Raw genomic sequence first — 46053 nt, forward strand, 5'->3', positions numbered from 1 at the left:
CTTTAGACCGACGGCGCAGGGCAGACAATATTGCGTGGGCGCGTAAAGCGAAGTCGGCGTCGCACAACGGCTGTGTCGTCAGCGCCCGCCATTGCGAGGTCAAGGAAAGCTGGCTTTGCCAGCTTTCCTCTTAGCCGTTGCGACGAAGCAATCCAGCCTTTGTCTTTTGGCTTTCTGGATTGCTTCGCTTGCGCTCGCAATGACGACGGCGACTGGCGTTTCACCTCACGCGGCGGCGTCGGTTTTTTTCTCGTCGCGCAGTTCGCGGCGCAGGATCTTGCCGACATTGGTCTTGGGCAGCGTCGAGCGGAATTCGATCTGCTTGGGAACTTTGTAGTTGGTCAGTTCGGTTTGACAGAACTTGATCAGTTCCTCCGCCGTCAGGTTCGGGTCCTTCTTGACCACGAATGCCTTCACGGCCTCGCTGGTGCGGGGGTCGCTCACGCCGATGACCGCACATTCCAGCACGCCGGGATGGCTGGCCAGAACGTCCTCGACTTCGTTCGGATAGACGTTGAAGCCGGAGACGTTGATCATGTCCTTCTTGCGGTCGACGATCTTGGTGGAGCCGTCCGGGCTCATGATGCCGACGTCGCCGGTGCGGAAGAAGCCGTCAGCCGTCATCACCTTGGCGGTCTCGTCCGGCCTGTTCCAGTAGCCGGACATGACCTGCGGGCCCTTGGCGCAGATCTCGCCGGGCTGGCCGAGCGGCACTTCGTTGCCGTCGTCGTCGCGGATCGAGATCCAGGTCGAGGACACCGGCAAGCCGATGTTGCCGCTGAACTGGTCCATGTCGGCGGGGTTGCAGGTCAGCGTGGGCGATGTCTCCGAGAGGCCGTAGCCTTCGGCGACGAAGCAGCCGGTACGCTTCTCCCAGGCTTCCGCTACGGCGCGCTGCACGGCCATGCCGCCGCCGTTGGAAATTTTCAGCTTGGAGAAATCGACCTGGTCGAAGCCGGGTGCGTTCAGCAGGCCATTGTAAAGCGTGTTGACTGCGGGGAAGCTGTTGACCTGGTACTTCATCAATTCCTTGATGAAGCCGGGCATGTCGCGCGGATTGGGGATCAGCAGGTTGACGCCGCCGGCGCGCATGCCGAGCAGGAAGCAAGCCGTAAGCGCGAAGATATGGTACAGCGGCAGCGCGCAGACGATGAAGAGTTGGTCGACATGCGGCGGCTTGCGCAGCGCCGGCTGCAGCCAGGCGTCGTTCTGCAGCACGTTGGCCAGAATGTTCCGGTGCAGCAGCGTCGCGCCCTTGGAAAGGCCGGTGGTGCCGCCGGTGTATTGCAGGAAGGCGACGTCGTCGGGGCCGATCGCCGGCTTTTTGAACGTCATGTTGCGGCCGGCGGACAGCGCCTCGTTGAACGCCACCGAGCCCGGCAGCGACCAGGCCGGCACCATCTTCTTGACGCGGCGGACTACCAGATTGACGATCATGCCCTTGAGGCCGAGCAGATCGCCCATGCTGGCGACAAGGACGTGCTTCACGGCGGTCTTGCCGATCACCTGCTGCACGACGGAGGCGAAGTTCTCCAGCACGATGATCGCCTCGGCGCCCGAGTCCTTGAGCTGGTGCTCAAGTTCACGCGGGGTGTAGAGCGGGTTGACGTTGACGACCGCGTAGCCGGCGCGCAGCACGGCGGCGGTGGCCACTGGATGCTGCAGCACGTTCGGCATCATGATGGCGACGCGCGCGCCCTTGGCCAGGCCCTTGCCCTGCAGATAGGCGCCGAGCGCCAGCGACATCTCGTCGAGCTCGCGATAGCTGATCGACTTGTCCATGCAGATGAAGGCCTTGCGGTCGCGAAACTTGGCAAAGCTTTCTTCCAGCAGCGCGACCAGCGACGGATACTGCGTGACGTCGATATCGGCCGGTACGCCGGCCGGGTATTGCTTGAGCCAGATCCGCTCCATAGCGCTTCCCCCTTGATGCTATTATTAGGCGAAGTATTGGGCAAAGCCGCGACCGATAGCAAGCCGCGACGCAATATCGCAGAGCGGGTGATGCTTGTTGGGTAAATGCCGGTGAGTCGGGGTTCGGTTACTACGTCCGCGGTGTGGTGACGGCGGGCTTGGCCTCGCCCGTGGTCGCTTTCGGCGCGGGCTTGGCGGCGGCCTTCGGTTTGGCCGGGGTGGCTGCAGCCGGTTTCGCCGCGGCAGGCTTGCTGGCTGCCGCCGGCTTGGCAGCTGCGACGGGCTTGGCGGTCGCGGGCTTGGTCGCGGCATCCGGCTGGATCACGACGCGCTTCAGTGCTGGCTTCGCGCCCTTGCTGTCGGTGGCGTCCGGCTTGGCTGCCACGGTTCGCTTCCTGGAGGCCTTGGGCTTCGGGGTCTGTTTGGCCTCTTCGACGGCGTCCGCGGCGATCAGGTCGGCGCCGGTCTTCTTCGGGCCGATATAGACGATGACGGGCTGCGACGGCGCGGGGGCGGCGGCGATCATGTCGAGCGGGCGCAGCGCCGGTGGCTGCAGGCCGGCGGTGAAGAAGGTCATCACATTGTCGCTGCCGGCCTCGGCGACGCTGTCCTCGTCGGCGTCGCTGGCGGGGCGCTTGCGCTTCGGTCCGCACATCTCGTCGCGCAGGTTCGGCGGCGCGGCGTCGATCGGCGCCAGGTTATCGACGGTGCCGAGCGCGGGGCGCAGCCAGGTCAGGTTGTTGTTGGCGAAGCCGCGCTCGAGCAGCTGCGCGGCCTTGATGGCGCGGGCCGATCCCGAGGTGGAGCCGAGCACAACGGCAATCAGCCGCTTGCCGTTGCGGGTAGCGGTGCCTACCAGATTGTAGCCGGAGGCGCAGATGAAGCCCGTCTTCATGCCGTCAGCGCCGGGAAAGCGGCCGATCAGCTTGTTGAAATTCTGCGTCACGCGGCGGCCGAATTTCATCGAGGGGATGTGGACGAAATATTCGTATTCGGGGAGATCGTGGATGATGGCGCGGGCGAGGATCGCCAGATCGCGTGCCGAGGTGACGTGGCCATCGGCCGGAAGCCCGTTCGGATTGACGTAATGGGTCTGCGTCATGCCAAGCCGCGCCGCATTGGCGTTCATGATGTCGGAAAAGCCATCGACCGAGCCGCCGATGCTTTCAGCCAGCACCACGGCCATGTCATTGGCCGACTTCACCATCATCATCGTCATGGCGTTTTCGACGGTCAGCTGGGTGCCGGCCTTGAAGCCCATCTTGGACGGCGACTGCGACGCCGCCGTAGGCGACACCGTGATCAGCTTGTCCAGCGTCGTGCGGCCTTCCTTCACGGCCTTCAAGACCACATAGGCGGTCATCAACTTGGTGACGGAAGCCGGATACCACGGATAGGTCGCGTTTTCAGCCTGCAGCACCTTGCCGGATTCGACTTCGACCACCAGCAGCGCTTCGGCCTGCGCCGCGCGCGGCGCGATGGTGGCAACGGCAAGCCATGCGACGAGGACGATCCATTTCAGCGATAGCAGGCGAAGCGAGGCGGGGGGAAACTGCACTATCCGGTTCCGATTGTTGTCGGGTCGCTAGCCGCTCGGCAATGCCGCGGGCTGACGTCCTGAAGTGTGAGGTTCGGGATGTTCATACGATCCGGCCATCAAACGGTGACGGCAGCAAACCTATACCGGCTGAACTCATCAGAACAGTGGTGAGCCCTCCTATTCGTTGATGAAAGGGGCCAAATTTCGGCCGCTCGCCAATGTCTACAGTGTCGGTTCGGCATCCGTCACGGCCATGCCGGCGCGGACATTTTCCTGCACCATGAATTGCGCCGTCGCGAGCGCCGCGAAATGCCCGCCTTGCGCCACCAGTTCATCGAACGTTCCGCTTTCGATCACGCGGCCGTTCTCAAATACCAGAATTCGCGTGGCATTACGGATGGTCGAGAGCCGATGCGCGATCACGAAGGTGGTGCGGCCCTTCATCACTTCATCGAGAGCAGCGTTGAGCTTCGCCTCGGTGACGGCATCGAGCGCCGAGGTCGCTTCGTCGAGAATCAAAATTGGCGGATTTTTCAGGATCGCGCGTGCGATCGAGAGCCGCTGCCGCTCGCCGCCGGACAGCATGCGGCCGCGTTCGCCGGCATTGGTCTCGAAGCCGCGTTCGCTGCGGTCGATGAAGTCCATCGCCTGGGCGCGGGTGGCGGCGACGCGCATTTCTTCTTCGGTGGCGTCCGGTTTGCCGACCCGCAGATTGTCGGCGATCGAGCGGTTGAACAGCAGCGCCTCCTGGAATACGACGCCGATGTTCCGGCGCAGGCCGGCCAGGGTCAAGCCGCGCACGTCCATGCCGTCGATCCGGATGATGCCGGACTGCGGATCGAAGGCGCGATGCAGCAGCGCGATCGCCGTGGATTTGCCGGCGCCGGTGGCGCCGACCAGCGCGATGGTCTGGCCGGGCAGTGCGACGAAGGACAGGTCTTCGATCGCCGGCCGCTTGCCGTCATAGGAGAATGACACGTTGTCGAATTCGACCATGCCGGAGAGCCGGCCGGGGTCGATCGCGTCGATGTGGTCACGCACCGCCGGCACGGCGTCGAGCACGTTGAGGAACTCGCGTAGCCGGGGCGCTTCCATGAACACGCTGTTGATGAAGGCGACGACCTGTTCGAGTCGCTGGATCAGCATCGTGGCGAACGACACGAACATCACGATCTCGCCGACCGTGGTCAGCCCCTGCTGGTTCAGCGCGATGCCGACGGTGAAGATCGCGAGCACCGTGATGGTGGTGGATGCCCGCGTCATCACCGACACCAGCGCCCACCATGACAGCACCGGAATTTGCGCTGCCAGCAATTGGCCGGCCACGTTGCGCAAGCCCTGCACTTCGGCATCGACGCGTGTGAAGCTCTGTACCAAAGCGACGTTGCCCAGCGCGTCGGAAGCCCGCGCCGAAAGGTCGCCGTAATGCTCCTCGACCTCGCTCTGCATGCCCGAGGTCTTGCGCACGACCAGTGTGGTCAGCACCGTGAACACGATGCACAGGATCGCCAGCAACCCGGCGAGCCGCCAGTTGATATAGATCGACAGCGGCAGCAGAACGAGCAGCGAGGCGATCGCGGCGAAATGCTCGCGGAAGAATCCCAGCCACAGCCGCCAAAGCGCGTCCGTGCCCTGCAGCATCACCTTCATCAGCCGTCCGGAATGGGTGCCGGTGTGGAAGGTCAGCGGCAGTTGCATGATGTGTTCGAAATAATCCGTCAGCACGGCCTGACGCTGGCGATGGGCGAGGCGGTCGGCATTCAGCGCGACCACGGCGCCGCAGACGATGGTGAACAGCCCGAACCCCACCCAGGCCGCCAGCAGCGGCCAGGGCGACGTCGGTTCGGCGTTTAACGCCGCCGTCGACTTATTGCCGGACAGCACGTCGATGATCCGGCCGAACAGCACCGGCTCGGCAAATTGCGCGCCTGCCAGCAGCAGGTTGGCGGCGGCGAGAACCCAGCCGAGTCGTCGCTCCTTGCCGAGCAATTGCAGCACGCGGGTGTAGATGCGGATCATGGCGGGCACTCGTGGCAAGCGGAGAGGACGTCGGCCGGCATGTTAGGCAGGGATCGCCTGCGAATACAGCCGCACGGGCAAGTTGTGCAGGTGAACTTTGTCGGTTGATCTTTGTCAGTTGATCTGGCGGCCGACCGACTCCGGCAGGAAGGAATCGTCGAAGATGTCAGCGGCAGACGGTTGCTTGCGAAAGGTATGATCTTCCGCGATTTCTTCCACCGAAGCGCCGAACCGTGCCGCATCGATGCCGCCCAGGCCGTCGCGCCTGACGTCGTCGGTCAGGATGTTGTCGGCGATGACGGTCTTCAGCCGTTCGAGTTCGAGTTCGCTCGTGCCGTTCTCCATCGCCGACATCACGGTGTCGATCGCCTGCTCCGGCTCCCGGATCGCGAGTTGCGTGCCGGCGGTGACGGCGCGCAGGAAAGCCCGCACGGCCTCGGGTTTCTCGGCAGCGAATTTCGGATTGACGATGATCGAGAGGCCATAGGCGGCGCTGCCATAGTCGGCGAAGCGGAATACGGCGAGATCGGCTGCGGGCACGCCGCGGTCGCGCAGATTGACCGGCGATGCATAGGAGAAGCCGGTGACGGCATCGACCTGGCCGGCCGACAGCATCGGCTCGCGCACCGCCGCACTGATCTTCTCCTGCTTGACGCCTGCAAGCTTGATGTTGTTGCGCTTGGCCAGCGCCGGCCACAGCAGGATCGCAAGATCGCCGTCGGCGACGCCGAGCGTCTTGCCTTCCAGGCTCGCCAGCGAAGTAACGCCGCGGCTGCGCCGTGCGATCACCGCGTAGGGCGCCTTGTTCAGCAGCACGAACACTGCCTTGACCGGGGCCGCGTCGGGGGCGTCGCGGGCGCGGATCAGCGCGTTGAGGTCGGCCAGCGCCATATCGCTGGCGCCAGACGCGACGCGGGCGATCGTCTCCTTGCTGCCGGCAGCCACGTTGGTCGAGACCAGGAGGTTTTCGGCGCGGTACAGGCCGCGCGCGGCAGCAAGCACAAAGGGCGCCGCGACCGCATCGACCGGCCGGTCGAGCGTGAACTGGATCGTGGTGGGCGGACTCGGTTCCTCCGCGGCGCGGCCCGGTGCAACATGGGCAAGCACCAGCACGCCGATCAAGGACGCCACCCAGCCAGGAAGAATTTTCGCGCAATACCGCATCAGATGACTAACCGTAGGACCCTCAGTTGCCAGGGATGGTATGTTCGATTGATGACGCCGCCATGCGACATCTTGCGGCGGCACTCTACTCGCCAAAAACTGAACGTCGGGTGACTGCCCTGATTTTGACATCAATCGTTCAGGCTGCGTTGGGGTAGAGGAACCCATAGTGCCCGAAGTGGTTAGGTAACCGAGGCCCGCAGGGTCAGCGACCACCGGAGGACATTCAGATGTTCGCACGCAATAGGTTTTCCACCAGCACCCGCGCGGCCATTCTGGCCGCCGTCGCCTCGGTGGCCATTACGGCGGTAGCGCCCACGGCTGTTATGGCTGCGCCGGCTGCGAAGCAGGGCGTCTCCGCCAACCATGGCATCAGCGCCGCGACCGATTTCAGTTCGGCCCGTCGCCGGTATGCCCGTCGCGGCGGGGGCGGCAACGCGGCCGGTCTGGCTGCCTTTGCGGGTATCGTCGGCACGATCGGCGCCATCGCCGCTTCGCAGCACCGTCACGATAACTATTACTACGATCGCGGCCCCGCTTATTATAACGGCGGACCCGGCTATTACGGCGGCGGGCCGCGCTATTATGGCGGTGGCCAAGGCTACTACAACGGTTACTGATACGTAGCTGACAGGTTTGATGTAGGTCGCCGGCCGCCTCCAGACGGCCGGCGATTTACGTTAAATGCCATGTGACCGCGGGCGTTAACATGCTGGCTACGGTCTTCGACTACCGTATCGGGATGAGTGATTCGCTCAATCGACTCTACCTGGCGGTGCTGGCGGCCCGGGATCTTGATCCCGCGGTATCGCGGACCGCACGGCTGTTTCAGCGTGGTCCGGCGCAGATGGCCAAGAAGCTCGCGGAAGAGGCGATCGAGGTCGTTATCGATGCCGTCGCCGGAAAGCCGGACGCCGTGGTCCGCGAAAGCGCCGATCTGCTGTACAACCTCACGGTATTGTGGGCTTCGGTCGGGGTTCGACCCGAACAGGTCTGGGCCGAAATGAGCCGTCGAGAAGACATGCTGGGGATCGCCGAAAAGCTTCCCAAGCCGGCCAAGCGCAGCGCCGAACGGCATGCCCGGCGACCAATTGTCACGCTGGAAACCCGCCGATCGCGCAAACTCGGCTGACCTTTCCGCACCATCCTGCCCGCCCCGGCATGGACAAATCGCCATCAGGATGGTTCATCGCCGCCATGCTCAGAAAAATGTACGATTGGTGCATCGACGCCGCCCACAAGCCTTACGCGCTCTGGATTTTGGGAATGGTTTCGTTCGCGGAGAGTTCGTTCTTTCCGATCCCGCCGGATGTCATGCTGATCCCGATGTCGCTGGCGCGGCCGCCCAAGGCGTGGTTCTACGCCGCGCTTTGCACGGTCACCTCGGTCGCCGGCGGCATCGTCGGCTATGCTATCGGGGCTCTGCTCTACGATTCGGTCGGGCAGTGGGTGATCAATTTCTACGGCTACGGCGACAAGGTCGAGACGTTTCGCGCCGGCTATGCCCAATACGGCGCCTGGATCATTCTGCTGAAGGGCCTCACTCCGATCCCGTTCAAGCTCGTCACCATCACGTCAGGCTTCGCCAACTATAACATCTGGATGTTCATCGGGCTTTCGCTGATCGCCCGTGGCGGCCGGTTCTTCATCGTCGCCATCCTGCTTAACCGTTATGGCGTCTGGATCCGTGAGACCATCGAGAAGCACCTCGGCCTGTGGGTCTCGCTTGCCGTCGGCGTGCTTGTGCTGGGCTTTGTCGTCGCTTTACGCCTGTTTTGAACCGAGGCACTTCCCCCGGCGCAGGCACCGGGATACGTTTCTGTCATGTCTGATTTGGTGAAGCCGCTGCGCATGCTGGTCCGCAGCTTTTGGGTGGCCGTGCTGGTCACCTTCGTCCTTGCCGCTGCTACGGCCTTTGCCTGGTCGCAGACGCCGCCGGCCGCGACGCCAAAGTCTGTGATTATCCAGGTTACACCGGCGAGTCCTGTCGTGCCGACCGATCCGCCGGCGGTGGTGCCCGCTGCGCCGGAGCCGACGCCGCCTGCGCCCGAAAACCCCGGCCTGATCAACGAAATAGGCAAGCTGTTCAACAATCCCACCTCGATGTGGTCGGCTATGCCGTCGCTGCCGTCGTTCAAGATGCCCGGCGACAGCCTCGACGTCATGCCGAAGATGAACACGATGGTGAAGGGCCGCATGGTCTGCCCCGTCGCCGCCAATGGTGCGCCGGACTGCAAGACCGCCTCCGATCGGCTGTGCCAGAGCAAGGGCTTCAAGGAGGGCAAGAGCATGGATACCGATGCGGCGCAGAGCTGCTCGGTCAAGGCGATGATGCCCGGCCGCAAGCCCGAAGAGGGCGATTGCAAGACCGAGAATTTCGTCACGCGGGCGCTCTGCCAGTAGCCGCCTTTTCAGGCAGCTGATTTCCACCGCGCTGCAATTGCCATGTTGGCATTGCTTCTGGCATCGTCCGGCCGCTCAAAGGGCCGGTGCAAAGCCGGCGTTGCCCAAAGAAAAGAAACAGAGGAATTGCCATGTCGATGCCTGCGCTGTTCAAGAACCGTCTGTCGATCCCGGTGATCGGCGCGCCGCTGTTCATCATCTCGGTGCCCGATCTCGTCATCGCACAGTGCAAGGCCGGTATCGTCGGATCGTTTCCGGCGCTCAATGCGCGCCCCGCAGCGCTGCTCGACGAGTGGCTGCACCGGATCAAGGAAGAACTCGCCGCCCATGACAAGGCGCATCCGGACCGGCTGTCGGCGCCGTTTGCCGTCAACCAGATCGTGCACAAATCCAACAACCGGCTCGAGCAGGACATGGCGCTTTGCGAGAAGCATAAAGTGCCGATGATGATCACTTCGCTCGGCGCCCGCGAAGAGTTGAACCAGGCCGCGCATTCCTGGGGTGGCATCGTGTTTCACGACGTCATCAACCAGCGTTTTGCGCACAAGGCGATCGAGAAGGGCGCCGACGGCTTGATCCTGGTCTCGGCCGGAGCCGGCGGCCATGCCGGCGAAATCTCGCCGTTCGCCTTCGTCGCCGAGACCCGGCATTGGTTTGGCGGCCCGATCGCTTTGTCCGGCGCAATCGGCAATGGTCGTGCGATCCGCGCCGCGCGCACGCTGGGCGCCGACTTCGCTTATGTCGGCTCGGCCTTCATTGCTACCACCGAGGCCAACGCGGTGCCCGGCTACAAAGACATGATCGCCAACTCGACTGCCGAAGACATCGTCTATTCGAATCTGTTCACCGGCGTGCACGGCAACTACCTCAAGCCCTCGATCGTCGCCGCCGGCATGGACCCCGACAATCTGCCGGAGTCCGATCCCACCAAGATGAACTTCGGCACCGATGCCTCCGGCGAGCGCGCCAAGCCGAAGGCCTGGAAGGAAATCTGGGGCAGCGGCCAAGGCGTCGGCAGCGTCAAGGCGGTGGTCCCCGTAGCCGAGCTGATCGCGCGCTTCAAGAAGGAATATGACGGCGCGATCGATCCGGGGCTGTAGGGCGAAGCAGAACGTCCTCGCTCTCCTCCGCGCGTCGCGCGACCACCCTCTCCCACCTGCGAAGCTTCGCTTTGCCTGGGGGAGAGGGGAAGACAGAAAGCCAAGCACTTCCGATGGACTTCATCTACCAACTCGACGGCCACCACGTCATCACCACGCCTTTTGCGGCCGGTCCCTGGAACGCGACCATGCAGCATGGCTCTGCGCCGTCTGCACTGGTGACGTTTCTCGCAGAACAGATGCCGACGGCGAGCCCGATGCAGGTGGTGCGCGTCACCATCGATCTGCTGCGGCCGGTCCCGGTGGCGCCGCTGACCTATCAGACCGAAGTGCTGCGGGAAGGACGAAAGATCCAGCTCTGCGGGATCACGCTGCTCGCCAACAATGTCGTGGTGGCGCGAGCCTCTGTGCTCAAGATCCGGACCGAGCCGCAGCCGCTGCCGCCGGAGATAGCCGATCCGCCGCTCGAACTGCCCGGGCCGGACAGCGGCGTGCCGGTGGCGCGCCGTCGCGCCGGCAACGCCTTCATGGGCGGTCTTTCGACCTGTGTAGTCCGCGGCGGGCTGATGGCGTCGGGGCCAGGCGCGATCTGGTACCGGCTCGACCGGTCGATCGTTGAGGGTGCGGTCACCTCGCCGGTAATGCGCGCCGTGGTGGCCGCCGACTTCAGCAATGGTACTTCTGCCGTGCTCAACTTCGAACACTGGACCTTCCTCAATGCGGACCTCACGGTCAGCCTGGCGCGGCCGCCGGTCGGCGACTGGATCCTGCTTGATTCCGAGAGCTGGATCGGCCCGGACGGAACTGGCCTCGCCGCCTCGAAACTCGCTGATATCAACGGCTATTTCGGTCGCGCGGTGCAGAGCCTGGTAATCGAAAAACGCTGAAGGCGCGGTGGGAACGGCCTGCCGGCGGGCGCTAGCCATCCGCCGGCAGCATAGCCGGTGTTTACCAGCCGTTAACCATGCCGGGCCCAACATCAGGCTTCAGGACTTCGACCGCCGTTGTTGGCGGCCTGGCTTGGGTAGCTGTCATGGAACTCGATTCCTTTTCCGCGAAAACGCCGGCGACGATCGAAGAGATCAAAGTGCGCGTCGCCTTCGCCTTTGAGCGTCATCCACTGTGCCGCGATGTCGCCTTCGACATTGTCTCCAGCCCGCTCAGCCCCAAAGGCGCAAACTGGACCATCTGCATTCAGCAAGTAGCTCCGGACGCGCTGTGGGAGGCCTCCGACATCGTGTCCGACATCCAGGAAGCCTATATTCTCGCTGCGGCCTGACCTGTCGGAGCGCCGCCGCGGCATGGTTCAGCCGCAATTCGCCGGCATTTCTATCGTCGGTAAAGGCGGGTCGTTGATCGACGGGGTATGGCTTGACGCGAACGCTAATCATTTCGGTGACGGTTTGTCTGGCGGTGCTCTGCGCTGCCGTGGCTGCCATTGTCGGCCGTGACAGCGGGGCGGTGTCGTTCGACACGGCCGCGGTCTCGTCGGTGGCGGTCACGCGCGGGCCAGTGTCGAACCGCGAGAACAAGAAGGACCGCCTGGTCGCCGGGGCTGATGCGCAAGCCCTGCTTGCCAACGATCCGCTGCGGCAGGCCTTTGCGTCCGACAGTCCGCTCGCTGGCCGCGGCAATACAGTATTGCCCCCGATCGTGATCCCCTCGCAGCAGCCGGCCAAGCCGAAGCTCGGCTCGCCGCCGGCGCAGAAGAACTATTCGTTGCTCAGTGACGCGCAGATCGCCGCCATCAAGGGCCGGCTCAATCTCACCGCGGCCCAGCAGCAGAACTGGCCCGCCGTCGAAGAAGCGTTGCGCGCCGTCGCCCGCAAGATCCACGTCTCTCGCCAGGTCAATTCCGCGAGCAGCCCTCCGATCGATCCGGCCAGCGCCGAAGTTCAGCAGTTGAAATCCGCCGCGATGCCGCTGCTGTTTCAGTTGCGCGAGGACCAGAAGCGCGAAGTGCGATCGCTCGCGCGCCTGATTGGCCTCAACGCCGTGGCGTCGGCGATCTGATCTGCTACGCCACCGCGCTGACCGTCGCGCCGGCGATCTCGGCATTAGCTTCGGCGATCAACTGATACGAATGCAGCCGGGCGCCGTGGTCATAGACATCCGATACCACCATCAGTTCGTCGGCACCGGTCTCGGCGACCAGCGCCGCGATCCCGGCGCGCACCGTTTCTTTGGAGCCTACGATCGCGCGCGCCAGCATCCGCATCGCCTGCATCTTCTCGGCGGGTGACCAGTAGGTCTCGATATCGTCGATCGGCGGCTGGCTGAGGCCGCGGGTGCCGCGTGCCATGTTGGTGAACGACATCTGCTGCGTGGTCCACAGCCGCCGGGCTTCCTTGTCGGTATCGGCGGCGATGATATTGACGCCGACCATCGCGTGCGGCCTGGCCAGTTGCTCCGACGCCTCGAAACGTTCGCGGTAGATCTGCAGCGCCTGCAACAGGGCCTCCGGAGCGAAGTGCGAGGCGAAGGCGTAGGGCAGGCCGAGGGCTGCGGCGAGCTGCGCGCCATAGGTGCTGGAGCCGAGTATCCACAGTGGCACTTCGGTGCCGGCGGCCGGAACGGCCTGAATTTTCTGGTTCGGCCCGGCCGGTGCAAAGAACGCCTGCAGCTCCATCACGTCCTGCGGGAAATTGTCGGAACTCTGCAGCGTCCGGCGCAGTGCGCGGACGGTGATCTGGTCGGTGCCGGGTGCACGGCCAAGCCCGAGGTCGATGCGGCCGGGATATAGCCGCGCCAGCGTGCCGAACTGTTCGGCGATGATGATCGGCGCATGGTTCGGCAGCATGATGCCGCCGGCACCGACCCGGATCGTTTTGGTGCCGGCCGCGATGTGGCTCACCACCAGCGACGTTGCCGCACTGGCGATGCCCGCCATATTGTGGTGCTCGGCGACCCAGAACCGGCGATAGCCCCAGCCTTCCGCATGGGCGGCGAGGTCGCGCGCATTGTCGAGCGCCCCGCGGGCGTCGGTTTCCTGGGTGACGCGGACGAGGTCGAGGATCGAGAGGTCGGTCATAAGCGGGCTCCTGCTGTCCTCGCTATGTGGGAACGACGGAGGACGGTTGCCAGCCGGGGCCGAAACTTCCGTGTCGGAAGGCCGCTGCGCCGCGAGGGAAGCCTTGCGGCGAGGGAAGCCTTGCCCGCAGGAACGACAGAAATTGAAACTCTGAACGGGACGATGCCGCGTAATATCCGCGGCAGCGGCCGGACCGGCGAGAATGACGCGTCGCGTCATCGCAACGTGATCGGAGTCCGCAACGTCAACTGAAATGTCGGTTTTGGCGCCCAGGCGAGTTCGGCTGTCAGCCCGAAACGAACCCGGTCATCGTCGGTCATGCGATCGAGATCAAGGCGGAGGATCGGAAGCGTGAATGGCTTGACCTGCAACAGGCTTCCTAAATTGGCACCGTCGAACGCCTGCACGCCCGCCCGGCCGGTCAGCTTCCAGTTGTCGGGCCACTGGTAGTAGGCTCCGAGATAGCCGATGGTCGACGAGCCCACGTTGAGGACCGCAGAATCGATCATGATGTTTGCATATTTGACGCCGGCCAGCAGGCCTTTCGTCTCGTCTTCGTTCAGCGCGTAGCCGAACTCGACGATGCTGGCGGTGCCTCTGGCGCTGATCACGCCGCTGATCGACTGCGTATAGGTCGATTGCACCGTAACGGAGGGAAAAAGACCGCCCTTCTGCTCGTAGGCGACCGCCTGGAATCCGGCGCTCCAGCTATCCACCACCATGGACGTCCAGCCATAGCCTTCGGATCGCGAAGCATAGGTATTGACGCCGGCATAGATCGACAGCCGGTCGGATACGTCCACGGTGACAGGCAGGGAGAACGCCACGCTCTGCGCCGACAGCGAATTCAGATTGGCCAGCGAGAATGAGTTGCGAAAGCCGATGGCGAAGGAGTTGGCGGGAATGGCGGTATAGGTAGTGGAAACATCCACGTAAAGCCGCGGCGTGGAAGGCGCGGGCGTCTCCTCGTCGCCCCGTTCGGCGTCGGCATCCTTGCCGAACCCCGAGTCGGACGCGAGCGCGACAGCGAGCAGGATGATCGGATAGAAGCGCGCGCTCCGCGTCATCGGTCGCTCCGTATGATCGGCCGTTGAATCGATACCGCACAAATGCGCAACCAGCTCGCGCGCGTCGGTCGACCATCGGCGACAATTAGAAATGCCAGGCCGGATGTTGTAAACAGGCAATCTCGCGTGAGCGAAGCGGGGCCCGTGGACGTCGCGCTTTTCGCGGCGCTATGCTTGCGGACCTCTCGCATTGAAATGGCGCGATGCCCTTGACGGGATCAGAAAAAGTACCGGTCTATCTCGCGCTGCTCGCGATCTAGGTGCTTGGCGTGATCGCCTTCGTCTGGCAGGCGTTGCCGGCGTTCACGCAGATCGTCGTCGATCCCGGCCGGCAATTGCCACCCGAGAACCGGTCCGATGTGATGGCGGGGGTAGTCATGTTCGTGATGCAAATCGCCTACTGGTATCGGCTGTCGTGCATCTCCGTGCCGTTGTTTCGCGAAAATCCGTTTCTGAGCCATCTGTTTCTGTTCGTCGGACGCCTGAGTTTCGTTTTCGGCAGCGCGCTGTTCTCCGTTGTTCTGTTCAGGCACGTACCGGAGCTGAAAGGGGAAGCCGACGTCGTGCTGATCGTCAGGCGCGGTCTGATACTGTTTGCGTCGTTGTTCGCGCTGTTTTGCGCGAGCCTCGAGGTCGAACGGGTCGGACTCGCATTCGCCAGCCGGCGAAGCTGAATTGCTGTGGCGTGCGGCCATCATGCTGCACTGCATGGCATTGAGGCTGAGCGGAATGCTTGCCAAGAGGCTGAATTCTGCGACTATGAAACTCTGGGAAAAGATCCCATGCATCCCGAATGGGGGCTCACGTGACCGACATGCTGCATCCGAGCGCCCCGCATCACCTCCCCGCTTTTATCACGGCGCCCGGAGAAGCCGACACGTTCATGATCGTGGTCGGTCTCGTTCTGATCGCCGCCGTCCTGATGGTCGGCAATCTCTATCTGCGCCTGCACAGCCTGCCGGAGCGCATGGCGCATAAATCGCAGAAGCTGCAATTCGAGATCGTCGCCGTGCTGGGGCTGATCGCCCTGTTCACTCACAACCATCTGTTCTGGGTGATCGGGCTGTTGCTTGCCATGGTCGATCTGCCGGATTTCGGAACGCCGCTACGCAGTATCGCGGGATCGGTCCAGAAGATTGCCGGCATCGAGCCGGCTCCCGAAACGTCGCCGGCGGACGAAAGCGCGGTGGACATTCCGACGGCGCACGCGGCCGGCGGCACGAAAGGTGGAGCGCAAGGTCATGCTTGAGCTTCTGCTGTGTTCGCTGCTGACGATATTTCCGGACTATCTCTATCGCCGCTACAGGCAAGGCAAGCGGTTCGGGAAGGAGATCACATTCTATTCCGTCTGGTTTGAGCTGAGGTGGGGGATCACCGCATGCCTGATGCTGACGGTCGCGCTGATCACCGTCATCTTCTATTTTCATCCGTCAACGACGAGTGCGACGCTGTTCTATCGAACCGTTCCGATCCTTCCGGAAGTTAATGGCCGGGTCGCCGAAGTGCACGTACAGTTCAGCGCGCCTGTCAAAAAGGGCGATGTGATATTCCGGCTCGACAACGCCAAACAGGAAGCGTCGATGGAAACGGCGCGGCGCAAGATCGCGGAAGTCGATGCGGCCATGCTGGCGGCGCAGGCCGATATCCTGAAAGCCGAAGGGCAGGCCCAGGAAGCCAAGGGGGCCTATCAGCAGACCTCTGACGAACTCGACACCAAGCGCGAGCTGCAGAAGCGCAATCCCGGCGTGGTGCCGCAGCGCGACATCGAAAAGCTCGAAGTCCTGCTGACCGGCCGCCAGGGCGCGCTCGACGCGGCCATGGCATCGCGGCAATCGGCGATGGTCCGCGTCACGGCTTTGCTTCCGGCGGAAAAGGCGAGCGCGGAGGCGGCGCTTGCAGAGGCGCAAGTCGATCTCGACAAGACATTCGTTCGGGCCGGTGTTGACGGGCGGGTCGAACAATTCACATTGCGCGCCGGCGATGTCGTCAATCCCATCATGCGGTCCGCGGGCATTCTGATTCCGGAGAATGCCGGCCGGGTGCTCTCTGCGGGATTCGGGCAGATCGAGGCCCAGGTGATGAAGGTGGGAATGGTCGCTGAAGCGACGTGCATCTCGAAGCCATGGGTCGTCATCCCGATGGTGGTGACCGGTGTGCAGAACTATATCGCGGCCGGTCAGTTTCGTGGTGGCGAGCAACTGGTTGAAGCGCGGCAAGCGTTGGCCCCCGGTACCATCCTCACCTTCCTTGAGCCGATCTACGCGGGCGGTCTCGAAGGGGTGACGCCAGGCAGCAGTTGTATCGTCAATGCCTATACCAGCAACCACGACGTGATCGCCGCCAAGGAGACCGGGGCTTTCAAGCGTCTGGCCCTGCACGCCGTCGATGCCGTGGGTGTCGTCCACGCGATGTTGCTACGCGTCCAGGCGTTGTTGCTGCCCGTAAAGACGCTGGTCATGAGCGGACACTGACCCTGCGAGGGTCGATCGGCTCGCTTCCTTCAACGCCAGGGGGCGGATAGCCCGTCATGCCTTCAGACCCGGATCGATCCGGGGCCATGAGCCGGGTCTTTGGCGCGATGTATACAAAATTTGCAAATCTGCGTATTTTTGACCCGTCATGGCACGTCGCTTGCTTCAAAACCGGCAGCCGCCATGCCGCGGCACGAGAGCGCCGCCATGAAAACCAGTGACATTGTCATCCGTGCCGCGCAGTTGCGCGGGCAAACCGAACTGAACGACATCGCGATTCATGACGGTGTCATTGTCGCCATCGCGCCGTCGCTGGCCGCGCAGGGCGCCGAAGAAATTTTGGTCGACGGCCGCTTGGTCACGGAATCCTTCGCCAATCCGCATCTGCATCTGTGCAAGGTCTGGACCCTGTCGATGGCCGAGGATATCGCGCGCGCGGACTACCACGGCGCCGGCATGGGCAAGGCGATGGCCGCGATCGAGGCTGCGAGCCACGTCAAGGCGACCTATGCGGAAGGCTGGATTCTCGACAATGCGCGGCGCGCCGTGGCGCTGGCGGCGATGCACGGCAATCTGCACATCCGCGCCTTTGCCGATGTCGACAGCAAGGCAAAGCTCGAAGGCCTCAATGCGCTGCTCAAGGTGCGCGACGAGTTTCGCGGCATCGTCGACGTCCAGGTCGTCGCGTTCCCGCAGGATGGCATTTTGCGCGAGCCTGGCACCAGGGAGCTGATGCGCGAGGCGATGGTGCGCGGCGCCGATGTCGTCGGCGGCATTCCGTGGATCGAATACACCGACGCAGCCGCAGCCGAGCACATCTCGTTCTGCTTCGATCTTGCGAATGAGTTCGACAAGGACGTCTCGATGCTGCTCGACGACGCCGGGGATCCCTCGCTGCGCACGCTGGAGATGTTTGCGATCGAGGCAATCGCGCGCGGCTGGACGAACCGGGCGCTGGCGCATCATTGCCGCGCGATGAGCCAGTATCCGAAACCCTACCTGCACCGGCTGATAGGCACGTTGAAGGCGGCGGGCGTGTCGGTGGTCAGCGATCCGCACACCGGCCCGCTGCACGCCTGCGTGCGCGAGTTGCTGGCCGATGGCGTCAATGTCTGCCTTGGCCAGGATGATATTTCAGATGCGTATTATCCGTTCGGCCGCAATAATATGCTCGAAGTGGTGTTCCTCGCCGCGCATCTGCTGTGGATGATGTCGCGCGACGAAATCGAACAGCTCTATGACCTCGCCACGTTCCGCGCCGGCCGCGCGATGAATGTTGAACTGAAGATCGCCGTCGGCAGCCCCGCACATCTGGTTGTTCTCGGCGAACGCGACATGCTGGAAGCCGTGCGCTACCACGCGGCGCCCGTGCATGTGATCAGCCACGGCCGCAGCGTCGATCTGGCGAAGATGCGGGAGATCGCGGGACGGCCGGCGGTGTAGAACCGTCGGCATTCGACAGGCCTCTCCGCCGTCGTTGCGAGGAGCCCTTGCGACGAAGCAATCCAGCTCTTACGGCGTTCGAAGACTTCTGGATTGCCGCGTCGCTTCACTCCTCGCAATGACGGGGAGAGGCTGGTGCGCGCGGCTCGATCAGAACCGCAGCAGCTTCTTTGCCGTCTGCCCCAGCACTTTTGCCTGATCAGCTTCGCTGAGCGCGCTGCGCTTGATCCAGTCGGTGCCGGCCTTGTTGGAGGCGAACGGCCAATCGACGGCGAACAGGATGTGGTCGATGCCCATTTCGGTGACGCTGCAGGCCAATGCAGAGTCCGAGAAATTGCCGCTGGTGGTCAGATAAAAATTCCGGCGGAAGGTTTCGCTGAAGGTCATGCCGTTGCAGACCGGACGCGACAGCAGATCATCGGTGCGCCACAGCATGAAGGGCAGCGCCTCGCCGAGATGGCCGAGGATCAGCTTGAGGTCGGGATATTCGGCGAGCGCGCCCGACAGCACCATGCGGATCGCCTGCGTCGCCGTCTCCGAGGTGAAGCCCCAGACCGGGCCGCGCAATTCCGGGAATTCGCGGCCGAGGCCGTCGTAATAGACTTCGGCGACGGCCGGGCTCGGTAGCGCGGGATGCAGATAGATCGGCACGTCAAGCTTTTGCGCGCGGGCGAAGATTGGCCAGAACTGCTTCTCATCGAGGAATTTTCCGTTGGTCAGCCCGTTGACGACCGCGCCCTTGAAGCCGAGTTCGATGACGCAGCGCTCGAGTTCGTCGGCGGCGGCTTCCGGCGCCGGTGTCGGCAGCACGGCGAAGCCAGCCAAACGGTCGGGCGCCAGCGCGATGCTCGCCGCCAGTCGGTCGTTGGTCTGGCGCGCCATCCGCACGGCGGTGTCGGGATCGAGCTTCTGCGTGGTGGGGCCCGCATGCGACAGCACCTGGATATCGATGCCGCCTTCGTCCATCTCGCGCAGGCGGATTTCGCCGAGGTCGAGCAGGCGCTTGCCGATCTCCGGAGGCCGGAACGCGTCGAGCCCGGTGAAGTGCTCCACCAGCAACGGGTCGTTGTAGTGCTCTTCGAGCGCGATGGTCAGGGGCCGCGAGGTGGTCATATGCTGTCCGGATGTAGGCATTCGATAGCATCATGTATGCAATCAATGTGCCACCGATTCCCGGCAATCCCAATGATTTAACACAATTAATTTTCGAGTAGAGCCGGATCGAGCGTTTCTTCGCGAGATTGGCACGTTTTATGTATGCAAGATTTGGCGTTCACATGCCCACTGGATACCCTCATGACGGCAACCGGTAAAATCAAGCGTTTCGCGTTTCTGCAAGTGCTCGCCGCGCGCGTCACGGACGATCTCGTGGTCACCAACCTTGCCAACACCGCGACCGAGTGGTTCTCGCTGCGGCCGTCTGACGCCAACCTCTATGCTGTTGGCATGGGAATGGTGACGCCCTACGCGCTCGGCCTGTCGCTGGCGTTGCCGGATGAGGACGTGATCGCGCTGGATGGCGACGGTGGCATCCTGTTCGACCCCTCGATCCTCGGCGTGATGGCCGCCCGCGCCGGCCGGCTCACCGTCATCATTTTTGACAATGGCGGCTACCTCTCGACCGGCAAGCTCCCGGCGGTGGGGTCGTTGAGTTCGACCGGCGTCAATCTGGAAGACATCGCGCGCGCGTACGGCATCGCCCATACAAGAACAGTCATCGACTGCGCCGGGTTCGAGAAGGCACTCGATGAGCGCGCGCCCGGCCAGCCGATGGTGCTGATCGTCAAGACCAGCGCCGAGCAGCAATTCGTCGGGCCACTGCCGATGGATCTGAAGGAAAACAAATATCGCTTCGCGCGCCACATCGAGGCGCGCCGCCATATCCGGATATTCAAACCCTCCGCCAAGGAGCATGGCGCGAAGCCGGTGGCGGACCCGGCCTTGCGCGACATCGCACAATCCTCGTTCGGCCAGGTACTGTATGAAGGGCTGAAGGAAAACGGCATCGATTTTGCGGTCGGCCTGCCGTGCAGCGGGTTCTCCGCCGTGCAGGGGCTTTTGTTCGAGGACACGTCGTTCGACTACGTCTCGGTGCCGCATGAAGGCGGCGGGCTTGGCCTGTGCGCGGGGGCGTGGCTCGCCGGCCGCCGCCCGGCGGCGCTGATCGAGAATTTCGGGCTGTTCGCCAGCGTCTATCATCTACTGCGCGGCCATATGAGCTACGGCATTCCGACGCTGATCCTGACCGAGTTCAGGGGCGACATCGGCGATCAGGAATTCTTCGCCGAAGGCGGCGAGGTGACGCTCGACGTGCTCAAGGCGATGCGCATCAATCACCGCGTCGTCGAACGCGTCGAGGACCTGAAGCCTGCGATCCGCGACGCGCTGCGCTGGATGGACGGCTGCCTGCGGCCGTTCGCGCTGGTGCCGACCTTCAATCTCACCCGCCTGAAATCATAGCGCGATGCAGCCGACGCTCCCAGCCTATGACTATGTCATCGCCGGTGGCGGCTCCGCCGGCTGCGTGATGGCCAACAGGTTGTCCGCCGATCCCGCGATCACCGTACTGCTGATCGAGGCTGGTCTCGATATGCCGCCGGGGCAGGAGCCCGCCGAAATCCGCAGCCCGGTGCCATCCGTGATCTTCCACGGCACGCGCTACATGTGGCCGGACCTGCGCGTCGTGCCGTTTCGCGACCGGGACGGCGACCGGTTCTACGAGCAGGCCCGCGTGCTTGGCGGCGGCTCCAGCATCAACGCGCAGGTTGGCAACCGCGGCATTCCCGACGACTACGATGAATGGGAGCGGCTGGGTGCCGCCGGCTGGGGCTGGAACGACGTGCTGCCGTATTTCCGCAAGCTGGAGCACGATCTCGATTTCGCAGGCAACAGCGAGATGCATGGCGCCGACGGGCCGATCCCTTTGTACCGGGTGCCGCGCGAACAATGGCCGGTGTTCTCGACGACGTTGGCCGGCGTCGCGGAAAAGGCCGGGTTGCGCGATATCGGCGACCAGAACGCCGTATTCGACGACGGTTATTTTTCGCCGGCCTATACGAATGAACACGATCAGCGCGTTTCTGCGTCGATGGCCTATCTGCCCGCAACGGTCCGGGCACGGCCCAACCTGACCATCGTCACCGAAGCGATGGTCACGTCTCTCACATTCGACGGTATGCGCGCGGTCGGCCTGACCTACGTTGTCGGCGACTGCACGATTGAAGTCGCAGCCGGCGAAGTGCTGCTGGCGCTGGGCGCGCTGCATACGCCGGCGATGCTGATGCGCGCCGGCATTGGGCCTGCCGCGGTGCTGGCCCAGCACGACATCGCGCCGCGTGTGATCAGCGAGGGCGTCGGCAAGAACCTGCGCGATCATCCCGGTACGCATCTCTGCGCGCTCGTAAAGCCGCATGCGCGAATGCCGGCGCGGCTGAAGAAATCCGGCCATGTCGCCTTCCGCTTCACCTCGCGGCAAGAGGGTGCCTTGCCATCAGATCTCTACATGCATTGCGGCGTGTCGTCGGGGTGGCACGGCGTCGGCAAGCGCGTGGCGTACTTTTACTTCTGGCTCAACAAGTCGCGCTCAACAGGCGAAGTCGTGCTGCGCGATAAAGACCCGCTCAGTCGCCCGATCGTGCGGATGAATCTGCTCTCTGCGGACGGCGATGCCGAGCGGTTGGCCGACGGCTTTCGCTTCATCGCCGGCCTGCTGCGCGACCAGGCGATGTCGTCGGTGATCGAGCGTCCCTTCGCAGTGCGCTTCAGCCCGTTCATCCGCTTCATGAATCAGGTGCGCGCACCCAATCGGATTGTGATGAATGCGCTGGGCCGGCTGCTCGATGGCCCGGCATGGCTGCGGCGCTGGCTCGCGGCCCACGTGCTGTCAAATGCACCTGGCATCGATGAATTTCTGGGCGATCCCGAGCGGCTGAAGCACTATCTCAAAACCAATGTGATGAGCGTATCGCATGTCACCTGCACCTGCCGGATGGGTGCTGCCGATGATCAGAAGGCGGTGGTGGATGTCGCCGGCCGCGTCCACGGAATAATGGGGCTGCGCGTCATCGACGCGTCGGTGATGCCGAGCCTGCCGCGCGCCAATACCAATCTGGCGGTCATGATGATCGCAGAGAAACTGGCCGTCGCGATCCTGCACGACCGCGCCACGGAGGGCGTCGCCGGATGAAGATAGTGCGGATGTATTCCAGTTTGGTGCTTCATTTCGATGCGGTCCGGCGCGCCGGGCGCGATGCCGCTTTCGGAGAGCAATTGACGCGGCCTGTGCTGCGGTCATGGCCGGCGCGTGCCGGCGATCATCTTCAACTCATGCGAGGGCTTAGCGAATGACTAACTCTTTCCAGGCGGCAGAAATTTCAGCGAACAAGCTTCCGGTGATCGATGTCAGTGGGCTGTCGTCGTCGAAGCTCGAGGACCGCGCCGCGGTCGGCGCTGCGATCCGCAGCGCCTGCATCGACAATGGCTTCTTCTATGTTTCCCAGCACGGCATTCCGAAGGGCTTGATCGAAGCGGCGCAGGATCAGACCAAGGCGTTTTTCGACTTGCCGGATGGCGAGAAGCGCAAGGTCTCGAAAACGCTGTCGAGCTGTAACCGTGGCTGGGAGCCGCTGAAGTCGCAGACGCTCGATCTGAACGCGCCGCCCGACCTCAAGGAAAATTTCTACATGGGGCTCGAACTGCCGCTCGATCATCCCGTGGTGGTCGCCGGCACCTTCAACTGCGGGCCCAACCTGTGGCCGGAGGACATGCCGGAATTCCGGCCGACGATGCGCGCCTATCACGCCGCGATGCGCGACCTTGGCGAGCGCATCACGGTAGGGTTGGCGCTGTCGCTCGGCCTGCCGGAAAATTATTTCGACGGCCTGCACCGCGATCCGCTGTCGACCTTGCGTCTGCTGCATTACCCGCCGCATCCCGCCGACGCCCAGGCCGGCCAGGCCGGCGCCGGCGCGCATACCGACTTCGGCGTGCTGACTTTGTTGCTGCAGGACGATAATGGCGGGCTTCAGGTGAAGGACGTCAACGATACCTGGATCCACGCGACGCCGGTTCCCGGCACCTTCATCGTCAATATCGGCGATGCCATCGCGCGCTGGACCAACGATATGTACCGCTCGACGCTGCACCGCGTCGTCAACACCTCGGGAAATCGCCGCTATTCGATTCCGTTCTTCTACACCGGGAATGCCGAGACGAAACTCGCATGCCTGCCGAACTGCCTGAAGCCCGGAGAGACGCCGAAATATCCGGAAGCGACCATCGCCGAGCACATGATGCAGATGTACCAGAAGAGTTACGGCGCGCCGGCCAACGTCAAGGCCGACGCGGCGTAAGGTAACACGCCGCCGTCATGGCCGGGACAGGCCCGGGGCACGACGGTGATTGAGGCCATCTTCCACGCGGAACATGGCTGCAGCAAAAAGGCCCCTTTCGGGGGCCTTTTCCGTGCCGAGGCTGCTGTCGCTTACTGGTAGTCCATCGACAGCATCGGTGCCGGCGCCTTGCTGAGGCCGATGACTTCCGGGCCGGCGACCTTCAGGATGATGTCGAAGGTCTTGGTGATCGCCTCGTTCATCCCCGGCTCGAACTTCTTGACGAGGTCGCGGCGGACCTGATCACGGAACGCCTTGATGCCTGCCGGCGACAGCTTCATCTCGGCGCCGCGCTCCTCCCAGACCGTGCCGTCGGTCTTCAGGATCTCATAGGCGTCCTGATAGGCCGCGACGAACGCCTTGACGTTGTCCGGGCGTTCCTTGACGTAATCCGCACGCATGCCGAAGAACAGATACGGCACGGTGGGAATGCCCATGCCCTCGGTGATGCTGCGGATCGTCAGCATGTCCTTGTACTTGCCCGACGCGATCATGTCGGCCGCGAGCGAATTCCACATCTGGGTGGCGTCGAGCTGGCCGTTCTCGATCGAGCCGCGCAGCAAGGGTGCTGCGGCTTCCTGGATGTTCACTTCCTTGGCGAGATCGATGTTGAACTGCTGCTTGGCCGCGGCCTGCATGATCAGCCAGTCGAACGATACCTTGCTGTGCACGCCGAGCTTCTTGCCCTTGAGGTCGGCAAGCGTCTTGATCGGTGAATCCACCGGCACCAGAACGGTGTTGATGTAGGTCATGAAGGGGGCCACGCCGACCACGGGAATCCCGCCATCGATGATGCGCGCGGTGGCGAGCCACTCATAGACGATCATCTCGGCGCTCTTGCTCTGCATCGCGGTGGTCGCGGTGTTCGCATTGGTGTAGGGCAGCGTTTCCAGCTTGAAGCCGTATTTCTCGTCGAGCTTGAACTTCTTCACGACGAACGGCAGCAGCGACATCGTACCGGCGGGATTGAGCATCATGCGGATCGAGCCGCCGTCGCCCCTGGGCGCCGCTTCGGCGCGCGGCATCGCTGCGGTGATGGCCAACAAGGCCGCGAACGCCAGCGTCGCGCCTCGCAGCATAAGTTTCGAACCCAACATAGGTAGTCCTTCCTGTTGAAAGAATGTTTCAGGCCAAAGTGATTTCCGAACGCCCGGAATGAGCCCTCAGCGCGTTGACGACGACTTTGCTTTTCTCAAAGAGGTCGGTGTCTTCGTAGGAGCGCGGCCGCTGGACGCCGTCGATGCTGACTTCCTGGCGTATCTTGCCACCGGGGCCGTTGCCCATGATCATCACGCGGTCGGCGAGAAAGGAGGCTTCGACCGCGTTATGGCTGACGAACAGGATGGTGGTTCGGAACGCCGACCAGATGTTGAGCAGGCTCTGGCGCAAATGCCGCGCGGTCATCTCGTCGAGCGCGCTGAACGGCTCGTCCATCAGGAGGATGTCAGGCTCGATAGCAAAGGCCCGCGCGATCGAGGCGCGCTGCTGCATGCCGCCGGACAGTTGGCCGGGATAGAACTCGGCGAATTTGCCGAGTTCGACGAGGCCGAGCACGCGATCGACGCGGTCGCGCCATTCGCTGACCGGAAACTTCGAGGCTTTCAGCGCGAATTCGACATTGGCCCGGACTGTCTTCCACGGCAGCAGGCGGGCTTCCTGGAACACATAAGCGACGCGGAAGCCTGCGGCGATCTGCTCCTCGATGCTCTTGCCCTGGATCGTGAACGTGCCGTCATAGGCGTGGTCGAGTCCGGCAATGATGTTGAGCAGCGTCGATTTCCCGCAGCCGGACGGGCCGAGGATGCCGACGATCTCGCCGACTTCGAGCGACAGGTCGACGCCGTCGAGCGCCAGCCAGCCTTTGTTAGGGCCGCGGCCGCGGAATTCCTTGCGGATATCTCTGAGATCGATCTGTGCCATGCGATGCCCTTGCGATCTCCGGGATTACTGGGTGCGCCAGCGGAAGATGCGTTTCTCGATGGTGCCGAGGATCACCACCTCGATGAACAGCATCACGATCACGAAGCTCAGCGCGTGCGCGAACACTTCGGTCATGTTGAACATCTGGTAGTAAAACTCGATGCGGTAGCCGATGCCGTCGCCGCGGCCGAGAAGTTCGGCGAACAGGATCATCTTCCAGACCAGGCCGAGGCCGAAGCGCGCCGAGGCCAGCAGGATCGGCGCGATCTGCGGCGCGACGACGCCAAGAATCTGCTGCTGGCGGCTGGCGCGAAACGCCTTCGCCATGCCGAGCAGCCGCAGGTCGATGCCCTTGACGCTTTCGCGGATGTTGATGGTCAGGATGGGGATGATCGGGATCGCCGCGCCGAGGATCGCAGCCCTGTCGTTCAGCCCGATCACCATGTAGCAGGTCAGCATGATCACCAGCGCCGGGATGGTGATGAAACACACCACCCAGACGCGGAAGAACACGCCGGCGACGTGCGACAGCCCCATCGTGAAGCCGAGCACGGCCGAAACGGTCATCGCGATCAAGAAGGCCGCACAGATGCGACCGAGCGTGATCGCCATGTCGATCCAGATCTGGCCCTTCTGCATCTCCTCGATCAGCACGCCGGCGACGATGTGCGGCGCCGGCAGCACCTTGGCGGAGAGCGCCCAGGAGCCAAGATACCAGACGCCGATGATCGAGATCACCGACAGCACGGTAATGGCGGTGTCCGACGTCAGGAACGCCAGCGACATCGTGCCCGACGATGTCTTCGTCTTTGGCCGTGGCAACGAAGTGGGTACCGTGATGGTCATCCATGGTCTCCGGCGGCGGGACGTCGGACGTGGGTTCACGCCCCGCTCTGGTCTTCTCGCCATGAGTTACGCAAGTTCTGTGCCAGCGTGCATACATCAGGAGATCGTTGCGAATAGCCGGTATTTGCCGTAAAATGATGCCAGCAACATCCCGCTTCGACGGCTTTTGGCGTCCCTGCACAATTCGATGTATGCAAATCTTTCTTTAAGGCATGCACAGATGGCGAAAAAGATTGCGGCAGTGGCCGTCGACAGCCTCGTTTCTAAGCAGGTGGGCGAAACGCTCGCCGGGGTGGTGCACCGTGAGCTTGAGCAGGCGATCCTGAAAGGCGCTCTCAAGCCGGGCGACCGCCTCGACGAACAGGAGATCGCGCAGCGCTACGGCGTGTCGCGGACGCCGGTGCGCGAGGCGTTCCGGCTGCTCGGCGCCAATGACCTGGTAGACCTGCGCAGCCGCCAGGGCGTGATCGTGCGCAAGATCGGCGTCAATACGCTGCTCGAGATGTTCCAGGTGATGGCCGAGCTGGAGGGCCTGTGCGCGCGGCTGGCGTCGCGGCGGATGTCGGCGGAACAGATGGCGCAGATGCAGGCGGTGCACGAGCGGCTGATGGTGTCGGCGTCAGGCGTCGATGCCGGGGAATTCGACGCGATCAATATGGAGTTTCACGGCATCATCCACGACGCCGCGCGGAACGTCTATCTCGCTGAACAGACCCGTCAGCTGCGCAACCGCGTCGCGCCGTTCCTGCGCCGCGTCACCCACAAGCCGCACCGTTTCGAGACCACGATCAAGGAGCATGGCGATATCATCGCCGCGCTCATTGCCCATGATGCCGAACGCGCCCACGCCGCGATGCGGCTGCACGTCAACCTGCTCGGCGACGACCTCGCGGATTTCATCGCGGCTTATGAATAACGGAGGGAAAGCTCGCTAGTGGTGCCCCTGGCCAGCATGACCCAACCAGCGACACGCGATTATCTAATTGATTTACATAGGTAATTTATCTCGAAATTTTTGACTGTGTAGAGGGGGTGGTTGTCGATTGTGTAGTGGGTCACTGCTCGCTAGTGGCGCAGTGGAGGCCTTCAACGGTTCAGCTTGGTTGAGGCCGAGGCTGCTCTATGATGTTTACGGCGTTGTGCGCCGGGCTTGAACGCTTCCCGAACCCATGCTCAATCGACCTCGCCGCCGCCTTTGCAACAGCGCCGCGCTCAGCCCACCATTGTCGTGTGGAAGGCCTGCACACCACGAACTCAAGAGAGCTGCATACGCCTGATGCTGGACGATGGACTGGGAATTGAAGATAGGCTGGGACCACGACCGACGATCAGCAGGAAGCCACCGAAGCCAGTTCAGCATCGCTGGTTCGATCAATGGCTGATCGCTCGGGGCCAGCCGCTGCAGCAGCTCGTCACTGACATCTTGCAGGTCGTTGAAAGCCGCGAGCAGAGGGTGCGGGCACGGCGTCCCGACGATCAAAACAACCACCAGCGCATGATCGAGGGGGTGGTCTGCAATCTGGCTTACACTACTCTTAGCCCGCCCCCCACAGGCTGGCTGTCCGTGAACACCCGGAACGGCGCGAAAGGCAAGAACAGGTACGACAACCGAGCATTTGGGAAGCCATATCGGAAGTTGCTTGATCTGCTTGCTGAGGAAGGCCTTCTGGAGCGGCAAATATCGGACGCCATCCGTGGCGAGGTAAGCTCCATCAGGCCAACGGAACGGTTCGCGCACATGGTTCAGCCGTTGGCGCTCAAGCTGGCTGATTTTGCGTCTGATCCAAGCGGGGAGGTGATCCTGCTGTCGCGGGTCGCTCGGACTTACTCAGCGGAGACCCGGCGGACAAGGAAGAGCAAGAAGCTCTTCGATTACGACGACACGGAGATCAGCCAAGACTATCGGGTCGCGGTACAGGAGCTGAATGCGTTCCTTGATGCAGCGGACATTGAGTTCCTCGACGACGGCCTTGAACCCCTTGTTGACCCACGCAGCAGGATGCTGACCCGGCGCTTCACCATCTTCGACGAGCAGGTGACCCGTTTCGATCAGGTGGGACGGCTCTTCGGAGGGTTCTGGATGACCCTCAAGCGGGAGCGGAGGAAGCAGATCAGGATCAACGGTGATGGTGAGCCCTTGCTCCGTCTAGATGAATGGAAATGTGACGGTGCGTACGGCTTCTCTCATGGCCACAAGAGCCTCTAGAAAGCCCGCGGACAGCTTCGGCTGGCTTGCAACTCGCAATTCGGTGACCTCTCTCTCGCAGAGCTTGCATTGATTGCTGATCTACGACTGGTACGATCCTGATCGATTTTTTGTTCTTAAGTCTTCCGATCGAGTTGAATCGCAGGGAGATGGTCGATTTTTCCGTGTCTATTTCCTGAAGTTCAAGGCCGCATATCTCACCAAGCCTTGCCCCAGTGCAGGCGAGCAGTCGAATGATCTCCTGAAGCTCGTCGTTGATGGTGCCAACCTTGGCAAGCAGAGTTCCGACTTCGGAGTATTCGAACGATACACCCAGTTCGCTGTCATCCTCCGGCACGACGACCGTCATTTTCTCGAATGGATTACGGGCGGTAAGCTGAAACTCTGTGAAGCTCCATTCGAGGAGCGCCTTTACAAACGCCACTTGCTTCCGCACGGAGCCGGGCGCGTATTCGCCCTCCAGTTTGGTGAGGTACGACCGCGCATCGGTCCGGGTCACGGCAGTTGCTTCCTTGTCGCCGATCATCTTGACAAGTTCTGCGACAATACGGTTTCGCTCTCGCTTATAACGGAGCCAGTCGCCTCGATTAACGTCTCGCCCTCTGGATTTGTCCTCTAACAGCAGCCGCAGGCAATAGCTGAGCTTCGGTCTCGGGCGGCCCAACGTCCCCTGTACGATGGCGACCTCGGTAGAGACTTGCCGCAACTTCGCTCGTTCTTCCGAAGATGTGGTCTCCAAGGCTTCCTCAAGCTCATCGAGGCTTCCGATGCCAGCGTCGGTCAAAACGATGTCCACCGCAGTATCGCGGTCGTCTACGGTCCAAGCATCGGGGTTGTCAGAGTTAGGCAGGCCTCGCGATCTAAGAGAGCGGACAGCAGCCTCGAAGAGCAGGTCGCCGCTGACACCAGCCTCGGTTTTCGCTTCCGAGAACCAACGCTCCACTGAAGCGTGAAACTCAGCGTGCCGCAGCCTCACAACGCCCCGATCCCCACTCTCAAAGCTCTTGACGATCTCGGTCTTGCCTATGGCAACCCTAAGCGCGGCAGGCACGCGCCGTCGATAGCCGTGGATGCCGGTCTTTGTCGTAGTAAGATATGGAAGCAGGGAAATTACTCTGTGTAGTGGACCGTGTAGAGCGCGGTGTATCGATCCACCTCGAAAAAGGCAATAAGTTCAATAACTCAAGTGGTTGCTTGTTGGGAATGGTGCGCCATTCAGAATAAAACTGCGAACTCATATGTTATTGAAATCGTTATATAATATATCCCGTATTGGGGGCGCTGCTCAGCTCGACGTCAGCATGCTCTCGACGGTTCCGTGACGCGCCCCGAGGCGCTGGTTGCGGCGCTCGGATCGAACCGGCCGACGCGTCGGCCGCACTTCCCTGCTCGTCGGTCGCCACGTAAAGCTTGTGGTGAAAATCATTGTCCGCAGCCATGAACTCCTCAGAGTCACCGAGTTGGATAGTTTTGGCGGATGGGTGTCAACGGCGGAGCAAAACCAGGCCAGTATGGCGGAGTAAAGCAGGCCACTGGCTTGTGTGACGCCCTCATGGAACTGGCCCCGATCGGGGCCAGTTCCATGAGGGCGTGGCTCGTTGTTTTATCCTTGGGTGATGATTTCGCCGGTTTCGGGATTGACGGCTTCGATGGCCGGCGTGGCGCCAGTGATGAGCCTGCAGATGATAGGCAGGGACATGCGCCCCATCGAGCCCCCGGAGTTGTTGTTCTGGGGGCGCGATGTCGCTGGGGGGCATGGCCGGCTTCGCGCTGGCCTACCCAGTCAACGTCTGGTTGGTCAAACAAGGCCTGAAACACGGGCTGATGACGGAGCGGAGGCAGCAAACATGCCTCGTCAGCCCCATGCCCGCCACCACGCCGGTCACGCGCAGAGTAGCGCGCACGATCAGCGTCCGGCCATCAGATGGGATCACCCTTCGGTACATTCGCCTCGACGATTGTCGCGATCGCCAAAGCAGGCCCGTCGATATTGATCGACGCTTAGTTCCGCGCCGGCAGTTAACGCTTATTCAAGCATCTTAACTTAGTTAGCGATTCCTCGAACGGGAATGTGGTGTAGATGGCAGAGCAGCAGTGGTCAGAGGCCGGAATGGTCGCGGGTGCGGACCGCGAACGGCCAGTGCTGTCGCTCTTCGAGCGGACACTCGACAACCTTCCCGACGGCGTGATGCTGGTCGGAGCGGACCATTCGGTGCTCTATACAAACAAGGTCTTCGAGCGGCTGTGGGGCCTGCCCCGCAGATGCTTGCCCAGTGGCAACATATCGTCGAGCACCTCGCCAGGCAGATGGACGATCCCGCCAAGTTCATGCAACAGGTCGTCCGACTTTACGGAACGGGCGAGTACTCGGAAGACGAGCTGCACCTGCGCGACGGCAGGATCATCTCGCGTCGCAGTGTTCCCTTCAAATGCGAAGGCGAAGACTTCGGCCGAATCTGGATATATACTGACGGGACGGAAGCTTGGAACGCCAAGATCGATGCGCTTACCGGCCTCAGGAACCGCCGCGCCTATGCGCGCTACTTTCCCGAATTCGCCCAGGCTGCGGATGACGGAATGATAAAGGCCGTTGCCATCATGGATCTCGACAACTTCAAGGCGTACAATGATACTTACGGCCACGCGGCCGGCGATGGGGTGCTGCGCCGGATCGGAGCGTTGCTGTCACCTCCGATCGTTGGCGACGAAATGGCCTTCCGGATCGGCGGCGAAGAGTTCTTGATCGCATGCAAGAACCAGACCGAGGGCGGGGTGATCGCCTTTTTTGAGTCGATCAGGAGCGGCCTGACGACAGCGGCCATTCCGCATTCCGGCAATGGCAGCGAGAAGGTGGTCACGGCATCGCTAGGGCTGGCTCTATTCAGGGGACCGCAGGATCCGGGAAGCCTGTTCGAAGCGGTTGACTTGGCGCTCTACCAGTCTAAATCCTCCGGCCGCAACCGGATGACCCTGGCGCACTGACCGTTGCGGCACTTGCGGACAGCATTGGCGCTCTTAGCTCGACTTTGTACAAAATTCCTCGGGAATTTGGATTTGTTGATGGTGTCAATGCCGGAGAGATTTTACAGCGGCTGGCCGGAGTAAAAGTGCAGCACGGACGCAAGCAAGAAGGCCCCCGATATCGGGGGCCTTCTTGCTTGTCGCGTTTCATTCCTTAGGCGCCGCGTCCAACGGCGGTTCTGACCGCGCTCGGCGTGACCGGCGCTTGGAGTCAGCGAGCCGGAAGCTGTCGCCGTTCATCTCGAGGATATGGACGTGATGCGTGAGGCGGTCGAGGAGCGCGCCGGTGAGCCGCTCGGAGCCGAACACCGACGTCCACTCGTCGAACGGCAGATTGCTCGTGACCAACGTGCTGCCGCGCTCGTAGCGCTGGCTGAAGACCTCGAACAGCAGCTCGGCCCCGGTCGTGGAGAGCGGCACATAGCCGAGCTCGTCGATGATCAGCAGCTTGTAGCCGGCGGCTTCGGCGCTCGGGCGCCCGCGTGCTACGGATATCCATGGCTACAGATCGAATGCTCCCGCTGTAAGTCGCCGAACGAAGTCGACATGGCCGCGCTCAACCATCCGCCGACGACCTGCTTGCACGACCTGGCCAGCCGCCTGCGCTGCCAGAAGTGCACAAAAGCCAGCCGGCGACCATCAGCCACGCTGCTGCAGCTTGCGGCAAGGCCGCGGCACTGCACCCCGAAGGACGAAGAATGAAGATTTGGATTGCGTTGCTGTGAAGCCGCTATCCGACCTTCCGGCACCCCAGACGCTCTACCGGGCCCCGCCTAATGCGTGATGATCTGACGGAAGAGGTTCTCAACGCCAGCGGCGCGGCCAAGCTAGGCCCACCGCCGTCAGAGAGGACACAGGTCGGCAGAATGAACGTAGAGTTCATTCCGGTGTTCTACGCGGCTTTCTCTAAGGCAACCGTTGTCGGCCAACTGCGTCCCAGCATCGGCGATTCCATCGCGATCGGCACTTTCAGGACACGTGTGCCGTTGAAGGTGTTCGACTTTACTGTTTTCGATCAACGCGCACCGGATCGCCGCCACTTCTTCCAGCATAGCCGGTACGATTTCATCACGCAGTTGCAAACCGAAATTAGCAGACCGGTCCGTCCCCACGAACGTCAGAGGGGTACCGGGCCGTGGATCTGGCTTCTCCGTCGAGGCACCTGAAGGCGTGCGCTTCCTGACCCGCAGCCCCGTCTTCAACGATGCCGAGGTTGCCGAACTCGAAGCGGCTGGGCCGCCGGCAAGGGCGGCATGAGCGACGAATTGCAGGCCGACGTCTGAACATCGCCACTTTCCAAAGGTAAGCGCTCGCCGGCGGGGCGTCGTCGCCCCGCGTTGGAAGCGGCGACATCACAACGACCGTTGAAAAATCTGGAGAATACAATGTCTGATGCCGCTCTGTCCGCAGGTTTTGTTGCTGTTGTGACGGGAGGCGCGTCCGGCATAGGTCTCGCCGCTGCCACCGAATTTGTTCGCCGCGGCATGCGCGTCTGCATCGCCGATATCGGAGCCGACCGCCTCGCTGAGGCCGAAGCGAAGCTAATCGCCGTGGCTCCCGGCGGGGCGTCCGATGTCATGGTAGCCGAAGCCGACGTCGTTCTTCGTGACGATCTCGCCCGTCTGGAGGCGGCGGTTCGCGAACGGTTCGGCGGCACCGATGTGCTGATGAACAATGCGGGCATTCAGACCGACACCGCAGCGCTGGGGCCGCTGGCGAATTGGGAGAAGGTTCTCGGCGTCAATCTGTGGGGCGTCGTCCACGGCAGCCAGATCTTCGTGCCCGGCATGATTGCGCGCGGGCGGCAGGGCCTGATCATCAATACCGGCTCCAAGCAGGGCATCACAACGCCCCCGGGAAATCCCGCCTATAATGTCTCCAAGGCGGGTGTGAAGGCCTTCACCGAGGCCTTGCAGCATGAGTTGCGGAATACGGCCGGTGCGCAGCTCAGCGCCCATCTCCTGATCCCGGGCTTTGTCTTCACCGGTCTGACGGCGAACGGCCGGGCGGAAAAGCCAGCCGCCGCCTGGACGCCGGAGCAGACGGTCAATTTCATGATCGAGCGGTTGTCCGCCGGGGATTTCTACATTCTCTGCCCGGACAATGACGTGCCGCGACGCCTCGACGAGCGCCGCATCCTCTGGGCCGTCGGCGACATTGGCGAGAATCGGCCGGCATTGTCGCGGTGGCATCCCGATTACGCTGACAAGTTCGCGACCTTCGTCAAAGACGAATAACGGCACGCTTCGCATTCTGCGCGTGAGAACGACGGATCGGCGACGCTACCAAGCGGGCGCCTGGACTTTAACAGTTTACAGGTGATTTTTAAGGATGGCCCTTGTCGATTGCCCGGATGGCTGTAAATAAGCGCCCAAGACTGACCCCTCCATCGCTTGCTAGATCAATATCTTGGCTCGCCGATCGGCGTTGGGCCCCCACGCCGATTAACAGTGAACGGCGTGCCGAGCAGATCACACCGCTGGTCAGGGCGATGAACGCGTTGATCGGAAGGCACCAGCACGCGCTCGAGACCAAGCGCCGCTTCGTGGCGGACGCGGCCCATGAATTGCGGACGCCTCTCGCCCCGCTGCAGATCCAGATCGACAACCTTCGATCGCAGGACCTGGCGACCCCGATCCGGGAAATGGCCACGGATCTGCTCGCCGGCATCCGGCGTGCCGTCTACTCGGTCAATCAGTTGCTCACGATGGCCCGCGCCGACGCATCCGCGGAAAGAGATCTCGAGGAGATCGAGGTGGCGACGCTGATCCGGTTTGTCGCATCGGGCTTTACCTCCATTTCAGAAGCGAAGAGCGTCCACCTTTCCGTCGACGTCGAAGACGGCATTCGGGTTGTCTCGAGGCCGCCGGACGTCCAGCTTGTACTCACCAATCTAATCGACAATGCGCTGCGCTATAGTGAGCCGGGAGGAGAAATCCCGATTGGAGGAAGGCGCGATGCAGGCATAGTCGCGATCACTATTACTGATGACGGCTGCGGCATTCCGGAGGTCGCGTTGCCCCTCATCTTCGACCGTTTTTTCAAGGCCGCCTCGCAGGACGTTGTAGGCACCGGGCTCGGCCTGGCTATTGCCAAGACCGCCGCAGACCGCAGCGGAATGAGCATTGCCATCACGAACCGACCCGATGCGCGCGGCGTCAAAGCGATTCTGGAAATGCCGGCTTTCGACGCTGCCTGAGGCGCACTTCTCCCAAACGTTTGCTTATCGCTGCCGTGGCCTTCCTTCGCCGCCATGATTGCTCGTCGGGAGAGCGGCCGCGCGCACCAACATCGCTGAAAACGCGCTGAATATCGCTCGCATTTGAGGACCCTTGTATGGATAGATGTCTGCTGGATCCATATTATGCACAACGGCGGTGTTATCGACCTCGAAAATGAGCAGGTTACCGTTGCGATCTTCCGCGCAATCGACCGTGAAATAATCGAGTCCGATGCGCTCCAGCATCATGCTTAGCGCACGGCCATGACGCGATGCGAACGCGGTATTGAATGTCTCCATGAAGGATTTCTCTTCGGCACGCTTGCCGGAGTCGAACAACATTCCGGCGTTGAGATACCAGATGTCCCACTGGTCGGCGATCGCCATATGGCAGGCAAAGAACCTGCCGTCGACTGCGACTATACGGTACTTTCGGAAGATGCCGTAATCGTCAGCATAGTCGACGAACTGCGAAACAAAGAATTCTTCTTCCGGCCTCTTGGACAGATAATCGTGCAAGCCATCGGGACCATCGATCTTGGAGAGACCTTTTCCGGCGTGCGAACCTCGAGGCCGAATAATGAGCGGAAAGCTCATCTCGCTCGGTGGATCAGTTAGCGAGCGCTGGTCGCGCATGGCTTCCGTGAGGTCGCTCCGCGATGCGCAGATCGTTATAGGCATTGTAAGACCGTCAATATTAACGAGGAGCCTATAGAGCTTGTCCCGGTCTAGTTGCATAACGAGATGCGGTCGATTTAAGAGTGGCTTTGGCCAAGTCATTGCGATCCGGTCGATCTCCGCGAGCGCGGCTCTGCAGTCCTCGGAATCAGAAGCGATTACAATCGCAACGTCATGCATAGGCAACGGAGACGGCAACTCCGTGCCCGGTACGACGTACAGCGTCGTGAGTTCGATGGCTGATCCTTCCAGCAGAAACTCGATCGGCGTATTGCCGCCAATATCGATCGACGCAGCCAGCGCGAGAACCCGAAGATCGGGGCGACGAGTGTAGCAGGGCGAGCGAAAAAGACGGTGACGCGCCAGTATCTTTCGCTGGATCGACAGCCCCTGCTGTTTCAGATTTAGCAATTGGGCGATCACGGAAAGGTCCATGAGCTCTCCTGGATGCGCCGTCGCGTCGGCGACCTTATCGCTCAACATCTCGAAGAGAGGCGACAGGTTGACGCCGTCAAAGGCCATCCTAGCCAAGATGGCAAAACCGATGAGCGGGAATGCAGACGCCCTCTTCCGAGTTGGATTGCCATCAGAAGCACAGGGCTGCTCGCAGCCTTTGTCGTCAATGTCCATCTACCCCACCGAGACAAGGGTCCGACCCAGTCTTGCGCATCGAGCACGCAGAATTGGCTCGGACGATTCGTGGGGTGACGATCGATGGTGAGACTTAGCTGACCCTTAGGCAGCCAGCGGCAATATCCTCTGCGGAACGATTAAGCGCGACGACATCATGATGAAGGAAGATCCAAGTCGACGTCTCCAAAAGCAGAGTTACGTCGGCCTCCAAGCGTTGCTTCTTCTTAGCCCTTGTTTCTATTCCAGTTCTGCATTTCGGTGTCGAATGAATATCTGGGACTGGTGCTTAATCCATAAATTCGCGAACTGCTTATCGGTGAATACACCCACCAGTTGCTCTTCACGACCGTTCGGCCATTGCGCGATAATAATCCATCCAGCTAAAGGGGCATCTTGGGCACGCACTTCGAAGGACACTTGCTGCTCAGTTACCAATCGCAATCCGTTCCAGGCGTCTTTGGCATTCGAAACACGGGGCGGCTCGGAGTCTTGGTCGTCGATGTCCATTAATCCATTACCAGATAAGTGGCCGAGCCCATCGTTTCACAAGGTGTGCAAGACGAGACACGAACGATTCGTGCAGTGAAGGTCGAGGCTGAGACTTAGCTGGCCCTTAGGGACCGAGGCCGTTGCCATTTCTTGCGGTTAAGAATGCCGCACCCGCCAGACGTGCCATGCAATGGCCAACGCAATCAGGCATGCGATCGCGATATCGAGCGAGTGAATCAGATCATGAAGCCAAGGCGTCGTATTCCATGCCTCACCAAGCGCTGCGCCGACATATGCCAGCGCCAGGCACTAGGGCAGCGATCCGAGGAATGAATAGATTGGAAATTTCCAGACCGGCATTCCGGCGATGCCGGCCGGAAGGGAGATGAACGTCCGGACAACAGGCAGTAGCCGTCCGATGAAGACCGCCAACGGGCCGAACCGCACGAAGAAGCGGTCGACGCGATCGAGTTCGGTGCTACCTATCAGCAGGTACGGACCCCATTTTTCGACGAACGATCGACCTCCATAAGCACCTACCGCATAGGCGACCGTCGAACCGAGATTGCAGCCGACCGCGCCGGCGATCCCAACCAACAGAACGTTGAAGCGACCGATCGATGCAAGGTAGCCGGCGAACGGCATGATGATTTCGGACGGGATCGGAATGCACGCCGATTCCAGAGCCATCAGTGCCACGATGCCCGCGTATCCGAGCTTGGAGATCGTCGCGATGACGAAGGCCGCAACGCTGGCTGTTATGGAAATGGGGTTGCTCCCAAGATTCGATCGGTCGGTCAACTTGACAAAGCGGCCTGTCCGCCCAGTTTTTCGTTCCTTGGATGGACCACAACAATTAGCATCGACTTAGGGATCGGACGTCGGCACCTCGATTAGGCCGCGGACCAATAATTGGAAACCACCAAGATTGTTGGAAAGGGTCATGGGCCAAATGCCCACAGTCCGTCCGGTTGCGCCAATTTTCCAGTCTACCTGCGACTACGAACCATGCCTCGGAAACTGACAGCTATTAAGCAGTTGGTCAGCCCCGGCCGAAGTCAGGCGACGCTCGAGTCGGTTCTAAAGGTGGTCGGCGGTAAATCACGTAATGCGTCAAAAGCGCGAGTCAGATGCTGATCCAGGCCGGGCCCTGTATCACGAAACCAGGCTTTCGCAGCATAGCCTCGGGCGGCCATCCCAAGCTGAGCCGCAAGAGTCGTTATACCGTCGTCAAAGCCGGCGGCCCAGCGCAGCAGACAGAGCGACAATCAAGTGTGCTGTCTTGTCAGCACGCGCTCCTGCAATGCAGGAGTGCGGACGATGATCGCCTGCCGCGGCTCGGTGAAGGGACGATTCTGTTCCAGCATCGGCTGGATAGCGCGGAACGCGCAGATCAAGACATCCATCGGGGCCAGCCCTTGAGGCGCCCGGGCAACCGCCTCGGTCAAGGCGTCGCGAAACACCTCCTCTCCGTAGAAAAGCGCCTCGCGCTTGTCAGTGAAGTGCTGGAAGAATGTCCGCTCCGTAACGCCAGCTCTGGCGGCGATTTCCGCCGTTGTGGTCGCTCGTAGCCGCGCTCTTGAAACAGCTCTAGTGTCGCCTGTTGCAGGCGCCGGCGCGCGTCTTCCCCATTACGTGGCATGGATCATCCATATACGTATTGTCAGTCGCTGTCGCTATGCGCCTCGATGAGATTCCCGCGCCACACCGTGGCGCCGAGCAGATTCTTGTGCGGGTGCACGCGTGCGGGCTCACCGTTGTCTCGGCCGATCACGTCGCGGGCAAATTCCTCGTCGTTATCGACGCGCAAGGCCTCTCGTTTCAGTTCGGCCTAACTGCCGGACAGGCGCGTGACGGGCAGATCGACGACACATTGCTCGATCCTCTTGGCCCCTCGAAACATCGCGCTGGCGCACAACGCCTATGATGCCGATCGCATACGGAGTTTATCTCCGCTTGTTGTATCGCCCGCTATGGTTTGGAGCTTCACCCCAACCGGGTCAGGAAGCTTGGTGCCATCCACAATCGGGAAATGATATCTCGGCATGTCTTCCTCCGGCATTCAAATACACGGTCGTTCGATGAGGTCTGGCGTGCAGAATTCGTGGGCTTGTTTACAAGCTAAGATCGGCGCCGATATGTCCGTCACTTAGGGGACGACAATCATGGGTTATCGAGTAAGCGCGGTCATGACTAGAGGATCGGTTGTTGCGGTCATCACGGCCACGCCGCAAACGGCCTTCGCGAAGGCGAGGGAGTATCAGGAGGACGGCTACGAAGAGGTTGCTGTCAAGGACCTCGATGACAAGACAGTCGAGATTGATGAGCTAAAGGCGCTTACAGAAGGAAGCATTCCATAGTTTCTCCGTGACAACCGTATCGTCTCGCTGAGCCATTCGGCATTGCGCGTCCGTAATCCCTAAGTCGCAGCTAAGGCTGGCGTTCTATGCATTTTTGCGTCGCAACATCACTTGGCGCTAAATGTCATTCAGTCAAATTCTTAGTTGCTTTGCGTATCGGTTGCGTTGGATCGCCGTCACTCCTGTGATCGTCGCGGTCGCCGCTTGTTCGCAGGTCCCGATCTACGAACGCCCCGACGTACCCACTTTGCCCGTCTGGTCGACAAGGCCGTCGGCAGCTCGGGTTGAGGTTGATGGGTCTTGGTGGCGTGAATTCCGGTGCGCAGAGCTTTCATCACTGGAGATCGCCGCACTCGGCGAGAACTTCGACCTGGAATCGGCGATCGCGCGGATCCAGCAAGCGCGGAGCGCGGCGACGATCGCTTTGGCGCCTCTGCTTCCCTCTATCGACCTCAACGGCACGCTCGACCGGAGCACCGGGTTCTCCACCAAGAGCACGCAGGACGTGCTTGCGATCGCGAGCTACGAAGTCGATTTCTGGGGCAAAAATCGCGCGAGGGCCGACGCGGCCGGGAGCCTCGTCGACGCAGCGGCTTCCGATGCCGACACGGTGGCGATCACGCTCGCCGCCACCGTGGCAAACACCTACTTCCAGATCCTGTCGCTCAGGGAACGCATCGATCAGGCGAGCCGGATCGCCCAAGACGCCAGACGAATACTGTCGCTGGTCGAATTGCAGAAGAGCGGCGGCACGGCCGCCGAGCTACTGGTACAGCAGCAACGCAACGCCGCCGCAACCTTCGCTGCGGCAGTGCCCGTACTTCAGCTTCAACTCGACGAAAGCGAGCATCTGCTCGCGGTTCTTGTCGGCGCCCCGCCGGGAAGCCTGCGTGTCAGCGCCCGCGGCCTCGGCAAGATCGTGCCTCCGAGCCCCCGCAGCGGCTTGCCGTCGTCGCTGCTGGAGCGTCGTCCCGACATCCGCGCGGCGGAAGCGCGCCTGATCGCCGCAAATTTCAACATCGGAGCGGCGCGAGCGGCGTTTCTCCCGAGCCTGACCTTGAACGGAAGCGATGGTCTCTCAGCCTTATCCCTGAGCAAGACGTCGCCGACGACGCTGATCACCGACGCCGCCGCCGGTCTCGTTCAACCGATATTCGATGGAGGCCGACTGCAGGGTCAGCTTGCCTTCGATCAAGCACGGGCGGCTGAACTCGCGGCGACGTACCGACAGGTCGCACTGAATTCGTTCCAGGACGTCGAGGACTCGTTGTCCGCGCAGCGCAGGATCAAGACGCTCGCAGCCTCAAATCTGGAAGCGGTCACTTCCGCGCGACGCGCCCAGGCGCTCGCGGAGGAGCAATACAAGCTCGGCGGCTCGGACTACCTGACCGTCCTCAACACCCAACGCACCCTGTTTCAGGCCGAAGACAGCTATCTGCAGGTCCGCCTGCAGCGCCTGCAGGCGGCCGTCAGCCTGTTCAGGTCGCTGGGCGGCGGCTTCGCCGACGCACCCGGCGCCATCTAGTCTCGCATGAAGGAATGAACGTGAGCATTTCGAACAATCTGAATGATTCAGGCTTGCCGCTGCAGCGTCCTCCGCAAACTAGACGCTGGCGGTTCGTCGCCATCCTCTGCGTGCTCGGAGCGTCGGGAGCGGGTATCTATCTGCACGGAAAGACGTCGAAGCCTGCCGCATCGCCAGCAGCGTCGGCCGCGGTCCCCGTCACCGCCGTGCACGCGAGCGTGCGCGACCTGCCGATCGAACGCTCTGGTCTCGGAACCGTGCTCCCCCTCAACCAGGTCGACGTGAAAGTACGCGTGGATGGTCAGTTGCAGCGCATCGCCTTCGTCGAGGGGCAGGACGTCCAGGCCGGCGACCTGCTCGCCGAGATCGATTCCCGTCCCTACAAGGCGCAACTCGACGGCGCCGATGCAACCTTGCAGAAGGACATGGCGCAACTCGCCAGCGACCGCGTCGAAGACGCCCGCGCCGCCAAGCTGACCGTCTCCGGTGCGGGCACCGGACAGACCGCCGACAAGGCCAAGGCGCAGGTCGCCATCATGCAGGCCACCGTGGCGGGCGATCAGGCCGCCGTCGATACCGCGAAGATCAATCTAGGCTATACGCGCATCGTCGCCCCTATTGCGGGACGGGTCGGTCTCAAGCAGATCAATGAAGGCGCCATCATCCACGCCAACGACACCTCCGGGCTGGTGACGATCACCCAGATCCATCCGATCTCGGTCCAATTTTCGCTGCCGCAGGACGAGCTTCCGGACCTCCTTGCCGGTCAGTCGCAAGCGCCGCTGCCTGTGACGGTCCATACCCGCGACGGATCGCAACTGCTGGCGACCGGTCGGCTGACCGTGATCGACAGCCAGGTCGATACGTTGACCGGCATGATCAGACTCAAGGCGGAGTTCGAGAACAAGGACAACCGGCTGTGGCCGGGCGAACTGGTGACGGCGCGCGTAATCGCCAGGACCGATCGGAACGCCACCGTCGTGCCATCGGCCGCCATCCAGAACGGGCAGAACGGCCCTTATGTCTTCGTGATCGGCCCCAGCAACACCGTTGCGCTGGCGAAGATCAAGACTGGCCCCACTGTCGGGGATGTCACCGCGCTGCTGTCCGGCCTCAAACCCAACGAGAACGTCGTACTCTCCGGCCAATCGCGTCTGGTGCAGGACAGGTTGGTGTCTGTCACCCAGTCCGACAGCAAGACGGCGTCGGCTGCCGCAAGGACGGAGTGATGGGAATCTCGGAACTGTTCATCCGCCGACCTGTCGGAACGTGTCTGCTCGCGCTCGGCCTCGTGCTGCTGGGGACGGTCGCCTATTTCATGCTGCCGGTGGCGCCGTTGCCGCAGGTCGATTTTCCGACCATCCAGGTCTCGGCCCAATTGCCCGGCGCCAGCGCCGAGACGATGGCGACCGCCGTGGCGACTCCGCTAGAAAACTCGCTGGCCACCAACGTGTCCGGTATCGCCCAGATGACCTCCACAAGCTCGTCCGGACGCTCATCCATCGTCCTGGTGTTCGACCTCACCCGCGACATCAACGCCGCATCCCAGGACGTCCAGGCGGCGATCTCCGCGGCGGCAGGCACGCTGCCCAAGAACCTGCCGAACCCGCCGACCTTCCACAAGGTCAATCCTGCCGAATTCACCCTGTTGACCCTGTCGCTCAGTTCCGACGTCCTGCCCACCACCGAACTCGACCATTATGCCGAAGACGTCATCGCGCAGCAGGTGTCGCAGATGTCGGGCGTGGGCCTGGTCGACTTCCACGGTCCGCAGCGGCCCTCGGTCCGCATCAGGCTCGATCCGGACAAGGTTGCTGCGCGCGGCCTCACATTGGAAGACGTCCGTAGCACCATCGGCCAGCAGACCGTCAACGCGCCCAAAGGTACGCTGAGCAATGCGGACCGGACAGTCGTACTGGACGCGACCGATCAGTTGATCGACGCGCCGTCCTATCGCGGCATGGTGATCGCCTATCGCAACGGCGCCCCCGTCCTATTGAGCGATCTCGGCACGGTCGTCACCGCGCCTGAGGACATCCATCAGGCCGCTTGGTTGCAGGGCACGCGCGCGGTGATGATCGACATCCACAAGCAGGCGGGTTTCAACGTCCTGAGCACCATCCAGTCGATCAAGGACCGGCTGCCGGCGCTGTCGGCCGGGCTGCCCGCAGCGGTCACGCTGTCCGTCGTCGGTGACCGTACACAGATCATCCAGGCGTCGGTCGACGACGTCCAGTTCACGATGCTGATCACCATCGCCCTCGTCGTTGCGGTGATCTTCGTGTTCCTGCGCAACGTCTGGGCGACGATCATCCCGAGCATCACGATCCCGCTATCGCTGCTCGGTACGTTCTGCGTCATGTACCTTCTGGGTTACAGCCTCGACAACCTCTCGCTGATGGGCCTGGTCATCGCCGTGGGATTCGTCGTCGACGACGCGATCGTGGTGATCGAAAACGTCATCCGCCATCTCGAAATGGGGAAGACGAAGGTCCAGGCGGCCATCGAAGGTTCGCGCGAGGTCAGCTTCACGATCATCTCGATGACGGTATCGCTGATCGCCGTCTTCATTCCTATCCTGCTGATGGGCGGCATCGTCGGGCGGCTATTCCGGGAATTCGCGGTGACGGTGAGTGTCGCCATTCTGATGTCCGGGCTGATCTCGCTCACCGTCACGCCGATGATGTGCGCCTGGTTGATCGACGACAGCCACGACAAGCCCCGCGGCCGGCTGTTCCGCTGGTCCGAGCGGACGTTCGATGCCGTGACGGATGGATACACCCGCTACCTCGACCTGGTGCTGCGGCATCAAATCCTGACGCTGCTGGTGACGGTCGGTACCCTTGGGATAACGCTGTGGCTGTACACGGTCACGCCGAAGGGCTTCCTGCCGCAGCAGGATAACGGGTTCATCCAGGGCCAGGCACAGGCCGCGACCGACATCTCCTTCGACCTGATGTCGGCCAAGATGCAGGAACTCGGGCATATCGCGTCCGCCGACCCCGACGTCTTCAATGCCGTGTACTGGATCAATCCCAGTCCCTCGGCCAGCATCGGGCAGATCCAGATCAACCTGAAGCCTTTCTCGGACCGGAAATCCACGGCGTTCCAGATCATGTCGCGCATCAAGGCGGCCACAGCGAACATCGAGGGCCTGACCTTGGCGATGCAGATCCGCCAGGACATCCAGATCGGCGGCCGGGCCTCGGCGGCGCAGTACCAGTACACGCTGCAGAGCGGTGATCTGGCCGAGCTCGACAAATGGTCGAGTGCCCTGTCCAAGGCGATGTCCGCCATCCCCGGCATACGGGATGTGACCTCCGACAAGCAACCTGCCGCCACCAGCGCGACGCTCGTCATCGACCGGCCCACCGCGGCCCGCCTCGGCGTCAGCGTGCAGTCCATCGACGATATCCTCTATGACGCCTTCGGACAGCGACAGGTCGCGACCCTGTTCACGCAAGTCAGCCAGTATCACGTCGTCCAGGAATTGGATCCTCGCTTCCAACTCGACAGCGAGGCGCTGGCGCATCTCTATGTGCGCTCGACGACGACGCAGAAGCTCATCCCGCTCAGCATCCTCGCCGCCGTCAAGACCGGCGTGCTTCCGGTGACTATTAACCATCAAAGCGCGTTGCCGGCGACGACGCTGTCGTTTAACCTGGCGCCCGGCGTGTCATTGAGCGATGCGATTACAGCAATCCGCGGCGCCGAGGCCCAAATCGGCATGCCTGTCAGCATGACAGGCACGTTCCAGGGTACGGCGCAGGCGTTTCAGGATTCGCTGAAGAGCCAGCCATGGCTGATCCTGGCGGCCGTCATTGCGGTCTACATCGTGCTCGGCGTCCTCTATGAGAGTGCCATCCATCCGCTGACGATCATATCCACGCTGCCGTCGGCCGGGCTCGGTGCGCTGCTGGCGCTGCATCTGTTCGGGCAAGATCTCTCGATCATGGGGATGATCGGCATCATCCTGTTGATCGGAATCGTCAAGAAGAACGCCATCATGATGATCGACTTCGCCCTCACGGCCGAGCGCAGCGAGTCGCTCTCGCCCGCCGAGGCCATCCACCGCGGCGCGGTGCTGCGCTTCCGCCCCATCATGATGACGACCATGGCCGCGCTCCTCGGCGCGCTGCCGCTGGCGCTCGGCACCGGCGCGGGCGCCGAGCTGCGCGTGCCGCTCGGGGTGGCCATCGTGGGTGGCCTCATGGTGTCGCAGCTCCTCACGCTGTACGCGACACCCGTCGTCTATCTGTATCTCGATCGTGCTCGCCTGGCGCTCGCTCGCCGGCGCGCTCATGCAGGAGGTTCGTCGTGGGCTTCAAGTTGAACAGCAGTTCTTTCGATTCCCCCCTTCGCGGGCAGCTCGTGGTGCTGCTGCATCGCGACTACCGCTCGCGCCATCGCCTTTCCCTGGAGCTGGCACGGCTCGGCTACTCGGTGCTGCCGCTCGAGAGCGACGCGGTGCTGCGCCACTACCTGGACGGCGCGGCCGCCTACAATCCTCGCGTGGCCTACCCGGACGCGCTCATCGCCGACGAGCTCACGCTCGGCCTGGTCGGTCTGCGCCGGCTCGCCGCGCTGCGCGATACCGAGTGTCGGCTGCCCATCCTGCTCCTCAGTGACTTCCCCTTGAACACGGTCACCGACGAGGAGATCTGCGCCGCCCTGCACGTGGTCGCGGTGCTGCACCGTCCGTACACGCGCGACCAGCTCGCCGCGGCGATGGCCCGGGTGTTGCCGCTCGCGTACACCGACGAGGCGAAGCGCCGCTGCTCCTGAGCGTCGCCGGCGGCAGGCGTGAGCTTCGTGAGGCTCTCGTCGAAATGTCACATCGAAATCGCGCGCGAACGTACACCTGCCGCTCCCGGATCGCAGTAATGACACTCGCGGTCGAGACCGCGGACAGGTGCCATTCGGTCAGACACGGGGACGCGCTCGGCACCCACGGGGCTCGTGAGGCCCGACGGTGCTTGCTGCTTCCCGGACCACGAGACGCTCGTCGAGCGCGACGTCCACGGCCAGCCATGAAAGCGAGAGTGACGATGAAGCGGTTCCAGGTGGTGGGGATGGTGTGCCTCGTCGCGGCGGTGGGGTGCGACGTGCCGGTGGAGCCGGAGGTGGCGCTCGCGCCGACGACCGCCGCGCTCGAGAACGCCGCGCACGTGGCCGAGCGCCTCGACGAATCGACGCAGTCGATCGTCTTCGATCCGGGCGTGAACACCGCCTGGGCCGATCTGCACCTCACGATCAACGGCACGCGCGGCACGAACGTGCGCATGCGCAAGGGCGCCGACGGGACGTTCGTGGCCGGTCCGTTCGCCCTGCGTGCCGACGACGAGCTGACCTACTCGTTCACCTACTTCGCGCGCGGCGTGGGCAACGACACGGCGACCTACACCCGGATCGTGCCGCTCACCTTCGAGCCGCGCGCCCTCCGTCCCGAGGTGCGTGCCGCGTTCACGCCGGGCGCTTACCAGATGCGCCTGGTGTCGACCGCGAAGGTGACCTGGGCCGACGTGCACTACGCCGTGAACGGCGCGCCGGCGCTGAACGCGCGCCTCGTCGACGCGGGCGGCACGCTCGCCCGGGCGATCACGCTCGCGCCCG

The 46053-nt window shown here is 62.4% G+C and carries 43 protein-coding genes and 5 pseudogenes; 31 read left to right on the forward strand and 17 right to left on the reverse strand.

The window, feature by feature from the left end; genetic code table 11:
• Positions 1-225: 225 nt before the first annotated feature.
• The 4 genes from JWQ24_RS07470 to JWQ24_RS07485 form a co-directional block, all read right to left on the reverse strand.
• The gene (locus tag JWQ24_RS07470) at positions 226-1914 is read right to left on the reverse strand and encodes a long-chain fatty acid--CoA ligase (RefSeq protein WP_299806208.1); all 1689 of its coding nucleotides are present in this window, start codon (positions 1912-1914) and stop codon (positions 226-228) included.
• A gap of 130 nt (positions 1915-2044) precedes the next feature.
• The gene (locus JWQ24_RS07475) at positions 2045-3472 is read right to left on the reverse strand and encodes a D-alanyl-D-alanine carboxypeptidase family protein (RefSeq protein ID WP_299806211.1); all 1428 of its coding nucleotides are present in this window, start codon (positions 3470-3472) and stop codon (positions 2045-2047) included.
• Positions 3473-3676: 204 nt separating this feature from the next.
• Positions 3677-5473 (reverse strand): glucan ABC transporter ATP-binding protein/ permease, encoded by a 1797-nt coding sequence (locus JWQ24_RS07480; RefSeq protein WP_299806214.1) that lies wholly within the window; start codon positions 5471-5473, stop codon positions 3677-3679.
• Between the two features lie 114 nt (positions 5474-5587).
• The gene (locus JWQ24_RS07485) at positions 5588-6583 is read right to left on the reverse strand and encodes an ABC transporter substrate-binding protein (protein ID WP_299806309.1); all 996 of its coding nucleotides are present in this window, start codon (positions 6581-6583) and stop codon (positions 5588-5590) included.
• 284 nt (positions 6584-6867) lie between these two features.
• Here JWQ24_RS07485 and JWQ24_RS07490 point away from each other — a divergent pair, with 284 nt between their 5' ends.
• The 8 genes from JWQ24_RS07490 (at position 6868) to JWQ24_RS07525 (ending at position 12153) form a co-directional block, all read left to right on the forward strand.
• The gene (locus tag JWQ24_RS07490; RefSeq protein WP_299806216.1) at positions 6868-7257 is read left to right on the forward strand and encodes a hypothetical protein; all 390 of its coding nucleotides are present in this window, start codon (positions 6868-6870) and stop codon (positions 7255-7257) included.
• Positions 7258-7379: 122 nt separating this feature from the next.
• Complete coding sequence (gene hisE, locus JWQ24_RS07495; RefSeq protein ID WP_299806312.1) at positions 7380-7769, forward strand: phosphoribosyl-ATP diphosphatase; 390 nt, start codon at positions 7380-7382, stop codon at positions 7767-7769.
• A gap of 65 nt (positions 7770-7834) precedes the next feature.
• Positions 7835-8416: a YqaA family protein gene (locus JWQ24_RS07500; protein WP_299806314.1), complete on the forward strand. Its 582-nt coding sequence runs from the start codon at positions 7835-7837 to the stop codon at positions 8414-8416.
• A gap of 45 nt (positions 8417-8461) precedes the next feature.
• A complete protein-coding gene (locus tag JWQ24_RS07505; protein ID WP_299806218.1) occupies positions 8462-9040 on the forward strand; it encodes a hypothetical protein in 579 nt (192 codons plus the stop codon).
• Between the two features lie 131 nt (positions 9041-9171).
• Positions 9172-10140, forward strand: coding sequence for a nitronate monooxygenase family protein (locus tag JWQ24_RS07510; RefSeq protein WP_299806220.1), 969 nt, complete (start codon positions 9172-9174; stop codon positions 10138-10140).
• A 113-nt stretch (positions 10141-10253) separates the two neighbouring features.
• Entirely contained in the window at positions 10254-11027 is a 774-nt protein-coding gene (locus JWQ24_RS07515; protein ID WP_299806222.1) for a thioesterase family protein, read from the forward strand.
• A 146-nt stretch (positions 11028-11173) separates the two neighbouring features.
• Positions 11174-11419 carry a hypothetical protein gene (locus tag JWQ24_RS07520; protein WP_299806225.1) on the forward strand — a complete coding sequence of 82 codons (246 nt, stop codon included), beginning with the start codon at positions 11174-11176 and terminating at the stop codon, positions 11417-11419.
• Between the two features lie 92 nt (positions 11420-11511).
• Complete coding sequence (locus tag JWQ24_RS07525) at positions 11512-12153, forward strand: hypothetical protein (protein WP_299806227.1); 642 nt, start codon at positions 11512-11514, stop codon at positions 12151-12153.
• A gap of 4 nt (positions 12154-12157) precedes the next feature.
• On the opposite strand, the gene JWQ24_RS07530 is transcribed toward JWQ24_RS07525, so the two are convergent.
• The gene (locus JWQ24_RS07530) at positions 12158-13171 is read right to left on the reverse strand and encodes an LLM class flavin-dependent oxidoreductase (protein WP_299806229.1); all 1014 of its coding nucleotides are present in this window, start codon (positions 13169-13171) and stop codon (positions 12158-12160) included.
• Between the two features lie 215 nt (positions 13172-13386).
• On the reverse strand, positions 13387-14238 hold the full coding sequence (locus JWQ24_RS07535) for a hypothetical protein (RefSeq protein ID WP_299806231.1): 852 nt from the start codon (positions 14236-14238) through the stop codon (positions 13387-13389).
• Positions 14239-14507: 269 nt separating this feature from the next.
• On the opposite strand from JWQ24_RS07535, the gene JWQ24_RS07540 reads away from it, so the two are divergent.
• From JWQ24_RS07540 to JWQ24_RS07555, 4 genes are all read left to right on the forward strand, one after another.
• Complete coding sequence (locus JWQ24_RS07540; RefSeq protein WP_299806234.1) at positions 14508-14912, forward strand: hypothetical protein; 405 nt, start codon at positions 14508-14510, stop codon at positions 14910-14912.
• A 131-nt stretch (positions 14913-15043) separates the two neighbouring features.
• The gene (locus JWQ24_RS07545) at positions 15044-15487 is read left to right on the forward strand and encodes a hypothetical protein (RefSeq protein ID WP_299806237.1); all 444 of its coding nucleotides are present in this window, start codon (positions 15044-15046) and stop codon (positions 15485-15487) included.
• Positions 15480-16709, forward strand: coding sequence for a biotin/lipoyl-binding protein (locus tag JWQ24_RS07550; RefSeq protein ID WP_299806240.1), 1230 nt, complete (start codon positions 15480-15482; stop codon positions 16707-16709). The genes JWQ24_RS07545 and JWQ24_RS07550 overlap by 8 nt, the downstream gene beginning before the upstream one ends.
• A 207-nt stretch (positions 16710-16916) precedes the next feature.
• Complete coding sequence (locus JWQ24_RS07555; protein WP_299806243.1) at positions 16917-18152, forward strand: amidohydrolase family protein; 1236 nt, start codon at positions 16917-16919, stop codon at positions 18150-18152.
• 150 nt (positions 18153-18302) lie between these two features.
• Here JWQ24_RS07555 and JWQ24_RS07560 read toward each other — a convergent pair whose 3' ends face one another.
• On the reverse strand, positions 18303-19265 hold the full coding sequence (locus tag JWQ24_RS07560) for an amidohydrolase family protein (RefSeq protein ID WP_299806246.1): 963 nt from the start codon (positions 19263-19265) through the stop codon (positions 18303-18305).
• Positions 19266-19448: 183 nt separating this feature from the next.
• Between JWQ24_RS07560 and JWQ24_RS07565 the strand changes: the two genes are divergently transcribed.
• The 3 genes from JWQ24_RS07565 (at position 19449) to JWQ24_RS07575 (ending at position 23503) form a co-directional block, all read left to right on the forward strand.
• Positions 19449-20612, forward strand: coding sequence for a thiamine pyrophosphate-dependent enzyme (locus tag JWQ24_RS07565; protein ID WP_299806248.1), 1164 nt, complete (start codon positions 19449-19451; stop codon positions 20610-20612).
• A 4-nt stretch (positions 20613-20616) separates the two neighbouring features.
• A complete protein-coding gene (locus JWQ24_RS07570; protein ID WP_299806250.1) occupies positions 20617-22338 on the forward strand; it encodes a GMC family oxidoreductase N-terminal domain-containing protein in 1722 nt (573 codons plus the stop codon).
• A gap of 157 nt (positions 22339-22495) precedes the next feature.
• Entirely contained in the window at positions 22496-23503 is a 1008-nt protein-coding gene (locus JWQ24_RS07575; RefSeq protein ID WP_299806252.1) for a 2-oxoglutarate and iron-dependent oxygenase domain-containing protein, read from the forward strand.
• A gap of 131 nt (positions 23504-23634) precedes the next feature.
• On the opposite strand, the gene JWQ24_RS07580 is transcribed toward JWQ24_RS07575, so the two are convergent.
• Genes JWQ24_RS07580 through JWQ24_RS07590 form a run of 3 tightly spaced genes read right to left on the reverse strand, consistent with a single transcriptional unit; the run spans position 23635 to position 26308 of the window.
• Positions 23635-24639 (reverse strand): ABC transporter substrate-binding protein, encoded by a 1005-nt coding sequence (locus JWQ24_RS07580; protein ID WP_299806255.1) that lies wholly within the window; start codon positions 24637-24639, stop codon positions 23635-23637.
• Positions 24640-24667: 28 nt separating this feature from the next.
• The gene (locus tag JWQ24_RS07585; protein WP_299806257.1) at positions 24668-25462 is read right to left on the reverse strand and encodes an ABC transporter ATP-binding protein; all 795 of its coding nucleotides are present in this window, start codon (positions 25460-25462) and stop codon (positions 24668-24670) included.
• 24 nt (positions 25463-25486) lie between these two features.
• Positions 25487-26308 carry an ABC transporter permease subunit gene (locus JWQ24_RS07590; RefSeq protein ID WP_299806259.1) on the reverse strand — a complete coding sequence of 274 codons (822 nt, stop codon included), beginning with the start codon at positions 26306-26308 and terminating at the stop codon, positions 25487-25489.
• Positions 26309-26528: 220 nt separating this feature from the next.
• Here JWQ24_RS07590 and JWQ24_RS07595 point away from each other — a divergent pair, with 220 nt between their 5' ends.
• Together JWQ24_RS07595 and JWQ24_RS07600 are read left to right on the forward strand one after the other, a co-directional pair.
• Positions 26529-27224 (forward strand): GntR family transcriptional regulator, encoded by a 696-nt coding sequence (locus JWQ24_RS07595; RefSeq protein WP_299806261.1) that lies wholly within the window; start codon positions 26529-26531, stop codon positions 27222-27224.
• 360 nt (positions 27225-27584) lie between these two features.
• Entirely contained in the window at positions 27585-28514 is a 930-nt protein-coding gene (locus JWQ24_RS07600) for a hypothetical protein (protein ID WP_299806264.1), read from the forward strand.
• Here JWQ24_RS07600 and JWQ24_RS07605 read toward each other — a convergent pair.
• Entirely contained in the window at positions 28426-29565 is a 1140-nt protein-coding gene (locus JWQ24_RS07605) for a tyrosine-type recombinase/integrase (protein ID WP_299806266.1), read from the reverse strand. The genes JWQ24_RS07600 and JWQ24_RS07605 overlap by 89 nt on opposite strands.
• A 1059-nt stretch (positions 29566-30624) precedes the next feature.
• Here JWQ24_RS07605 and JWQ24_RS28565 point away from each other — a divergent pair.
• Together JWQ24_RS28565 and JWQ24_RS07615 are read left to right on the forward strand one after the other, a co-directional pair.
• Positions 30625-30771: pseudogene (locus tag JWQ24_RS28565) on the forward strand (PAS domain-containing protein); the annotation flags it as partial.
• A 50-nt stretch (positions 30772-30821) separates the two neighbouring features.
• Positions 30822-31496: a GGDEF domain-containing protein gene (locus tag JWQ24_RS07615; RefSeq protein ID WP_299806269.1), complete on the forward strand. Its 675-nt coding sequence runs from the start codon at positions 30822-30824 to the stop codon at positions 31494-31496.
• A gap of 186 nt (positions 31497-31682) precedes the next feature.
• Here the strand turns inward: JWQ24_RS07615 and JWQ24_RS07620 are convergent.
• Positions 31683-31985: pseudogene (locus JWQ24_RS07620) on the reverse strand (ATP-binding protein); the annotation flags it as partial.
• Positions 31986-32030: 45 nt separating this feature from the next.
• Between JWQ24_RS07620 and JWQ24_RS07625 the strand changes: the two are divergent.
• From JWQ24_RS07625 to JWQ24_RS07645, 5 genes and pseudogenes are all read left to right on the forward strand, one after another.
• A pseudogene (locus tag JWQ24_RS07625) lies at positions 32031-32237 on the forward strand (hypothetical protein); the annotation flags it as partial.
• A gap of 74 nt (positions 32238-32311) precedes the next feature.
• Positions 32312-32701 carry an RES domain-containing protein gene (locus JWQ24_RS07630; protein WP_299806272.1) on the forward strand — a complete coding sequence of 130 codons (390 nt, stop codon included), beginning with the start codon at positions 32312-32314 and terminating at the stop codon, positions 32699-32701.
• Positions 32661-32792, forward strand: a pseudogene (locus JWQ24_RS07635) (DUF779 domain-containing protein); the annotation flags it as partial. The gene JWQ24_RS07630 and the pseudogene JWQ24_RS07635, both read left to right, overlap by 41 nt.
• 128 nt (positions 32793-32920) lie before the next feature.
• The gene (locus JWQ24_RS07640; RefSeq protein WP_299806274.1) at positions 32921-33772 is read left to right on the forward strand and encodes an SDR family NAD(P)-dependent oxidoreductase; all 852 of its coding nucleotides are present in this window, start codon (positions 32921-32923) and stop codon (positions 33770-33772) included.
• Positions 33773-34026: 254 nt separating this feature from the next.
• Positions 34027-34734 carry a HAMP domain-containing sensor histidine kinase gene (locus JWQ24_RS07645; RefSeq protein WP_299806276.1) on the forward strand — a complete coding sequence of 236 codons (708 nt, stop codon included), beginning with the start codon at positions 34027-34029 and terminating at the stop codon, positions 34732-34734.
• Positions 34735-34758: 24 nt separating this feature from the next.
• Here the strand turns inward: JWQ24_RS07645 and JWQ24_RS07650 are convergent, their stop codons facing one another.
• From JWQ24_RS07650 to JWQ24_RS07670, 5 genes are all read right to left on the reverse strand, one after another.
• Positions 34759-36063, reverse strand: a complete 1305-nt coding sequence (locus JWQ24_RS07650; protein WP_366521419.1) for a hypothetical protein — start codon at positions 36061-36063, stop codon at positions 34759-34761.
• Between the two features lie 240 nt (positions 36064-36303).
• Positions 36304-36573, reverse strand: coding sequence for a hypothetical protein (locus JWQ24_RS07655; protein WP_299806278.1), 270 nt, complete (start codon positions 36571-36573; stop codon positions 36304-36306).
• Positions 36574-36864: 291 nt separating this feature from the next.
• A complete protein-coding gene (locus JWQ24_RS07660; RefSeq protein ID WP_299806280.1) occupies positions 36865-37356 on the reverse strand; it encodes a DedA family protein in 492 nt (163 codons plus the stop codon).
• A gap of 467 nt (positions 37357-37823) precedes the next feature.
• Positions 37824-38018 (reverse strand): hypothetical protein, encoded by a 195-nt coding sequence (locus JWQ24_RS07665; protein WP_299806284.1) that lies wholly within the window; start codon positions 38016-38018, stop codon positions 37824-37826.
• 200 nt (positions 38019-38218) lie between these two features.
• Positions 38219-38365, reverse strand: a complete 147-nt coding sequence (locus tag JWQ24_RS07670; protein WP_299806319.1) for a hypothetical protein — start codon at positions 38363-38365, stop codon at positions 38219-38221.
• Here JWQ24_RS07670 and JWQ24_RS07675 point away from each other — a divergent pair.
• The 7 genes and pseudogenes from JWQ24_RS07675 to JWQ24_RS07705 all read left to right on the forward strand — a co-directional run.
• Positions 38348-38501 (forward strand): annotated as a pseudogene (locus JWQ24_RS07675) (IS5/IS1182 family transposase); the annotation flags it as partial. The gene JWQ24_RS07670 and the pseudogene JWQ24_RS07675 overlap by 18 nt on opposite strands.
• 219 nt (positions 38502-38720) lie before the next feature.
• A complete protein-coding gene (locus tag JWQ24_RS07680; RefSeq protein ID WP_299806286.1) occupies positions 38721-38915 on the forward strand; it encodes a hypothetical protein in 195 nt (64 codons plus the stop codon).
• Between the two features lie 121 nt (positions 38916-39036).
• Positions 39037-40440 (forward strand): efflux transporter outer membrane subunit, encoded by a 1404-nt coding sequence (locus JWQ24_RS07685; RefSeq protein WP_299806289.1) that lies wholly within the window; start codon positions 39037-39039, stop codon positions 40438-40440.
• A gap of 20 nt (positions 40441-40460) precedes the next feature.
• Positions 40461-41669 carry an efflux RND transporter periplasmic adaptor subunit gene (locus JWQ24_RS07690; RefSeq protein ID WP_299806291.1) on the forward strand — a complete coding sequence of 403 codons (1209 nt, stop codon included), beginning with the start codon at positions 40461-40463 and terminating at the stop codon, positions 41667-41669.
• The gene (locus tag JWQ24_RS07695; protein WP_299806294.1) at positions 41669-44773 is read left to right on the forward strand and encodes an efflux RND transporter permease subunit; all 3105 of its coding nucleotides are present in this window, start codon (positions 41669-41671) and stop codon (positions 44771-44773) included. The genes JWQ24_RS07690 and JWQ24_RS07695 overlap by 1 nt, the downstream gene beginning before the upstream one ends.
• Positions 44758-45225, forward strand: a complete 468-nt coding sequence (locus JWQ24_RS07700; RefSeq protein WP_299806296.1) for a hypothetical protein — start codon at positions 44758-44760, stop codon at positions 45223-45225. Before JWQ24_RS07695 ends, JWQ24_RS07700 begins: the two co-directional genes overlap by 16 nt.
• Before the next feature lie 263 nt (positions 45226-45488).
• On the forward strand, positions 45489-46053 hold a 565-nt coding region (locus JWQ24_RS07705; protein WP_299806298.1), incomplete at its 3' end, for a hypothetical protein.

Source organism: Tardiphaga sp., from assembly GCF_028290495.1.
In the GTDB taxonomy this organism is placed as follows: domain Bacteria; phylum Pseudomonadota; class Alphaproteobacteria; order Rhizobiales; family Xanthobacteraceae; genus Tardiphaga.

Coding starts and splice junctions, on each gene's coding strand:
- JWQ24_RS07510 (WP_299806220.1), top strand. CDS start 9,172: ATGTCGATGCCTGCGCTGTTCAAGAACCGTCTGTCGATCCCGGTGATC.
- JWQ24_RS07490 (WP_299806216.1), top strand. CDS start 6,868: ATGTTCGCACGCAATAGGTTTTCCACCAGCACCCGCGCGGCCATTCTG.
- JWQ24_RS07575 (WP_299806252.1), top strand. CDS start 22,496: ATGACTAACTCTTTCCAGGCGGCAGAAATTTCAGCGAACAAGCTTCCG.
- JWQ24_RS07655 (WP_299806278.1), bottom strand. CDS start 36,573: ATGGACATCGACGACCAAGACTCCGAGCCGCCCCGTGTTTCGAATGCC.
- JWQ24_RS07590 (WP_299806259.1), bottom strand. CDS start 26,308: ATGACCATCACGGTACCCACTTCGTTGCCACGGCCAAAGACGAAGACA.
- JWQ24_RS07505 (WP_299806218.1), top strand. CDS start 8,462: ATGTCTGATTTGGTGAAGCCGCTGCGCATGCTGGTCCGCAGCTTTTGG.
- JWQ24_RS07685 (WP_299806289.1), top strand. CDS start 39,037: ATGTCATTCAGTCAAATTCTTAGTTGCTTTGCGTATCGGTTGCGTTGG.
- JWQ24_RS07500 (WP_299806314.1), top strand. CDS start 7,835: ATGCTCAGAAAAATGTACGATTGGTGCATCGACGCCGCCCACAAGCCT.
- JWQ24_RS07615 (WP_299806269.1), top strand. CDS start 30,822: ATGGACGATCCCGCCAAGTTCATGCAACAGGTCGTCCGACTTTACGGA.
- JWQ24_RS07520 (WP_299806225.1), top strand. CDS start 11,174: ATGGAACTCGATTCCTTTTCCGCGAAAACGCCGGCGACGATCGAAGAG.
- JWQ24_RS07530 (WP_299806229.1), bottom strand. CDS start 13,171: ATGACCGACCTCTCGATCCTCGACCTCGTCCGCGTCACCCAGGAAACC.
- JWQ24_RS07560 (WP_299806246.1), bottom strand. CDS start 19,265: ATGACCACCTCGCGGCCCCTGACCATCGCGCTCGAAGAGCACTACAAC.
- JWQ24_RS07695 (WP_299806294.1), top strand. CDS start 41,669: ATGGGAATCTCGGAACTGTTCATCCGCCGACCTGTCGGAACGTGTCTG.
- JWQ24_RS07580 (WP_299806255.1), bottom strand. CDS start 24,639: ATGTTGGGTTCGAAACTTATGCTGCGAGGCGCGACGCTGGCGTTCGCG.
- JWQ24_RS07535 (WP_299806231.1), bottom strand. CDS start 14,238: ATGACGCGGAGCGCGCGCTTCTATCCGATCATCCTGCTCGCTGTCGCG.
- JWQ24_RS07550 (WP_299806240.1), top strand. CDS start 15,480: ATGCTTGAGCTTCTGCTGTGTTCGCTGCTGACGATATTTCCGGACTAT.
- JWQ24_RS07650 (WP_366521419.1), bottom strand. CDS start 36,063: ATGGACATTGACGACAAAGGCTGCGAGCAGCCCTGTGCTTCTGATGGC.
- JWQ24_RS07470 (WP_299806208.1), bottom strand. CDS start 1,914: ATGGAGCGGATCTGGCTCAAGCAATACCCGGCCGGCGTACCGGCCGAT.
- JWQ24_RS07645 (WP_299806276.1), top strand. CDS start 34,027: ATGAACGCGTTGATCGGAAGGCACCAGCACGCGCTCGAGACCAAGCGC.
- JWQ24_RS07595 (WP_299806261.1), top strand. CDS start 26,529: ATGGCGAAAAAGATTGCGGCAGTGGCCGTCGACAGCCTCGTTTCTAAG.
- JWQ24_RS07630 (WP_299806272.1), top strand. CDS start 32,312: ATGCGTGATGATCTGACGGAAGAGGTTCTCAACGCCAGCGGCGCGGCC.
- JWQ24_RS07515 (WP_299806222.1), top strand. CDS start 10,254: ATGGACTTCATCTACCAACTCGACGGCCACCACGTCATCACCACGCCT.
- JWQ24_RS07600 (WP_299806264.1), top strand. CDS start 27,585: ATGCTGGACGATGGACTGGGAATTGAAGATAGGCTGGGACCACGACCG.
- JWQ24_RS07565 (WP_299806248.1), top strand. CDS start 19,449: ATGACGGCAACCGGTAAAATCAAGCGTTTCGCGTTTCTGCAAGTGCTC.
- JWQ24_RS07585 (WP_299806257.1), bottom strand. CDS start 25,462: ATGGCACAGATCGATCTCAGAGATATCCGCAAGGAATTCCGCGGCCGC.
- JWQ24_RS07680 (WP_299806286.1), top strand. CDS start 38,721: ATGGGTTATCGAGTAAGCGCGGTCATGACTAGAGGATCGGTTGTTGCG.
- JWQ24_RS07555 (WP_299806243.1), top strand. CDS start 16,917: ATGAAAACCAGTGACATTGTCATCCGTGCCGCGCAGTTGCGCGGGCAA.
- hisE (WP_299806312.1), top strand. CDS start 7,380: ATGAGTGATTCGCTCAATCGACTCTACCTGGCGGTGCTGGCGGCCCGG.
- JWQ24_RS07640 (WP_299806274.1), top strand. CDS start 32,921: ATGTCTGATGCCGCTCTGTCCGCAGGTTTTGTTGCTGTTGTGACGGGA.
- JWQ24_RS07480 (WP_299806214.1), bottom strand. CDS start 5,473: ATGATCCGCATCTACACCCGCGTGCTGCAATTGCTCGGCAAGGAGCGA.
- JWQ24_RS07570 (WP_299806250.1), top strand. CDS start 20,617: ATGCAGCCGACGCTCCCAGCCTATGACTATGTCATCGCCGGTGGCGGC.